The 57,292-nt window shown below is 65.5% G+C and carries 52 protein-coding genes (2 of these 52 running past the window's edge); 41 read left to right on the forward strand and 11 right to left on the reverse strand.

The window, feature by feature from the left end; genetic code table 11:
• Window positions 1-93 carry the final stretch of a ribonuclease R gene (gene rnr / locus KW835_RS11485; protein ID WP_218382518.1) on the forward strand. 2,244 nt of this gene lie to the left of the window's left edge, so only the last 93 of its 2,337 coding nucleotides appear in the window; its start codon lies beyond the left edge, outside the window; the stop codon is at window positions 91-93.
• A 68-nt stretch (window positions 94-161) separates the two neighbouring features.
• Here rnr and KW835_RS11490 read toward each other — a convergent pair whose 3' ends face one another.
• Window positions 162-1,148: an alpha/beta fold hydrolase gene (locus tag KW835_RS11490; protein ID WP_218382519.1), complete on the reverse strand. Its 987-nt coding sequence runs from the start codon at window positions 1,146-1,148 to the stop codon at window positions 162-164.
• A 128-nt stretch (window positions 1,149-1,276) separates the two neighbouring features.
• On the opposite strand from KW835_RS11490, the gene KW835_RS11495 reads away from it, so the two are divergent.
• Complete coding sequence (locus KW835_RS11495) at window positions 1,277-2,017, forward strand: AraC family transcriptional regulator (protein ID WP_218382520.1); 741 nt, start codon at window positions 1,277-1,279, stop codon at window positions 2,015-2,017.
• Window positions 2,018-2,058: 41 nt separating this feature from the next.
• On the opposite strand, the gene KW835_RS11500 is transcribed toward KW835_RS11495, so the two are convergent.
• From KW835_RS11500 to KW835_RS11510, 3 genes are all read right to left on the reverse strand, one after another.
• Window positions 2,059-3,594, reverse strand: coding sequence for an NAD(P)H-hydrate dehydratase (locus tag KW835_RS11500; protein WP_218382521.1), 1,536 nt, complete (start codon window positions 3,592-3,594; stop codon window positions 2,059-2,061).
• 139 nt (window positions 3,595-3,733) lie between these two features.
• Window positions 3,734-4,966 (reverse strand): FAD-dependent oxidoreductase, encoded by a 1,233-nt coding sequence (locus tag KW835_RS11505; protein WP_218382522.1) that lies wholly within the window; start codon window positions 4,964-4,966, stop codon window positions 3,734-3,736.
• Window positions 4,967-5,014: 48 nt separating this feature from the next.
• Window positions 5,015-6,349 carry an amidase gene (locus tag KW835_RS11510; protein WP_218382523.1) on the reverse strand — a complete coding sequence of 445 codons (1,335 nt, stop codon included), beginning with the start codon at window positions 6,347-6,349 and terminating at the stop codon, window positions 5,015-5,017.
• Window positions 6,350-6,589: 240 nt separating this feature from the next.
• Here KW835_RS11510 and rpsB point away from each other — a divergent pair, with 240 nt between their 5' ends.
• The 16 genes from rpsB to KW835_RS11590 all read left to right on the forward strand — a co-directional run bounded on the left by rpsB (window position 6,590) and on the right by KW835_RS11590 (window position 21,756).
• Entirely contained in the window at window positions 6,590-7,342 is a 753-nt protein-coding gene (gene rpsB / locus KW835_RS11515) for a 30S ribosomal protein S2 (protein ID WP_218382524.1), read from the forward strand.
• A gap of 124 nt (window positions 7,343-7,466) precedes the next feature.
• Entirely contained in the window at window positions 7,467-8,396 is a 930-nt protein-coding gene (tsf, locus tag KW835_RS11520) for a translation elongation factor Ts (RefSeq protein WP_218382525.1), read from the forward strand.
• A 63-nt stretch (window positions 8,397-8,459) separates the two neighbouring features.
• Window positions 8,460-9,182 carry a UMP kinase gene (gene pyrH / locus KW835_RS11525; RefSeq protein WP_218382526.1) on the forward strand — a complete coding sequence of 241 codons (723 nt, stop codon included), beginning with the start codon at window positions 8,460-8,462 and terminating at the stop codon, window positions 9,180-9,182.
• A gap of 57 nt (window positions 9,183-9,239) precedes the next feature.
• Window positions 9,240-9,800, forward strand: coding sequence for a ribosome recycling factor (gene frr, locus KW835_RS11530; RefSeq protein WP_218382527.1), 561 nt, complete (start codon window positions 9,240-9,242; stop codon window positions 9,798-9,800).
• A gap of 33 nt (window positions 9,801-9,833) precedes the next feature.
• Window positions 9,834-10,565, forward strand: a complete 732-nt coding sequence (gene uppS, locus KW835_RS11535) for a polyprenyl diphosphate synthase (RefSeq protein WP_218382528.1) — start codon at window positions 9,834-9,836, stop codon at window positions 10,563-10,565.
• Between the two features lie 8 nt (window positions 10,566-10,573).
• Window positions 10,574-11,434: a phosphatidate cytidylyltransferase gene (locus tag KW835_RS11540; RefSeq protein WP_218382529.1), complete on the forward strand. Its 861-nt coding sequence runs from the start codon at window positions 10,574-10,576 to the stop codon at window positions 11,432-11,434.
• 21 nt (window positions 11,435-11,455) lie between these two features.
• Window positions 11,456-12,634, forward strand: a complete 1,179-nt coding sequence (gene ispC / locus KW835_RS11545) for a 1-deoxy-D-xylulose-5-phosphate reductoisomerase (protein WP_218382777.1) — start codon at window positions 11,456-11,458, stop codon at window positions 12,632-12,634.
• Between the two features lie 34 nt (window positions 12,635-12,668).
• The gene (rseP, locus tag KW835_RS11550) at window positions 12,669-14,033 is read left to right on the forward strand and encodes an RIP metalloprotease RseP (protein WP_218382530.1); all 1,365 of its coding nucleotides are present in this window, start codon (window positions 12,669-12,671) and stop codon (window positions 14,031-14,033) included.
• A gap of 44 nt (window positions 14,034-14,077) precedes the next feature.
• Entirely contained in the window at window positions 14,078-16,375 is a 2,298-nt protein-coding gene (bamA, locus tag KW835_RS11555) for an outer membrane protein assembly factor BamA (RefSeq protein ID WP_218382531.1), read from the forward strand.
• Window positions 16,375-16,899 (forward strand): OmpH family outer membrane protein, encoded by a 525-nt coding sequence (locus tag KW835_RS11560; protein ID WP_218382532.1) that lies wholly within the window; start codon window positions 16,375-16,377, stop codon window positions 16,897-16,899. The genes bamA and KW835_RS11560 overlap by 1 nt, the downstream gene beginning before the upstream one ends.
• A gap of 24 nt (window positions 16,900-16,923) precedes the next feature.
• Window positions 16,924-17,907: a UDP-3-O-(3-hydroxymyristoyl)glucosamine N-acyltransferase gene (lpxD, locus tag KW835_RS11565; RefSeq protein WP_218382533.1), complete on the forward strand. Its 984-nt coding sequence runs from the start codon at window positions 16,924-16,926 to the stop codon at window positions 17,905-17,907.
• Between the two features lie 16 nt (window positions 17,908-17,923).
• Entirely contained in the window at window positions 17,924-18,364 is a 441-nt protein-coding gene (fabZ, locus tag KW835_RS11570) for a 3-hydroxyacyl-ACP dehydratase FabZ (protein ID WP_218382534.1), read from the forward strand.
• A 25-nt stretch (window positions 18,365-18,389) separates the two neighbouring features.
• Window positions 18,390-19,178, forward strand: coding sequence for an acyl-ACP--UDP-N-acetylglucosamine O-acyltransferase (lpxA, locus tag KW835_RS11575; protein ID WP_218382535.1), 789 nt, complete (start codon window positions 18,390-18,392; stop codon window positions 19,176-19,178).
• 10 nt (window positions 19,179-19,188) lie between these two features.
• Complete coding sequence (gene lpxB, locus KW835_RS11580) at window positions 19,189-20,352, forward strand: lipid-A-disaccharide synthase (protein ID WP_218382536.1); 1,164 nt, start codon at window positions 19,189-19,191, stop codon at window positions 20,350-20,352.
• Complete coding sequence (gene rnhB, locus KW835_RS11585; protein WP_218382537.1) at window positions 20,318-20,944, forward strand: ribonuclease HII; 627 nt, start codon at window positions 20,318-20,320, stop codon at window positions 20,942-20,944. The genes lpxB and rnhB overlap by 35 nt, the downstream gene beginning before the upstream one ends.
• A gap of 38 nt (window positions 20,945-20,982) precedes the next feature.
• Window positions 20,983-21,756, forward strand: coding sequence for an RNA methyltransferase (locus KW835_RS11590; RefSeq protein WP_218382538.1), 774 nt, complete (start codon window positions 20,983-20,985; stop codon window positions 21,754-21,756).
• Window positions 21,757-21,890: 134 nt separating this feature from the next.
• Here the strand turns inward: KW835_RS11590 and KW835_RS11595 are convergent, their stop codons facing one another.
• Complete coding sequence (locus tag KW835_RS11595; protein WP_218382539.1) at window positions 21,891-22,706, reverse strand: hypothetical protein; 816 nt, start codon at window positions 22,704-22,706, stop codon at window positions 21,891-21,893.
• Window positions 22,707-23,011: 305 nt separating this feature from the next.
• On the opposite strand from KW835_RS11595, the gene carA reads away from it, so the two are divergent.
• The 5 genes from carA to KW835_RS11620 all read left to right on the forward strand — a co-directional run bounded on the left by carA (window position 23,012) and on the right by KW835_RS11620 (window position 29,013).
• Window positions 23,012-24,184 (forward strand): glutamine-hydrolyzing carbamoyl-phosphate synthase small subunit, encoded by a 1,173-nt coding sequence (gene carA / locus KW835_RS11600; protein WP_218382540.1) that lies wholly within the window; start codon window positions 23,012-23,014, stop codon window positions 24,182-24,184.
• Between the two features lie 17 nt (window positions 24,185-24,201).
• The gene (locus tag KW835_RS11605; RefSeq protein WP_218382541.1) at window positions 24,202-24,624 is read left to right on the forward strand and encodes a hypothetical protein; all 423 of its coding nucleotides are present in this window, start codon (window positions 24,202-24,204) and stop codon (window positions 24,622-24,624) included.
• 10 nt (window positions 24,625-24,634) lie between these two features.
• A complete protein-coding gene (gene carB, locus KW835_RS11610) occupies window positions 24,635-27,892 on the forward strand; it encodes a carbamoyl-phosphate synthase large subunit (protein ID WP_218382542.1) in 3,258 nt (1,085 codons plus the stop codon).
• A 171-nt stretch (window positions 27,893-28,063) separates the two neighbouring features.
• Window positions 28,064-28,540 carry a transcription elongation factor GreA gene (gene greA, locus KW835_RS11615; protein ID WP_218382543.1) on the forward strand — a complete coding sequence of 159 codons (477 nt, stop codon included), beginning with the start codon at window positions 28,064-28,066 and terminating at the stop codon, window positions 28,538-28,540.
• Window positions 28,541-28,563: 23 nt separating this feature from the next.
• On the forward strand, window positions 28,564-29,013 hold the full coding sequence (locus KW835_RS11620; protein ID WP_218382779.1) for a DUF4149 domain-containing protein: 450 nt from the start codon (window positions 28,564-28,566) through the stop codon (window positions 29,011-29,013).
• Between the two features lie 79 nt (window positions 29,014-29,092).
• Here the strand turns inward: KW835_RS11620 and KW835_RS11625 are convergent, their stop codons facing one another.
• Both KW835_RS11625 and KW835_RS11630 read right to left on the reverse strand, forming a co-directional pair.
• Window positions 29,093-29,878 carry a glycosyltransferase gene (locus KW835_RS11625; protein WP_218382544.1) on the reverse strand — a complete coding sequence of 262 codons (786 nt, stop codon included), beginning with the start codon at window positions 29,876-29,878 and terminating at the stop codon, window positions 29,093-29,095.
• On the reverse strand, window positions 29,878-30,351 hold the full coding sequence (locus tag KW835_RS11630; RefSeq protein ID WP_218382545.1) for a YhbY family RNA-binding protein: 474 nt from the start codon (window positions 30,349-30,351) through the stop codon (window positions 29,878-29,880). The genes KW835_RS11625 and KW835_RS11630 overlap by 1 nt, the downstream gene beginning before the upstream one ends.
• A 103-nt stretch (window positions 30,352-30,454) precedes the next feature.
• Here KW835_RS11630 and KW835_RS11635 point away from each other — a divergent pair, with 103 nt between their 5' ends.
• The 6 genes from KW835_RS11635 to KW835_RS11660 all read left to right on the forward strand — a co-directional run bounded on the left by KW835_RS11635 (window position 30,455) and on the right by KW835_RS11660 (window position 37,374).
• Window positions 30,455-31,117: an RlmE family RNA methyltransferase gene (locus tag KW835_RS11635; protein ID WP_218382546.1), complete on the forward strand. Its 663-nt coding sequence runs from the start codon at window positions 30,455-30,457 to the stop codon at window positions 31,115-31,117.
• Between the two features lie 174 nt (window positions 31,118-31,291).
• Complete coding sequence (gene ftsH / locus KW835_RS11640) at window positions 31,292-33,214, forward strand: ATP-dependent zinc metalloprotease FtsH (protein ID WP_218382547.1); 1,923 nt, start codon at window positions 31,292-31,294, stop codon at window positions 33,212-33,214.
• A gap of 169 nt (window positions 33,215-33,383) precedes the next feature.
• Window positions 33,384-34,220 (forward strand): dihydropteroate synthase, encoded by an 837-nt coding sequence (gene folP, locus KW835_RS11645; RefSeq protein ID WP_218382548.1) that lies wholly within the window; start codon window positions 33,384-33,386, stop codon window positions 34,218-34,220.
• 110 nt (window positions 34,221-34,330) lie between these two features.
• Window positions 34,331-35,665, forward strand: coding sequence for a phosphoglucosamine mutase (gene glmM / locus KW835_RS11650; RefSeq protein WP_218382549.1), 1,335 nt, complete (start codon window positions 34,331-34,333; stop codon window positions 35,663-35,665).
• An 84-nt stretch (window positions 35,666-35,749) separates the two neighbouring features.
• Complete coding sequence (locus KW835_RS11655) at window positions 35,750-36,313, forward strand: N-acetyltransferase (RefSeq protein WP_218382550.1); 564 nt, start codon at window positions 35,750-35,752, stop codon at window positions 36,311-36,313.
• A gap of 23 nt (window positions 36,314-36,336) precedes the next feature.
• Complete coding sequence (locus KW835_RS11660) at window positions 36,337-37,374, forward strand: amino acid ABC transporter substrate-binding protein (protein WP_218382551.1); 1,038 nt, start codon at window positions 36,337-36,339, stop codon at window positions 37,372-37,374.
• A 188-nt stretch (window positions 37,375-37,562) separates the two neighbouring features.
• On the opposite strand, the gene KW835_RS11665 is transcribed toward KW835_RS11660, so the two are convergent.
• Together KW835_RS11665 and KW835_RS11670 are read right to left on the reverse strand one after the other, a co-directional pair.
• The gene (locus tag KW835_RS11665; protein ID WP_218382552.1) at window positions 37,563-39,788 is read right to left on the reverse strand and encodes an EAL domain-containing protein; all 2,226 of its coding nucleotides are present in this window, start codon (window positions 39,786-39,788) and stop codon (window positions 37,563-37,565) included.
• Between the two features lie 189 nt (window positions 39,789-39,977).
• The gene (locus KW835_RS11670; RefSeq protein ID WP_218382553.1) at window positions 39,978-42,938 is read right to left on the reverse strand and encodes an EAL domain-containing protein; all 2,961 of its coding nucleotides are present in this window, start codon (window positions 42,936-42,938) and stop codon (window positions 39,978-39,980) included.
• Between the two features lie 197 nt (window positions 42,939-43,135).
• Between KW835_RS11670 and KW835_RS11675 the strand changes: the two genes are divergently transcribed.
• The 5 genes from KW835_RS11675 to KW835_RS11695 all read left to right on the forward strand — a co-directional run bounded on the left by KW835_RS11675 (window position 43,136) and on the right by KW835_RS11695 (window position 48,649).
• Complete coding sequence (locus KW835_RS11675) at window positions 43,136-43,972, forward strand: GNAT family N-acetyltransferase (protein ID WP_255593483.1); 837 nt, start codon at window positions 43,136-43,138, stop codon at window positions 43,970-43,972.
• Entirely contained in the window at window positions 43,972-44,853 is an 882-nt protein-coding gene (locus KW835_RS11680; RefSeq protein WP_218382554.1) for a UDP-2,3-diacylglucosamine diphosphatase, read from the forward strand. The genes KW835_RS11675 and KW835_RS11680 overlap by 1 nt, the downstream gene beginning before the upstream one ends.
• Window positions 44,854-44,858: 5 nt before the next feature.
• Entirely contained in the window at window positions 44,859-45,950 is a 1,092-nt protein-coding gene (locus KW835_RS11685; RefSeq protein WP_218382783.1) for a glycosyltransferase family 1 protein, read from the forward strand.
• Window positions 45,951-46,043: 93 nt separating this feature from the next.
• Window positions 46,044-48,188, forward strand: a complete 2,145-nt coding sequence (gene ppk1, locus KW835_RS11690) for a polyphosphate kinase 1 (RefSeq protein ID WP_218382555.1) — start codon at window positions 46,044-46,046, stop codon at window positions 48,186-48,188.
• A complete protein-coding gene (locus KW835_RS11695; RefSeq protein ID WP_218382556.1) occupies window positions 48,185-48,649 on the forward strand; it encodes a histidine phosphatase family protein in 465 nt (154 codons plus the stop codon). Before ppk1 ends, KW835_RS11695 begins: the two co-directional genes overlap by 4 nt.
• Window positions 48,650-48,698: 49 nt before the next feature.
• Here KW835_RS11695 and KW835_RS11700 read toward each other — a convergent pair whose 3' ends face one another.
• Window positions 48,699-49,241: a hypothetical protein gene (locus tag KW835_RS11700; protein ID WP_218382557.1), complete on the reverse strand. Its 543-nt coding sequence runs from the start codon at window positions 49,239-49,241 to the stop codon at window positions 48,699-48,701.
• A gap of 79 nt (window positions 49,242-49,320) precedes the next feature.
• Window positions 49,321-50,799, reverse strand: a complete 1,479-nt coding sequence (locus KW835_RS11705; RefSeq protein ID WP_218382558.1) for a Ppx/GppA phosphatase family protein — start codon at window positions 50,797-50,799, stop codon at window positions 49,321-49,323.
• Window positions 50,800-51,062: 263 nt separating this feature from the next.
• Here KW835_RS11705 and pstS point away from each other — a divergent pair, with 263 nt between their 5' ends.
• The 7 genes from pstS to phoR all read left to right on the forward strand — a co-directional run.
• On the forward strand, window positions 51,063-52,085 hold the full coding sequence (gene pstS, locus KW835_RS11710) for a phosphate ABC transporter substrate-binding protein PstS (RefSeq protein ID WP_218382559.1): 1,023 nt from the start codon (window positions 51,063-51,065) through the stop codon (window positions 52,083-52,085).
• Window positions 52,086-52,212: 127 nt separating this feature from the next.
• A complete protein-coding gene (gene pstC / locus KW835_RS11715; RefSeq protein ID WP_370633618.1) occupies window positions 52,213-53,205 on the forward strand; it encodes a phosphate ABC transporter permease subunit PstC in 993 nt (330 codons plus the stop codon).
• A gap of 35 nt (window positions 53,206-53,240) precedes the next feature.
• Complete coding sequence (gene pstA, locus KW835_RS11720) at window positions 53,241-54,095, forward strand: phosphate ABC transporter permease PstA (protein ID WP_137748293.1); 855 nt, start codon at window positions 53,241-53,243, stop codon at window positions 54,093-54,095.
• Window positions 54,096-54,156: 61 nt separating this feature from the next.
• On the forward strand, window positions 54,157-54,939 hold the full coding sequence (gene pstB / locus KW835_RS11725; RefSeq protein WP_218382561.1) for a phosphate ABC transporter ATP-binding protein PstB: 783 nt from the start codon (window positions 54,157-54,159) through the stop codon (window positions 54,937-54,939).
• A gap of 12 nt (window positions 54,940-54,951) precedes the next feature.
• Window positions 54,952-55,653 (forward strand): phosphate signaling complex protein PhoU, encoded by a 702-nt coding sequence (gene phoU, locus KW835_RS11730; RefSeq protein WP_055398209.1) that lies wholly within the window; start codon window positions 54,952-54,954, stop codon window positions 55,651-55,653.
• A 20-nt stretch (window positions 55,654-55,673) separates the two neighbouring features.
• Window positions 55,674-56,381, forward strand: a complete 708-nt coding sequence (phoB, locus tag KW835_RS11735) for a phosphate regulon transcriptional regulator PhoB (protein ID WP_218382562.1) — start codon at window positions 55,674-55,676, stop codon at window positions 56,379-56,381.
• Between the two features lie 78 nt (window positions 56,382-56,459).
• Window positions 56,460-57,292, forward strand: the 5' portion of a protein-coding gene (phoR, locus tag KW835_RS11740) for a phosphate regulon sensor histidine kinase PhoR (RefSeq protein ID WP_218382563.1). Its footprint extends 520 nt past the window's final position; 833 of the gene's 1,353 nt are visible here — the first part of the coding sequence; the start codon lies at window positions 56,460-56,462; the stop codon falls past the right edge of the window.

Here is a 57,292-nt window from a genome sequence, read left to right on the forward strand (position 1 = left end):
CGCTCACCGATCCAGTCCTTGAAGTCGTCCGTCAAGGATGCGGTCGCAGGCAAGTCGGGCAAGGGCAAGGCGCGCAAGCCGCGCCGGGGCTGATTGCCTGTTTCAGTTGCTCACTAATTGATAGCTGCTCGCGCTTTGTGCATAAGCGCCTGCAGCCATTTTCATTTAAATTCTTGGGGCGCCAACGCCACAGGCGTGGTGGTGGCCAGGGTCTGCAGAAACTGCCCATAGCGCTGGGCCGTGTCTGCGGGCGCCTCCATCATGGGCAGGTGGCCGATGCCTGGCAGCGTTTGCGCGTGAGCCCGGGGCAGCAACCGTTGCAGTGGTTGCAGGCCCGAGACGTCGAACACCCGGTCGCTCTGGCCCCACAGGGCGAGGGTGGGCAGCGGCGCCAGCTTGCCAAGGTGCTGTTCGAGCAGGTAGCGGTCTTTCAGCTGGGCGTCCCACAGCCGCTGGTTGGAGGCCGCATTGCGCAGGGCATCCTGCTCGGATGCCTGCAGGATGGGGTACGGCAGGAACGGGCGCTTTTCGAACACCAGGGCCATCATGGCGGCGAAGGCGGCGGCATCGTGGGCCACCAGCGGGCGCTGCCCGGCATCGATCAGGCGGTCCATGGTGCTGGGGCGGGGTGACCGGATGCCGTGGGGCGCGCCGATGAACGCCACGCTGGCCACGCGTTCCGGGTGCTGCGCGGCGAAAAGCGCGGCAATGGTGCCGCCCATGGAGTTGCCCGCCAGATGTACGCGTTCCAGGCCCAGGGCATCGAGCAGCTTGGCCAGGCGTTCGGTATGCGCGGCATAGTCGTACGCTTGGTCGTCACGCCGGGTGCTCTCTCCGAAGCCTGGAAAATCTGGGGCAATCACCCGGTGCTGGTGGGTGAGGGGGCGCGCAAAATCCACCCAATGGTCTTTTTCCGCAAAGATGCCGTGCAGCAGAACGATGGGTGTGTGCTTGTCGCTGCGACTATTGCCGCTGTCCAGGTAGTGAATGGTGTGCATCGCTGCCTCGACGGTCTTTTCCTCCATGCCCGAGAGGGTGCGGTTGAGGCTGAGCAGGGGCTGTTTGAACAGTGCGGGGGCGCCGTAGTAAAGCGCGGTGACGGCCAGTGCCAGGAAGGCTGCACCAGAGAAGAGGGCGATGCGTTTCAAGAGTCGGTCTCCAGAAGTAGGTTGTACGCTGGGCGGTTGTGCCCGCTGCATCCTGGCGGGTGCCGTTGCGGCGGGGTCGCCGCGCAAGGCTATCGAGAAGCCGCCGGCAAGACTTGCAGGTTTGGGCTGTGCGAGCGACCAATACACTGACCCTCGCCACCGACAAGGCGCTCTACGTCGGAGAGATCCCGGCCACGGGCTGGCATTGCCATGCGGCTGCGGTGCTGTTGATGGGCCTGTCGGGCCGCTTCGCCCTGCACTGGGGCGCAGGGCGGGTGGAGACCTGCCGCAGTGCACTGGTGGCCGCCGGGGTTGAGCACGTGTTCGACCCCTGCGGCGAGACAGTGGCACTGGTCTACCTGGAGCCCGATTCGCACGAGGCACGCCGTCTGAGCCTGCTGTTCGAGCAACAGGGCGGGGTGCTGCTGGACGTGGCGGTTCCCGTCGCTGCGCGCAGCACCATGGAAGGCTACCTGGGCAATTTCGACCTTCCGGCATTGCTGCCCTGCCTGGCCCGCGGCGAGGTGCCGCCGCTGGACGCGCGGGTGGCCCACAGCCTGCTTACCTTGCGCCATCCGCAGCAGGTGCGTGTGTCTCGTTCGGGGCTGGCTGCGGGTGTGCAGTTGTCACCATCGCGCTTCAACCATCTTTTTCGCGCCGAAATGGGCGTGAGCCTGCGCAGCTACCGGGTGTGGTCGCAGGTCAGGCTGGCCATGGCGGGGCTGGCGGTCAGCCCGCGCCTGACCGACGCGGCGTTGCATGGCGAGTTCACCGACTCGGCCCATTTCAGCCGCATGTTCCGCCAGACTTTCGGCATGACGCCGTCAAGCGTGCTCAAGCCGCTCAGGCGGGTCACGCTGCTGGGTTGAGCGGCGCCGCTGTGCTGCGCCGGTGTGTGCTGCATCGGCGGTCAGCCCCCCACCCTTCGTGCAAGCGCACTGGCGGTCAGCGCCTGGCCTGCCGGCCATTCATCGGCAACCTGTCCATGCCGGTAGGCGGCCTCACTGGCTGCACGCAGCGGACTGGCGCCGGCCGCCAGGCAGGCTCCCACGATGCCAGCGAGCACGTCGCCGGTGCCTGCGGTGGCCAGGCGGCCATTGCCGGTGGGATTGATGGCCGGCACCCGGGCGACGTCGGCCACCACCGTGCCCGAACCCTTGAGGACGGCCACGCAGTTGAACTGTGCTGCCAACTGGTGGGCGGCGGCCAGGCGGTCGGCCTGCACTTCGGCAGTGGACAGGCCCAGCAGCCGCGCGGCTTCGAGCGGGTGGGGTGTGAGAACGGTGGGCTGGCCATGCTGGCCGCGCGCCACCACCAGGGCATGCAGTGCGGCGTTGGACGCGATGGCATTGAGTGCATCGGCATCCAGCACCAGGCGTGCGGCGCGCGTGATCACCTCGGTGAGCACCCGGCCCACGGCCTGGCCGCCGCCACAGCCGCACACGACGGTGAGCTTTTCCAGCTCCAGCGCCTCGAAGCGCCGGAGCATGAGTTCGGGCTGCTGCACGTCGAGTTGCAGGTACCCGTCGTCGAGCAAGGCCACCAGCACCCGGCCCGCGCCCGCGTGCAGCGCGGCCGACGCGGCCAGCAGTGCAGCGCCGGCCATGCCCATGCCGCGTTCGCCCAGGCCTTGGCCGCCTACGACAGCCACATCCCCGTAGCTGCCCTTGTGGCTGGCGTGCGCGCGGGGCGCAGCCAGTGCGGGGCCTGTCAGCCACGCGGAGGGTGGCGCTGCGTGGTGCGCCGCCACGCCCAGTTCATCGAGCCACACCTGGCCCGCCGCATCACGACCGGCGGCCGTGAACAGGCCGGGCTTGAGGGTGAGCAGGCTCAGTGTGTGGCGGGCTGGCGTGGGGCTCGGGCACGCATGTGCGGGGTGACCGGTGTCGGGCGCCAGTCCGCTGGCGAACTGCCCGGTGTCCGCGTCCAGCCCGCTGGGCAGATCGACGGCCAGTACCGGTGCTGCGCTGTGTCGCAGGGCTTGCAGGCAGGCCCGAAGCCTGTCGTCTGGCACGCGGATGGGCGCGCTGGGGCGCGATGAGATGCCGATGCCCAGCAGCGCATCGATGCACAGGTCGGCCGCCGTAAGGTGCTCAGGAGGTGAATCGGCCCACAACACACCCGCGCTTTGCGCGCGGCGCCAGGACGCGAGCGCGTCGGCGGGGCACCGCGCGGGCTCGCCCAGCCAGGTCACCACCACCTGTCGGCCGTCGCTTTGCAGATGGGCGGCGGCTTCCAGTCCGTCGCCGCCGTTGTTGCCCGGGCCGCAGGCTATCCAGACCGTGCGGGCATGGGGCGCCAGTGCCCTGGCCAGCCGGGCCACCGCCAGGCCGGCCCGCTGCATCAGCGTGTGTGGGGGCAGGGCGGCTGCGGCAGCATGTTCAATGGCGCGGGTCGCGGCGGTGTTGAACAGCGGATGGGGCTGGTGGGGCGCGATGCGGTGCATGGTGGCATGAGGCAGCGGCCGGTGTGGAGCGGGTGGATCGCGCCACCTGCCGGGCCTGGGCTGCGTGCGGTTGGGGCTGCCATTGTGCAGCGTCAGGCAGTTGGGGGCGCATGCGGAGTGCGCTGCGCGGCGGGATGCGTCAGAAGCGGCGCATGCCAAGCCCGTCGAGCGGGATCTCAGGCTCTCGCTGCGCCACCAGATCGGCCACTGCGCGTGCGCTGCCGCAGGCCAGGGCCCAGCCTCCGGCGCCGTGGCCGGTGTTCAGCCACAGGCCGGGCAGGCCGCTCGCTCCGACAATGGGGGCGCCGTCGGGCAGCATGGTGCGGGCACCGCGCCAGATCTGCAGCCCCGAAGACAGCTGCGCGCCGCCCGGAAACCAGTCGTTGAGCGTGCGGTACAGGCGCTGCAGGGTGGGTGCGTGGTGCGCGGCATCGGAGCCCGACAACTCGGCGCCGCCTGCGATGCGCACACGCTGGCCCAGGCGGGTGATGCTGATCTGCTGGGCAAGGTCCACCACGCTCGCGCGCGGCGCGTGGGTGGATTCGCGCAGCGGGGCGCTCACGGAATAGCCGTACACGGCCGTCATCGGCAGCGGGACGCCCAGGTTGGGCAATAGCTCGGCCGAAGCCATGCCGGCGCACAGCACCACCGCATCGAAGCGGCGCAGTTCGGCTTCGCCCTGCACGGCCACACCTGTGGGGCTGCTGCCGATACGCTCCACGCGGGTGCCGAATGCGAAGTGCACGCCCGAGCCCTGGGTGCCCTGGCGAAGCAACTGCGCGAACAGGCGGCAGTTACCTGCCCACGCCTCGGGCAGATGGATGGCGCCGGCAAGTGTCGCTTCGGGCGAGAGGCCTGGTTCGATCTTGCGTGCGGCATCGGCGTCGATGTCGAGTGCCTTCACGCCACAGTCGCGCAGCACCTGCAAGGCGGGCTGCAAGGCCTGGCGCTCCGGTTCGCTGCGCAGCAGTATCAGCCGGCCGTCGCTGGCCTCGAAGTCCAGTTCGTGCTGGGTGGCAATGGTCTTCAGGCGGGCCAGGCTGTACTGCGCCAGGCGCTCTAGCGCACCGGCCGCTGCGTTTTGCTGGCGGGCCGCGCTGCGCCAGCGCCACAGCCAGGCCAGGTTGGCGCGCCCCATGCCGCCAGCCAGCCGCAAGGTGGCGTTGGCGCCCGTCAACCGCAAGGGGTGGCCAAAGCCGGGCGCGGCCCAAGGGCTCAGCAGATGGGGGGCGAGCAGGCCGGCTGGCGCAAAGCTCGCCTCTTCGGCTGCGGCGCTGCGCTGCTCGAAGACGGTGACCTCGTGGCCGTCGCTGGCCAGTTCGTAGGCAGTGGTGACGCCGACTATGCCGGCGCCCACGATGGCAATCTTCATGGATATGGGGATTTTGGGCTTTCGCGCTGATTGGGCAAGCGCTGGAAGCTATTGTTTTTGTAGCGTATTCTCGATCTGCTGGCTGATGTTGAGCACGGTGTCATCCCTCAGGGCTCCGTGCCAGACCATGATGCCGACCGGGAGTTCCCCGGCCACATGGCAGGGCAGCGACAGCGCGCAGCCGTCCAGCAGATTGATGGCGCTGGTATTTCGCAGCAGCAGGTTGTTGACGCGAAAGAATTCTGCATCGCGCTGCGCACCCGGCGCCACGTCGGACAGCAGTGGCGCCACGATGGGGACGGTGGGCGACAGCAGCGCATCGTAGCCGTCGAGGGTGTCGTGCATGCGCGCAATCCATTGCTGGCGGGCCTGCAGCAGATCCAGGTATTCCCAGGCCATCAGCGTGGCGCCTTTCTCGATGCGCTGGCGCACCCGGGGATCGTAGCGCTCGCTGGCGCGCTGCAGCAGCTCGCGGTGCCAGGCATAGGCTTCCGGGGCTGCAAATCCGTAGGCCGGCTGCTCCTGTACCGCCGGCAGGTCAATGGTGTCGATGACGGCGCCGGCCGAGCGCAGAGTGGCCAAGGTGCGCTCGAAGGCGCGTGCCACGGTGGCATCCATGCCGTCCAGGAACAGCGTGCGGGGCATGGCGAGGCGGTACTGCGACAGTGGCGCCAGGCTGCGCGTCACGCGCCGCGCGGCCAGGATTTCGTGTGCCACGAAGGCATCGCGCACCGTGCGGGTCATCGCACAGGCGGTGTCGAGAGTGGTGGACAGCGGAACTGTTCCGGACGTGGGCACCAGCCGTGCAGTGTTCTTGAACCCCACGATGCCATTGAGCGCCGCCGGAATGCGGATGGAGCCACCCGTGTCCGACCCCAGGCCGATGAACGCGGCCCCCGTGGCCACGGAAACGGCAGCGCCCGATGAAGACCCGCCCGGCACGCGCGGCGGGCCGGGCAAACTGCCGTGGTGCGCATCGAAGGCGGCTGGCGTGCCGAAATGGGGGTTCACCCCCACGCCGGAAAACGCAAACTCCACCATGTTCGTGCGGCCGACGATGGCCGCGCCCGCTGCGCGCAGCCGCGCCACTGCGGGGCTGTCCTGCAACGCATCGGGAGCGTGCGCCAGCGCGGTGGACCCGGCCGCCGTGGGCTGGCCCGCGATGTCGAACAGATCCTTGACCGACACGGCCAGTCCGGCCAGGGGCAGGCGGGCAATGTCAGGTTGCACCACGGTGGTGCGTGCTGCATCGAACAAGGTCCGCACAAAGCTGTGGGTGTTGGCCGGCTCCAGCGCTGCGGCAATGCAGCGCTGGAGCTCGGCAGAAGCGGTGGTGGCTCCATCGTGCAGGCTGCCCCGCGTGGCAATCAGGTCGGCAAACATGGGTGTGCTAGAATCTTTGGGTTTTGCTGGGAGCAGTAGCGCGGGCAAGGCGGCAGTGCAAATCGTGGGAGTCGATGCTGGCATCGATTCTCTTCAGCGAAGTACTGAAGCCGGTATGTGTGGCAGCTTTCGCAAGACCAATCGCAAACCAGCCCTGTCAAGGTGTTGCGCTCCCAGTGCCAAGGCACGGCGGCGCAAGTATTGGGGCTGGATTTTAGACCCAACCTTTGGAGTATTTTTATGTCCGTTACCATGCGCGAAATGCTGGAAGCCGGTGTCCACTTCGGTCACCAAACCCGCTTCTGGAACCCCAAGATGGCCCCCTACATCTTCGGCCATCGCAACAAGATCCACATCATCAACCTGGAAAAGTCGCTGCCACTGTTCCAGGAAGCGCAAAAGTTCGCCAAGCAACTGGCTGCCAACCGCGGCACGATCCTGATGGTCGGCACGAAGCGCCAGGCCCGTGAGATCCTGTCCACCGAAGCCCTGCGCGCTGGCGTGCCCTTCGTGGACCAGCGCTGGCTCGGCGGCATGCTGACGAACTTCAAGACCGTGAAGACCTCGATCAAGCGCCTCAAGGACATGAAGGCCCAGCAGGAAGCCGGCCTCGAAAGCCTGAGCAAGAAGGAGCAACTGACCTTCTCCCGCGAAATCGAGAAGCTCGAAAAGGACATCGGCGGCATCCAGGACATGACGGCCCTGCCTGACGCCATCTTCATCATCGACGTGGGCTTCCACAAGATCGCCGTGGCCGAGGCCAAGAAGCTGGGCATCCCGCTGATCGGCGTGGTTGACACGAACCACTCGCCCGAAGGCATCGACTACGTGATCCCCGGCAACGACGACTCGGCCAAGGCCGTGACGCTGTACGCCCGTGGCATCGCCGACGCGATCATCGAAGGCCGCGCCAACGCCGTGAACGAAGTGGTCAAGGCTGCTACGGCCGAGAGCTCCGACGAGTTCGTGGAAGTGCAAGAAGCCGCCGCCTGATACCCGGCTGCGCGATTCGTCGCGAATGAAAGCGGGGCCCCTGGTGAGCCCCCTTTTTTTTAGGCTGAATCCAATCCGATCCGATCCAATCCAATCGATTGAACTGAACACTGAAGGAATAAAGATGGCTGCAATTACCGCAAGCATGGTCGCCGAACTGCGCGCCAAGACCGATGCCCCCATGATGGAATGCAAGAAGGCCCTGACGGAAGCCGACGGCGACCTGGCCAAGGCTGAAGAGCTGCTGCGCGTCAAGCTCGGCACCAAGGCTGGCAAGGCTGCTTCGCGCGTTACCGCCGAAGGCGTGGTCGCCAGCTTCATCGAAGGCAACGTGGGTGGCCTGATCGAAGTCAACAGCGAAACCGACTTCGTCTCCAAGAACGACAGCTTCATCGCCCTGGCCAACGCCGCTGCCAAGCTGGTGGCCCAGCACAACCCCGCAGACATCGCGGCCCTGGGTGCGCTGGCCTACGAGCAAGACAGCTTCGGCCCCACGCTGGAAGACGTGCGCAAGGGCCTGATCGGCAAAATCGGCGAGAACATGTCGTTCCGCCGCTTCAAGCGCTTCAGCGGCTCCAATCTGGCTGCCTATCTGCACGGCTCGCGCATCGGCGTGGTGGTGGAGTTCGACGGCGACGCTGCAGCCGCCAAGGATGTGGCCATGCACGTGGCCGCCATGAAGCCCGTGGCCCTGACCAGCGCCGATGTGCCTGCCGAACTGATCGCCAAGGAGCGCTCGGTCGCCGAAGGCAAGGCCGACGAAGCCAACAAGGAACTCGTCGCTGCCGGCAAGCCCGCGCAAAGCGCTGAAATCACGGCCAAGCGCATCGACGGCGCCGTGCAGAAGTACCTCAAGGAAGTCTCGCTGGCCGACCAGGTTTTCGTGAAGGCTGCCGATGGCAAGCAGACCGTGGCCCAGATGCTCAAGGCTGCCAACACCACCGTGAAGGGCTTCACCCTCTACGTCGTGGGCGAAGGCATCGAGAAGAAGGCCGACGACTTCGCGGCCGAAGTGGCTGCCCAGGTCGCCGCCGCCAAGGCTGCTGCAGCCTGACCTGCTGCATCAAGCCTGCCCCCACCACACTCACCGCCGTACTTGCCTTTGGAGAAATCACACATGTCCCACGCCGCACCAGCCCACAAGCGCATCCTGCTCAAGCTGTCTGGTGAGGCGCTGATGGGGGATGACTCCTTTGGCATCAACCGCGCCACCATCGTTCGCATGGTGGAAGAGATCGCCGAAGTGACCCGCCTGGGCGTCCAGGTGGCCGTGGTGATCGGTGGGGGAAATATTTTCCGTGGCGTGGCCGGCGGCTCGGTCGGCATGGACCGGGCCACGGCCGACTACATGGGCATGCTGGCCACCGTGATGAACGCGCTGGCCCTGGCGGATGCGATGGACAAGCAGGGCCTGGTGGCCCGCGTGATGTCCGCCATCGCCATCGAGCAGGTGGTTGAGCCCTATGTGCGCCCCAAGGCGCTGCAGTACCTCGAAGAAGGTAAGGTCGTCGTCTTTGCCGCCGGAACGGGTAACCCGTTCTTCACCACCGATACCGCTGCAGCGCTGCGTGGCGCTGAAATCGGTGCCGAGCTGGTGCTCAAGGCCACCAAGGTGGACGGCGTTTATACTGCCGACCCCCAGAAAGACCCTGCTGCCACGCGCTACACCAAGCTGAGTTTCGACGAAGCCATGTCCCGCAACCTGGGCATCATGGATGCCACGGCGTTCGCGCTGTGCCGCGACCAGAAGCTGCCGGTGCGCGTGTTCTCCATCATCAAGCACGGCGCCTTGAAGCGCGTGGTGATGGGCGAGGACGAAGGCACGCTGGTCTACGCCTGACGATTTGCATTTGCCGCCGCGCTGCGCATGGCCGGTGACTGGCTACAGGAGAACAACATGACGATTGCCGATATCAAGAAGAACGCAGAAACCAAGATGGACCAGTCCATCTCGGCCTTCAAGAACAACCTGCAGAAGATCCGTACCGGCCGCGCCAATCCTGCACTGCTCGACACGGTGCAGGTCGAGTACTACGGCTCGTTCGTGCCGCTCAGCCAGGTGGCCAACGTCTCCCTGATCGACTCGCGCACCATCAGCGTCCAGCCCTGGGAAAAGGGCATGGGCGCCAAGATCGAGAAAGCCATCCGCGAAAGTGACCTGGGCCTGAATCCCGCGTCCATGGGCGACCTGATCCGCGTGCCCATGCCCCCGATGAGCGAAGAGCGCCGCAAGGAAATGACCAAGCTGGCGCGCAACGAAGGCGAGAGCGCCAAGATCGCCGTGCGCAACCTGCGCCGCGATGCCAACGAATCCGTGAAGAAGCTCGTCAAGGACAAGCTGGCGTCCGAAGACGACCAAAAGCGCGCTGAAACCGACGTGCAGAAGTTCACCGACCGGCATATCGCAGAGATCGATGCGCTGGTGGCGGCCAAGGAACAGGAAATCATGGCCGTCTGAGCGCCCGATTCACGGGTTCTCTGAACGCTCTGCATGTCTGAATCTCCGGTGGTGCCGCACCACATCGCCATCGTCATGGATGGCAATGGCCGATGGGCCAAGCGCCGTTTCCTGCCGCGCCTGGCAGGCCACAAGCAAGGGGTCGATTCGCTGCGCCGCTGTGCCCGTGCCTGCGCCGAGCGCGGTGTTGCGGTGCTGACCGTCTTCGCGTTCTCGTCCGAAAACTGGAACCGCCCCGCCGACGAGGTGTCCGGACTGATGGAGTTGTTGGCGCTGGCGCTTGCGCGCGAAGTGCCCGAGCTCAAGAAGGACGGGGTGCGCCTGCACTTCGTGGGCGAGCGCAGCGGCCTGTCGGCCAAGGTCCAGGCAGGGCTGGCCCAGGCAGAGGCCGCGACCGCCGAAAACGACCGGCTGGTGCTCAACGTCTGCTTCAACTACGGGGGGCGCTGGGACATCGCCCAGGCGGCTGCTTCTCTCGCGGCGCGGGGGGAGCCCATCACCGAAGCCAGCCTGCAAGGCGCAATGGGCCTGGCCCATGTCCCCGACCCCGATCTCGTGATCCGCACCGGGGGCGAAATGCGGATCAGCAACTTTCTGCTGTGGCAGGCGGCATACTCCGAGTTCTTCTTCAGCGACCGGTTGTGGCCGGACTTTGACGAATCGGCGCTGGACGAGGCGATCGCCGCCTTCAATGGCCGCGAGCGCCGTTTTGGCAAAACCTCCGAACAGATCCTGTCCGCGCATCCCCATTCGATGCCGGGCTGAAAGGCCCCATGCTCAAACAGCGCGTCATCACAGCCCTCGCCCTGCTGGCCATCTTGCTGCCGGCGCTCTTCTACACGTCCACCACTCCATTCACCGTGGTGGTGCTGGTGCTCATGGCCGCCGGGGCCTGGGAATGGGGCCGGCTGAGTGGCTTCGGACAGGCGGGCTCCGTGGCGGTGGGTGCCGCCTGCGTCGCGCTGTGCGCCGGATCGTGGGCGCTCGGCTGGGTGGGTCGTCCCTTGACCGGGCTCTGGGTGGTGGCGGGCGGCCTGTGGGTGCTGGCTGCCGCGTGGCTGCTCAAGGCCGGAGTGCCCGGCTGGCCCCGCATCCCTGCGGCGGTGCGGCTGGTGGCCGGGGTTCTGGCGCTCTGGCTGGCTTGGCTGGCGGTGGTGCAGGCGCGCAATGTCGGTATCAATTTTCTGCTGTCGGTGCTGCTGCTGGTGTGGGTTGCCGACATCTTTGCTTACTTCGCCGGCCGCGCTTTCGGGCTGCGTTTTACCAAAGGCAAGCTCGCCCCGTCGATCAGCCCTGGCAAGAGCTGGGAAGGCGTGTGGGGTGGACTGGCGGGCGTGATCGTAATGGCCTTCCTCTGGGTGGCTGCCGATGGCCACTGGCAGGCGGCGGTACCCAGTTTCTATAGCCGCATGGCCCAGCAAGGATGGTGGCTGCTCGTGATCGCGGCGCTGTTCATGGTGGCGATGAGTGTCTCGGGCGATCTGGTGGAGTCCCTCATCAAGCGCAGTGCCGGCGTCAAGGACAGCAGCAACCTGCTGCCCGGCCATGGCGGCGTGCTCGACCGGGTGGACGCGCTGCTGCCGACCTTGCCGTTGGCCATGATGCTCACCAGCCTGACGACAACAGCGCATTAACGCAATAGCGCAGTAGGAATGATGAAACAACGACTCACCGTACTGGGCTCCACGGGATCCATCGGCACCAGCACGCTGGATGTGGTGGCGCGCCATCCTGATCGCTTCGAGGTGTTTGCGCTGAGCGCCGCGACCCAGGTGGACCTGATGCTGGCGCAGTGCGCGCAGTTCAAGCCGAAGTTTGCCGTGATGGCCAGTGAGGCCCACGCGCGTCAACTGGCTGAAAAATTGGCATCCAATGGCCTTTCTACGCAGGTCCTGCAAGCGGTGGATGCTCTTGAAACGATAGCATCGCATCCCGAAGTGGACGCCGTGATGGCCGCCATCGTGGGGGCGGCGGGCTTGTCCCCCTGTCTGGCGGCAGCCCGCGCGGGCAAGCGCCTGCTGTTGGCCAACAAGGAGGCGCTGGTGGTCGGCGGCGAGCTGTTCATGCAGACCGTGAAGCAGGGCGGTGCCACGCTGCTGCCCATCGACAGCGAGCATTCGGCGATCTTCCAGTGCCTGCCCGAAGACCCCGCCACCTGGCCGGACCGGGTGGACAGCATCCTGCTGACCGCGTCAGGGGGGCCCTTCCGTCAGCGCGATCCGGCCACGCTGTCCCAGATCACGCCCGAGCAGGCTTGCGCGCACCCGAATTTCTCTATGGGGCGCAAGATTTCGGTGGATTCGGCCACGATGATGAACAAGGCGCTCGAAGTCATCGAGGCGCGCTGGCTGTTCGACCTGCATCCGGACCAGATCAAGGTGGTGATCCATCCGCAGCAGATTATCCATTCGATGGTGCAGTTCAAGGATGCGTCCATCCTGGCGCAACTGGGCACGCCCGACATGCGCGTGCCCATCGCCTGCGGCCTGGCGTGGCCCGAGCGCATTGCCAGTGGCGCAAGCCGGCTGGACTTCTCCACGCTGTCGGCGCTGGCTTTCGAGGACGCGGACGCCGTCCGCTTCCCGGGCCTGCACCTGTCCTGGCAAGCCCTCAAGGCCGCAGAGGGGACCACGGCGGTGCTCAACGCCGCCAATGAAGTGGCGGTAGGGGCATTCTTGCAGGGCCGGCTTCGTTTTGACCGCATCCATGCCGTGAATCTTGCAACTTTGGACGCGGTGTCCCCCTCCAAGCCGGATTCGCTTGCCGCATTGCTCGACCTGGATGCACAGGCCCGGCACGCTGCCGAGCATGCGGCAGTCCGCATGGCGGCCTGAGCGCCGATCCAGCGATACACGGAAACTTGCCACCATGCTGCTCACCATCGTTGCCTTCATTGTTGCCCTGGGCATCCTGATCGCCGTGCACGAATACGGCCATTACCGCGTGGCCGTGGCGTGCGGCGTGAAGGTGCTGCGGTTTTCCGTCGGGTTCGGGCAGCCGCTTCTGCGCTGGCAGCCCAAGGGTTCACCCACCGAGTTCGTGCTGGGGGCATTCCCGCTGGGCGGCTATGTCCGCATGCTGGACGAGCGCGAGGCGCCCGTGTCTGCCCAAGAGCGGCACCTCGCCTTCAACACCCAGCCCCTGCGTTCGCGTGCAGCCATCGTGGCTGCGGGGCCCATCGCCAATTTGCTGCTGGCCGTCCTTCTGTATTCCATCGTGAACTGGAACGGCGTGCAGGAGCCCAAGGCCGTGCTGGCCAGCCCGGTGACAGGCTCGGTGGCGCACGCCGCTGGCTTGCGGGGCGGTGAACTGGTCGCGCAGGCAGCGCTGGGCACGGACGACCTGGAGCCTGTGCGCTCGTTCGAGGAACTGCGCTGGCTGCTGACGCGCGGCGCCCTCGAAGGCGAGACGGTGCGCCTGGATGTGCAGCCCCAGTCGGGGGCCGCGCACCGCGAGGTTCGCCTGGACATGTCGAAGATAGACAGCCGTGAGGCCGATGCGCAGCTCTTTCGCAAGATCGGCATCCTCGGCCCCTGGACCCGTCCGGTCCTGGGCGAGGTGATGCCTGACGGTGCGGCCGCACGCACCGGGCTGCGGCAGGGCGACGTGGTGCTCAAGGTCGGCGCGACCGATGTGGTGGACGGCCAGCAACTGCGCGAGCTGATCCGCCAGTCCGTGAAGGGCTCGCAGCCCGTCGCCCAGCCTTGGCGCATCGACCGCTCGGGGCAGGTGCTGAGCCTGGACGTGGCGCCCGAGGCCAAGACCGAAGCGGGTGCCGTGGTGGGCCGCATCGGCGCGTATGTGGGTGCGGCGCCTGAGTTTGTCACCGTCGAGTACGGCGTGCTCGAAGGTCTCTGGAGCGGCGTCGTCAAGACCTGGGATGTCTCGATCCTCACGCTGCGCATGATGGGCCGGATGGTCATCGGCGAAGCGTCTCTCAAGAACCTGAGCGGGCCGCTGACGATTGCCGACTACGCGGGCCGCTCGGCCAGCCTGGGCCTCACGCAGTACCTTGTCTTCCTCGCGCTCATCAGTGTGAGCCTGGGGGTGTTGAACCTGCTTCCGCTGCCAGTCTTGGATGGTGGGCACCTGATGTATTATCTTTGGGAGGGTGTCACAGGCAAGGGAGTGTCGGACGCATGGATGGAACGCCTGCAGCGCGGAGGCGTTGCGGTCTTGCTTCTCATGATGTCCATCGCCTTGTTCAACGACGTCACCCGGCTTTTTGGCTAACCCTTTGCCGCGCTTGCAACGCAACTGCGGCTCCAGCTTCATTCATGAAAAAACACATCAATCGCCTGGGCGTGCGTACCGCATCAGCCGTTGCAGCCATGATTTTTGCTGCCAATGCGGCATGGGCACTGGAGCCTTTCAAGGTGCAGGATATCCGTGTGGAGGGCCTGCAGCGTGTGGAGCCCGGCACGGTGTTCGCGTCCATGCCGCTGCGCGTGGGCGACGACTACAACGATGAAAAGGGTGCTGCCGCCATCCGCGCGCTGTTCGGGCTGGGCCTGTTCAAGGACGTGCGCCTGGAGGCCAACGGCAACGTTCTGGTGGTCGTGGTGGAAGAGCGTCCGACCGTGGCGGATGTCGACTTCGCCGGAACGCGCGAATTCGACAAGGACACGCTCAAGAAGGCCATGCGCGACGTGGGCCTGACCGAGGGACGCCCCTACGACAAGGCGCTGACCGACCGCGCCGAGCAGGAGCTCAAGCGCCAGTACATCAACAAGAGCCTGTACGGCGCCGAGGTGGTGACCACGGTGACCCCCATCGAGCGCAACCGTGTGAACCTCACGTTCACCGTGGTTGAGGGCGAGCCCGCCAAGATCAAGGAAGTGCGCATCGTCGGCAACAAGGCGTTCAGCGAGTCCACGCTCAAGGGCCTGTTCGACCAGGACACGGGCGGCTGGCTCAGCTGGTACACCAAGTCGGACCGCTACTCGCGCGCCAAGCTCAACGCCGACCTGGAGACGCTGCGCTCGTACTACCTGCAGCGCGGCTACCTGGAGTTCCGCGTGGACTCCACGCAGGTCGCCATTTCGCCGGACAAGCAAGATATCTCCATCATCGTCAACGTGACCGAAGGTGAGCGCTATGTCGTCTCCGGCGTGAAGCTCGAAGGCAACTACCTTGACCGCGACGACGAGTTCAAGTCGCTCGTCACCATCCGCGCCGGCGAGCCCTACAACGCCGACCAGATCACGGAGACCACCAAGGCCTTCTCTGAGTATTTCGCGCGTTTCGGTTTTGCGTTCGCGCGCGTCGAGGCCGTGCCGGAGATCGACCGCGAGAACAACCGCGTCGCCTTCGTGCTGCAGGCTGAACCGTCGCGCCGCGCTTACGTGCGCCGCATCAACGTGAGCGGCAACAACCGCACCCGCGACGAAGTGATCCGCCGCGAATTCCGCCAGTACGAAGCCTCCTGGTATGACGGCGAGAAAATCCGCCTGTCGCGCGACCGCGTGGACCGTCTGGGCTTTTTCACCGAAGTGAATGTCGAGACCCAGGAAGTGCCAGGCTCTCCAGACCAGGTGGATCTGGTGATCAACGTGGCCGAAAAGCCCACGGGCTCGCTGCAGATGGGCGTGGGTTTCTCCAGCGCTGAAAAGGTGTCCCTGTCGTTCGGTATCAAGCAGGAGAACATCTTCGGCTCGGGCAACTACTTGGGGATCGATGTGAACACCAGCAAGTACCGCCGCACGCTGGTGTTCAGCACCACGGACCCGTACTTCACGAAGGATGGCATCTCTCGCACCTTGGATTTGTACTACCGCACCGACAAACCCTATGAAGATCAGGGCGGTAACTACCAGCTCGTGACCACGGGGACCTCCGTGCGCTTTGGCGTGCCGTTCAGCGAGACCGACACCGTGTTCTTCGGCGGTGGCCTGGAGCAAACGAAGATCAAGCCCGGCACCAACATTCCTGCCACGTATCTCGCATATGCAGACAAGTTCGGCTCCAGCAGCACATCCATCCCGCTGACCATTGGCTGGTCGCGTGACGACCGTGACAGTGCTCTGGCTCCCAACTCGGGCCGCTACCAGCGCCTCAACTCCGAATGGTCGGTGGCAGGTGATGCCCGCTACGTGCGCGCCAACTACCAGTACCAGCAGTATGTGCCGCTGAACAAGCGCTTCACGCTGGCCTTCAACGGCGAACTGGGGATCGGCAAGGGGATGAACGGCCGGCCGTTCCCCGTGTTCAAGAACTTCTATTCGGGTGGCCTGGGCTCGGTGCGTGGCTTCGACCAGGGGACCCTGGGGCCGCGTGATGTGACTGGTGCCTCGTTGGGTGGGCCCAAGAAGGTCACCCTCAATGCGGAGCTGATCGCTCCGTTCCCTGGCGCGGGGAACGACCGGACCCTGCGCGTGTTTACCTTCTTTGACGTTGGTAACGTATACGGTGAGGACGACAAGGTCACCTTCAGTGACATGCGTGCCTCCGTGGGCCTGGGCCTGAGCTGGATTTCCCCGCTCGGCCCGCTGCGTCTGGCGTTTGCGCAACCGGTGCGCAAGTTCGCTGGCGATAGAATCCAGAAACTGCAATTCCAGATCGGAACGTCTTTCTAATGAAATCCTTTTCCCGCCATATCTCCCTGGCCCTGCTGCTCGGCGCCTTCGCCGCTGCCGCACCTGTGCAAGCGCAAGAGTCTTTCCGTGCCGGTTTCGTCAACACCGACCGCATCTTCCGCGAGGCCAACACCGCCAAGGCAGCACAGGCCAAGCTGGAGCAGGAGTTTGCCCGCCGCGAAAAAGAACTGGTGGACATGGGCAACACCCTGAAGACCGCCAGCGAAAAATTCGAGCGTGAAGCGCCCACCATGGCCGAGAGCCAGCGCACCACGCGCCAGCGCCAGTTGGTGGACCAGGACCGTGACTTCCAGCGCAAGCGCCGCGAGTTCCAGGAAGACCTGAGCGCCCGCAAGAATGAAGAACTCTCCCAGGTTCTCGAGCGTGCGAACAAGGTGGTCAAGCAGGTTGCTGAAGCTGAAAAGTACGACGTGATCCTGCAAGAGGCCGTCTACATCAACCCCAAGCACGACATCACCGACAAGGTGATCAAGGCGCTGAATGCCGCTGCCGGCGCCAAGTAAGCCGCTGCGCAGGATGGGTGGCGCGTGAGCTTGCTTCTCGGGCACATAGTCGATGCGCTCGGTGGTTCGCTGGAGGGAGGTGCGGTGGCCGACACCGTCATCACCCGCATTGCGCCACTGGAGGTTGCGGGTCCGGGGGATCTCAGTTTCCTGAGCAACCCGCGCTACCAGCAGCAACTGGCCGCCTCCCGGGCGGCCTGTGTCATTGTGGCGCCCGCGATGCGCGACGTGGCCCAGGCGCGTGGCCCGTGCATCGTCGCGGACAACCCCTACGTGTACTTCGCACGTGCCACGCAGCTGTGGCGGCAGCACACGGCGCCTGCGGTGCAGGGCGGCGTGCACGCCAGTGCGGTGGTGGACCCCTCCGCGCAGGTGCATCCCACAGCCACCATCGGCCCGCTGTGTGTGGTGGAGCGCGGGGCCTGCATCGGTGCGGGCACCGTGCTCAAGTCGCGCGTTACCGTGGGCGAGGACTGCCGCATCGGCGAGCGCTGCATCGTGCATGCAGGTGTGGTGATCGGTGCTGACGGTTTCGGCTTCGCACCCGAGAAGGGGCAGTGGGTCAAGATCGAACAGCTCGGTGCCGTGCGCATTGGCGACGATGTGGAGATCGGCGCCAACACCTGCATCGACCGCGGCGCGCTGCAGGACACCGTCATCGAAGACGGCGTGAAGCTCGACAACCTCATCCAGGTGGGGCACAACGTGCACATCGGAAAGCACTCGGCGATGGCAGGGTGCGTGGGCGTGGCCGGCAGCGCGACCATCGGGGCGCACTGCACCGTGGGCGGCGGCGCCATCGTTCTCGGGCACCTCGAGCTGGCCGACAACGTGCACATCTCGGCCGCCACGGTGGTCACGCGGTCCATCCACCAGCCTGGGCAGTACACCGGCATGTTTCCCATCGACGACAATGCGCGCTGGGAAAAGAACGCTGCGACACTCAAACAATTGCACAGCTTGCGCGAGCGCATCAAGGCGCTGGAGCAGGCCCTCAAAGCAGCATGAACGGAAGAACAACTCGATGATGGATATCCACGCAATTCTCAAGCAACTGCCCCACCGCTACCCCTTCCTGCTGGTGGACAAGGTGGTGGAGCTCGAGAGCAACACCCGCATCAAGGCGATCAAGAACGTCACGTTCAACGAGCCTTATTTCGGCGGGCATTTTCCAGGGCGTCCCGTGATGCCCGGCGTGCTGATCCTCGAGGCCCTGGCGCAAGCTGCGGGCCTGCTGGCCTTCGATGCCATGGGCAAGGTGCCCGATGAGAACAACATCTACTACTTCGTCGGCATTGATGGCGCGCGTTTCAAGCGCCCGGTGGAGCCGGGCGACCAACTCATCCTGACCATCACCATCGACCGGGTGCGCGGAGGCATCTGGAAGTTCAAGGGCGTCGCCAGCGTGGGCGACGACGTGGCCTGCGAAGCCGAACTCATGTGCACGATGCGCAGCGTGGGCTGAGCAGCACCGACGATCTGACCGGACCGTGACCAATATCCATCCCACCGCCATCGTTGCGGACGGTGCGCGCATCGACCCTTCCACTACGGTCGGACCATATGTGGTGATCGGCCCGCAGGTCGTGATCGGCCCAGGTTGCACCGTGGGCCCCCACTGCGTGATCGAGGGCCGCACGACCATCGGCAAGGACAACCGCATCTTCCAGTTCGCCTCGCTGGGTGCCGATCCGCAGGACAAGAAATACAAGGGCGAGGACACCGAGCTGGTCATCGGCGACCGCAACACGGTGCGCGAGTTCTGCACTTTCAACCGCGGCGTGCCGGGCGCGGGCGGCAAGACCAGCATCGGCGACGACAACTGGATCATGGCCTATACCCACATTGCGCACGACTGCCATGTGGGCAACCACACGACCATGGCCAACAACACCACGCTCGCCGGGCACGTGCTGATCGGCGACTGGGTGACGGTGGGCGGTCTGACGGGCATCCACCAGTTCGTGAAGATCGGGGCGCACGCCATGATCGGCTTTTCCAGCGCCGTATCGCAGGACGTGCCGCCCTTCATGATGGTTGATGGCAACCCGCTGTCCGTGCGGGGCCTGAATGCCGAGGGCCTGCGCCGCCGAGGGTTTTCTGCGGAGCGCGTGGCTGTGATCAAGCAGATCCACCGGCTCATGTACCGCCAGGGACTCACGCTGGAGGCGGCCCGCGCCGCCATCGCTGACTTGCCGGTAGCGCACCCCGAGGCCACTGCGGACGTGGCGCTGGTGATGGCTTTCCTGGCCAGCTCCAGCCGCGGCATCGCCCGCTGAGGTTCGCAGCATGAACGCATCCCCCCGCATCGCCATGGTGGCGGGCGAGACATCGGGCGATCTGCTGGCAGGGCTCCTGCTCGACGGCATGCAGGCCCACTGGCCCGCTTTGCAGTCCTTCGGCATCGGCGGCCCGCAGATGGCGCGCCGGGGTTTCCAGGCCCGGTGGCCCAGCGACAAATTGGCCGTGCACGGCTACAGCATCGAGGTGCTGCGCCGCCTGCGCGAGCTGCTTGCCATCCGCAAGGCGCTGCGGCAAGACCTGCTCACAAGCCGCCCCGACGTCTTCATTGGTGTAGACGCGCCCGATTTCAACCTCGGGCTTGAGGCCGACCTGCGCGCTGCGGGCATCAAGACCGTGCACTTCGTCTGCCCCTCCATCTGGGCCTGGCGTGCGGACCGGGTCGAGAAGATCCGCCGCAGCGCGGACCATGTGCTGTGCATCTTCCCGTTCGAGCCCGAGTTGCTTGCGCGGCACGGCATCGAGGCGACTTATGTGGGCCACCCCCTCGCCGGCGTGATCCCCATGGTCCCCGACCGCGCGGCGGCCAGGGCGCAACTGGGCCTGCACGGGTCGGATGAGGTCCTGGCCATCCTGCCGGGCAGCCGTTCGTCGGAAATCCAATACATCGCCAAGCCCTTTTTCGAGGCTGCAGCGCTTGTCCGGCAAGCGCGACCAGCTATCAAATTGGTAGTGCCAGCGGTTCCCTCGCTCCAGGGGCGGATCGCGCAGGCCGCTCAAGCCTGCGGCTTGCAGGACGTGGTGCAGATCGTTTCGGGCCAGTCGCACGCGGTGCTGGCCGCGTGCGATGCGACCTTGATTGCCAGTGGCACGGCCACGCTCGAAGCCGCGCTCTTCAAGCGGCCCATGGTGATCGCTTACCACATGCAGCCCCTGAGCTGGTGGCTCATGCGCCGCAAGCAGTTGCAACCCTGGGTCGGGCTGCCCAACATCCTGTGCGGCGAGTTCGTGGTGCCCGAGCTGATCCAGGACGCCGCCACGCCGCAGGCTTTGTGCGCTGCCACGCTGGATTGGCTGGACGCGCGCAGGCACAATCCGTCCAGGATCAGCGCGCTGGAGCAGCGCTTCACGGCGCTGCACGAAAGCCTGCTCCGCAACACTCCCCAACTGGCAGCCGATGCGATCCAGAAAATCCTCGCACCCGCAACCTGAACAAGCCAGCCTGCCTTGGCATCCCCCTGGCCTTCTGGCGGGGGTGGATGAGGCCGGCCGCGGGCCGCTCGCAGGTCCCGTGGTGGCGGCGGCGGTCATCCTGGATGACCTGCATCCGATAGAAGGCCTGGCGGACTCCAAGACCCTGACCGCAGCCCGGCGCGAGAAGCTCTATGACGAGATCCGCGCCAAGGCGCTGTGCTGCTCGATCGCCGAGGCGAGCGTGGAGGAGATCGACAGCCTGAACATCCTGCAGGCCACCCTGCTGGCGATGCGGCGCGCCGTGATCGGCCTGCGGCTCAAGCCCGTGCGGGTGCTGGTGGACGGCAACCGCTTGCCGCTGCTGGACGTACCGGCCGAGGCCATCGTCAAGGGCGATGCACTGGTGCAGGCCATCTCGGCTGCGTCCATCCTGGCCAAGGTGCACCGTGACCGATGGTGCGCACAGATCGATCAGGACTTCCCGCACTACGGCTTTGCCGGCCACAAAGGCTACGGCACGGCCGTTCACATGGCGGCGCTGCGCGAGCACGGCGCCTGCATCCACCACCGGCGGTCGTTCGCCCCGGTGGCCCAAACCCTGTTTCTGTGAGCCTTGGCGGGTGGCCCGCCCTGGTGACCCCACTGCCGATGACATCCCCTTCCGTCACCACCATCCATTCGCGCGACAACGCTTTCGTCAAGGATCTGCGCCGTCTGGCGCAGGACAGCACGGCCTACCGCAAGCAGGGCAGGGTGTGGCTGGAGGGCGACCACCTGTGCCGCGCTGCCGTAGAGCGGCGCCAACGGCCGGCCATCGCGGTTTTTTCAGAGTCTTTTTGGCCGCTGGCACAGGTCGAATGGGCGCAGGTAGCTCCTAAAATCATAGTGATCTCGGATGCCTTGTTTGCCGAGATCAGCGGGCTGGAGTCCCCTGCGCGCATGGGTTTCGTCATCGATCTGGCGGTGCCTGCCGGGTTGCAGGCCGATGCCGCGACGGTGGTTCTGGACCGCGTGCAGGACGCGGGCAACGTGGGCTCCATCCTGCGCAGTGCATCGGCCTTCGGGTTTCGCCAGGTGGTGGCCGTCAAGGGCAGTGCCGCGCTGTGGTCCCCCAAGGTGCTGCGCGCCGGCATGGGGGCGCACTTCGCGCTCGATCTGATCGAGGGCGTGGAGCATGCAGAGCTGGATGCTCTGCAGGTGCCCCTGCTCGTCACCAGCTCCCATGCGGGCGACTGGCTGCACCGTGCCGCCTTGCCCTGGCCGTGCGCCTGGGTGCTGGGGCACGAAGGGCAGGGCGTGTCGCCAGTGCTGGAGGCGCGTTCTGCAATGCGCATCCGGATCGCCCAGCCGGGCGGCGAAGAGTCGCTGAACGTAGGCGCCGCCGCCGCCATCTGCCTGCACGCGAGCGGCGCTGCGCGCTGAGCCGCGGGGGGCTGCGGCCATCCCCACGGTTTGCCGCCTCTCGTGTGGCAGCGGTGTCGGCTCGACCGCGCGCCACGCCCCGCCAGCGATGGGGGTGGCGATGGCGGGCAAGGCCGGCAAGGCGCCCCCAAAGCTTACTGGTTGCGCAGGAACTGCCGCACGAAATCGTCCTGGTTGGGGGCGTCCTTCTCCGTGCTGAACACCACCTGCGAGCCCTCGACGCGGATCTTGAGCTCCGGGGCGAATCTGCACTGCACCTGCCCCAGGCTTGAAGCCTTGGCCTTGAAGGCGGGGGTGTTGCTGCACATCGATTCGAGCTGGGAAGCGACCACGCCGCAGAAGCTGCCGATGCTCAAGGTCTGCAATTTTTCGTCGTCGATCGAGGCCCAGTCCACCGTGGTTTTCACGGGTACGCCACAGGCGGCGCTGGCCTCCTGGTCTGTCTTGGTCAGGTCCGCCTGAACGCCTGCCAGGCGCTTGTTGCGGTCAAAGCGGGCGAGTTTGTCCTGCAGGCCCTGCTTTTGCTGGCGCTCAAAGCTCGTCTGCAGGTCCGCCACCTTGAACGACTTGGTCTTTTCCTCATGAAATGCCAGAGGCACGCCGTCCCGCTTGCCCGGGAGGTACACCACATACTGGTCGCCGCCGCGATAGGGTTGATGGTTCTTGTGCAGCAGGCCGTAGTTGCGGCCGTCGATGCGTGTGGAGTAGACCTCGCGCCCCGCGCCTTGCTGCTCCAGGTTGCTCAGGAACACGACCTTGTCGATGGGGTCGTTGATGCCGCTGACCCGCACCAGCGCCTGCTTGCCGTCGGCGCTGGGTGCCAGCACGACCTCCACCCCCTGCGGCGCGACAAAGACCTGCGGATACTTGGCGAGTTCCAGCGCGTGCGCCGACAGGGTGAAGCCTGCGCAAGCCGCCAGGGCTGCAATGGGGCGAACAAGTGAAAACATGAAGTCGAGCCTCTCTTGAGAAGAAACAAAAATCCGGCGGTTTCGACCGGGGTGCGCGCGCAGTCTATGGGCCGGGTGATGACTGGAAATGGTTGGAACACTTCCTTACGTAACAAGGTTATGCAAGGCGTGCATTTGCCGGAGCCAGACTGGTGAAGGGTATAATCGGGAGCTTTTCTCGCAACAGCGTCGCCCGATCGCACCCAAAGCAACAATCCATCTGAGAGCAGCCACCAGCACTGCGTACGTTTGCGTGTACGAGTGGCCTGCAGGCGCCGGGCGACCGTAACCATCCGGAGAACCCAGTGCTTTTGTCTCTCAAGGGAAACTTCCCGCCCGCCATCCTGGCGCTCGCAGACGGCACGGTCTTTATCGGCAACTCGATCGGTGCCACCGGCACCACCGTCGGTGAGGTGGTGTTCAACACCGCCATCACCGGTTACCAGGAAATCCTCACCGACCCCAGCTATTGCCAGCAGATCGTGACACTCACGTATCCGCACATCGGCAACTACGGCGTCAATGGCGAGGATATCGAAGCCGACAAGGTCCATGCCGCGGGCCTGATCATCAAGGACCTGCCGCTCCTGGCCAGCAATTTCCGCCAGTCGGAAACCCTGTCGCAATACCTCGTGCGCGAGAACACGGTGGCCATTGCCAATATCGACACCCGCAAGCTCACGCGCCTGCTGCGCAGCAAGGGCGCGCAGAACGGTGCCATCGTCGGCCTGCCTGCAGGCCAGGCCGTCACGCCGGCGCTGATCGATGAAGCCATTGCCAAGGCCAAGGCCGCTCCCCACATGGCCGGGTTGGACCTGGCCAAGGTGGTGTCCACTCCATCGCGCTACGAATGGACCCAGACCGAGTGGAAACTCGGCTCCGGCTATGGAGAGCTCGCCCAACCCCGGTTCCATGTGGTGGCCTACGACTTCGGCGTGAAGAAGAACATCCTGCGCATGCTGGCCGAGCGCGGCTGCAAGGTCACCGTGGTGCCCGCCAAGACGCCTGCCGCCGATGTGCTGGCTCTGAAGCCCGACGGCGTGTTCCTGTCCAATGGCCCCGGCGATCCAGAGCCTTGCGACTACGCCATTGCGGCCACCCGCACCATCGTGGACAGCGGCGTGCCCACCTTCGGCATCTGCCTGGGCCACCAGATCATGGCGCTGGCCGCAGGGGCCAAGACCTTCAAGATGACGAACAGCCACCACGGCGCGAACCATCCCGTGAAGGACCTGGACACCGGCCGCGTGAGCATCACCAGCCAGAACCATGGCTTTGCTGTGGACATGCAGTCGCTGCCCTCCAACCTGCGCGCCACGCACGTCAGCCTGTTCGACGGCACGCTGCAGGGCCTGGCGCACAAGGACAAGCCGGCCTTCTGCTTCCAGGGCCACCCAGAGGCATCGCCCGGTCCGCACGACATCGCCTACCTGTTCGACCGCTTCACCGACGCCATGCGCGCGGCCAAGGCGGACTGAACGTACGCAAGAGCGCCATGAAACTATTCAGCTTCCCCTTGGGCACGCTTGAAAAGGCGATCCACAAGCGCGTCCTGACGCTGCCGTCGCCCCATCGCGAATGGTTCACCGAGCGATGGGCGCAAAAGCCCTACAAGAAAGCCTTTGTCGAAAACAAGGCAATGCCGCTGGTCACCCTTGTGGCCAAGGGCAAGACGCTGGATGACGAGGCTTTCGCAGAACTGCTGCAGGACTGGGAAGTGACCTTTTATGACGCCGAAGAAGAAGTCCTGCGCCCGCTGATCCAGGGTGACGGCCTGCTGCAACTGATGCAGAAGAACCTTCCCCCTGCACGCGCCGAGGCGCTGCTTGCCAAGCTGACCGCACGCCGCCCACTGGCAGACGCAGCAGCCCCCGCCCAGACCCCTGGCCCCCAGGCAGCCGAACCCACGATCGACTGATCGACGCACCATGCCAAAACGTACAGACTTAAAAAGCATCCTCATCATCGGCGCCGGCCCGATCATCATCGGCCAGGCCTGCGAATTCGACTACTCCGGCGTACAGGCCTGCAAGGCCCTGCGCGAAGAGGGCTACAAGGTCATCCTGATCAACAGCAACCCTGCGACGATCATGACCGACCCGGCCACGGCCGATGTCACCTACATCGAGCCCATCACCTGGCAGACGGTCGAGAAGATCATCGCCAAGGAGCGCCCCGACGCCATCCTGCCCACCATGGGCGGCCAGACCGCGCTCAATTGCGCACTGGACCTGTGGCGCAACGGCGTGCTCGACAAGTACAAGGTCGAGCTCATCGGCGCCACGCCCGAAGCCATCGACAAGGCCGAAGACCGCCTGAAGTTCAAGGACGCCATGACCAAGATCGGTCTGGGCTCCGCGCGCTCGGGCATCGCCCACAGCATGGACGAAGCCTGGGCCGTGCAAAAGAGCGTGGGCTTCCCTACGGTGATCCGTCCCAGCTTCACGCTGGGTGGCACCGGTGGCGGCATTGCCTACAACCCCGAAGAGTTCGAAACCATCTGCAAGCGTGGCCTGGAAGCCTCGCCCACCAACGAGCTGCTCATCGAAGAATCGCTGCTCGGATGGAAGGAGTACGAGATGGAAGTGGTCCGCGACAAGGCGGACAACTGCATCATCATCTGCTCCATCGAGAACCTGGACCCCATGGGCGTGCACACCGGCGACTCGATCACGGTGGCTCCCGCGCAGACTCTGACCGACAAGGAATACCAGATCATGCGCAACGCGTCGCTCGCGGTGCTGCGCGAGATCGGCGTGGACACGGGCGGCTCCAACGTGCAGTTCTCGGTCAACCCGAAGGACGGCCGCATGATCGTCATCGAGATGAACCCGCGCGTGTCGCGTTCGTCGGCGCTGGCCTCCAAGGCCACGGGCTTCCCCATCGCCAAGGTCGCCGCCAAGCTGGCCGTGGGCTACACGCTCGATGAGCTCAAGAACGAGATCACCGGCGGCGCCACACCTGCATCGTTCGAGCCTTCGATCGACTACGTGGTCACCAAGATCCCGCGTTTCGCGTTCGAGAAATTCCCCACGGCCGACAGCCGCCTGACCACGCAGATGAAGTCGGTGGGCGAGGTCATGGCCATGGGCCGCACCTTCCAGGAGTCCTTCCAGAAGGCCCTGCGCGGCCTGGAAGTGGGCGTGGACGGCATGAACGAGAAGACCCAGGACCGCGAAGTGCTCGAAAAGGAACTGGGCGAGCCCGGCCCCGAGCGCATCTGGTACGTGGGCGATGCGTTCGCCATGGGTTTGTCGGTGGATGAGGTGTACGACCTCACCAAGATCGACAAGTGGTTCCTGGTGCAGATCGAAGAGATCGTGAAGATCGAGCTTGAACTCGACCAGATCGCCGAAGCCAAGGGCGACGCTGCGCTGGCCGCTCTGGACGCCGACACGCTGCGCTCGCTCAAGAAGAAGGGCTTCTCGGACCGCCGCCTGGCCAAGCTGCTCAAGACCACCGAAAAGGCCGTGCGCGAAGCGCGCCGCGCCCTCAAGGTGCGCCCCGTCTACAAGCGCGTGGACACCTGCGCCGCCGAGTTCGCCACCAACACCGCCTACCTGTACTCCACCTACGAGGAAGAGTGCGAGGCCGAGCCGACCACCAACAAGAAGATCATGGTGCTGGGCGGTGGCCCGAACCGCATCGGCCAGGGCATCGAGTTCGACTACTGCTGTGTGCACGCGGCGCTCGCCATGCGCGAGGACGGCTACGAGACCATCATGGTCAACTGCAACCCCGAGACCGTCTCCACCGACTACGACACTTCCGACCGCCTGTACTTCGAGCCGCTCACGCTCGAAGACGTGCTCGAGATCGTCGACAAGGAAAAGCCGGCCGGCGTGATCGTGCAGTACGGTGGCCAGACGCCGCTCAAGCTGGCGCTGGGCCTGGAAGCTGAAGGCGTGCCGATCATCGGCACCTCGCCCGACATGATCGATGCGGCCGAAGACCGCGAGCGCTTCCAGAAGCTGCTCAACGACCTGGGTCTGCGCCAGCCGCCCAACGCCACGGCACGTACCGAGCCCGAAGCGCTGGAGAAGGCGGCAGCCCTCGGTTATCCGTTGGTGGTGCGCCCCAGCTACGTGCTGGGCGGCCGCGCGATGGAGATCGTGCACGAGCAGCGCGACCTGGAGCGCTACATGCGCGAGGCCGTCAAGGTGAGCAACGACTCGCCCGTGCTGCTGGACCGCTTCCTGAACGACGCCATCGAATGCGATGTGGACTGCCTGCGCGACCCCACCGGCAAGACTTTCATCGGCGGCGTGATGGAACACATCGAACAGGCTGGCGTGCACTCGGGCGACTCCGCGTGCTCGCTGCCTCCGTACTACCTGTCCAAGGCCACGGTCGATGAACTCAAGCGCCAGTCGGCCGCCATGGCTGCCGGCCTGAACGTGGTGGGCCTGATGAACGTGCAGTTCGCCATCCAGGAAGTGGAAGAGAACGGCGTGAAGAAGGACGTGATCTACGTGCTGGAAGTGAACCCCCGCGCCTCGCGCACGGTGCCGTTCGTCTCCAAGGCCACGGGCATCCAGCTGGCCAAGGTGGCTGCGCGCTGCATGGCGGGCCAGTCGCTGGAATCGCAAGGCATCACCGAAGAAGTCACGCCGCCGTACTTCAGCGTGAAGGAAGCCGTCTTCCCGTTCGTGAAGTTCCCCGGCGTGGACACCATCCTCGGCCCCGAGATGAAGTCGACCGGCGAAGTCATGGGCGTGGGCAAGACCTTCGGCGAAGCCTTCGTGAAGAGCCAGCTGGGCGCCGGCACCAAGCTGCCCACGTCGGGCAAGGTGTTCCTCACCGTGAAGAACAGCGACAAGCCCCGCGCGGTGGACATCGCGCGCCAGCTCGTGGCGCTGGGCTTCGACCTGGTGGCGACCAAGGGCACGGCGGCGGCCATCGAGGCCGCGGGCGTTCCCGTCAAGGTGGTCAACAAGGTCACCGAAGGCCGCCCGCACATCGTGGACATGATCAAGAACAACGAGATCGTGATGGTGATCAACACCGTGGAAGAGCGCCGCAACGCGATCGCCGATTCGCGTGCGATCCGCACCAGCTCGCTGCTGGCGCGCGTCACCACCTTCACCACCATCTTCGGTGCCGAAGCTGCCGTGGAAGGCATGAAGTACCTCGACAATCTCGACGTGTACTCGGTGCAGGAACTGCATGCGCAACTGGCGGCCTGAGCCCCGGTAAAAGCGGCATAATTGCCCGCTGAACAACACCGCCGCGCGGCAACGTGCGGCGGTTTCCTTTTGTAGGGTCGCCAATCGCACGGCACTGCCAGCCGTGCGGGCTGACCGACCGGGCCCGGGCCTTGTGCAGGGCCCGGCTTGTTGACCTATGGAGACGAAAACATGGCCACCATCCCCATCACCAAGCGCGGCGCAGAAAAGCTCAAGGAAGAACTGCACCGCCTCAAGACCGTGGAGCGGCCCGCGGTGATCACTGCCATCGCCGAAGCGCGTGCACAGGGCGACCTGAGTGAAAACGCCGACTACGACGCCGCCAAGGACCGCCAGGGCTTCATCGAAGGCCGCATCCAGGAAATCGAAGGCAAGCTGTCGGTGGCGCAGGTGATCGACCCCAGCGCCGTGGACGGTGGCGGCAAGGTGGTGTTCGGTGCCACGGTCGAGCTGGAGGACGAAGAATCCGGCGAACCGGTCAAGTACCAGATCGTGGGCGAGGACGAAGCCGACCTCAAGCAAGGCCTCATCAATATTTCGAGCCCGATCGCCCGTGCGCTGATCGGCAAGGAAGAGGGCGACACGGCCGAAGTGCAGGCTCCGGGTGGCATCCGCCGCTACGAAGTGGTGGGTGTGAGCTACCAGTGACGGCAAAAACCGGCGGCATCAGCATGCGCCAGAGAGTTCCCGCATTGGTGGCGGCCCTGTGGTGGGGTAGCCTCACCACCATCGGCTTCCTGGTGGTGCCCATGCTTTTTGCGCACCTGCCGTCGCCTTCCATCGCCGGCAACATGGCAGCCAGGCTGTTTGCTGCGCAGACCTGGGTGGCCGTGGTCTGCTGCGCGGTGTTGCTGCTGCTTTCACGCCCGAAACACGCTGTATCGCAATACCAGTGGGCGCGGGCAGCTATGGTTTTCATACTGGGCGGCATGCTGTTGGCGCTGGTCTCCCAGTTCGGCGTGGCACCGCGCATCGTAGCGCGCCAGGACCTGCGCCTGTGGCACAGCGTGGGGTCCGCAATGTACCTGCTGCAGTGGGGCTGCGCCCTGGCGGTGCTGTGGAACACGCTGCGCCCGGATGCAGCGGCGGTCCCTGCCGAAGAGGCTGCCGGTACGCGCTAGAGGGTATTGCAGCGGCCATAGGGCTGCGGCGCTGAGAGTATTCCCTTGCACCCGCTGGCCCGCGTTGCGAGCCTGCGCGTCATTCCCGCCAGTGCTCGCCCACCCACGCCGCAGGGCGGATGTAGCGGAATCTGCGGTTGCGGCGCCCCGCCAGCGCATCGGGGGGGTTGCATTCCCCATGGAAGATCACGATGCGTGCCCCCGGCGGCACGGTAGGAGGCCGCCAATAGTTGGTGGGCCAGGGCGGAATGCCATGGTATTTGAAGCTCGGGCACCATTGGGCAGGCCAGTATTGCAGCTTTCCCTGCTTGTGCAGGAAGTCCGAGAGGTAGGCCTGCTCGTTGCGGAATTCCTGCCGGATCTCGGCGAAATGGGCGCGGAAATGCTCCAGCACATCAGGGTGTGCCCCGAGCTCGAACCGGTAGACCGACGAGTTGCCCGTGATGCGCCAGGGGCGCTTGTAGTCGTGGATGATCAGGAACTCGCCCGGCTGGGTGAAGAAATCATCCAGGCTGCCGGTGACGACCACGTCCACATCGAGGAAGAGGGCGGTGCCCTTGAGCCCGTGCAGGTCGGCAGCAAAGGTGGCGAGCTTGGTCCAGCCGCGCTCCGGAATGCCCGCCGGCAGGTCCAGAGGAGGGATTGGCAGGCACAGCACCTCGCCGCGGATGCCTGCACTGTCGTCCGTCAGGCAGACGAATCGGAAGTCGCCCGAGAGGTGCCTGCGCACCATTGCATACAGCCGGTTGACGTACTCGGGGCCATATTTCGTGCCCCACTTCATGCAGAGGATGTGGCGGACGGGGGCGGGGCTGGCCGGGGCGGCAGGCGCTGCAAGGGTTGCAGTTACTGCGTGTGGGCTCATCAGTCCGCCTGGCGCTTCTTGATGGACTTTTGCTTGGGCTTGGCGCGTTTGATCTGGCCGCCCGATGTGAGGCGCTGGTTGCCCAGCACGCGCAGCTGCTTGATCTCGGGGCGCTGGCCGCCGCGCTTGCTGAACTTGAGCACCTTCACATCGCGCGGGCCGGGCATGCGGTCTTCGTCCACCGCCCGCTCCTTGGCCGGAACAGGCCGCCACAGCACCAGCAACTTGCCGATGTGCTGTACGGGCGCGGCGTTGAGCTCGGCCGCGAGCTCCTGGTACATCAGCTCGCGGGCCGCGCGGTCGTCGCCGAACACGCGTACCTTGATGAGCCCGTGGGCGTTGAGGGCGGCGTCCACCTCTTTCTTGACGGCAGGAGTGAGGCCGTCGCCGCCGACCAGGACCACGGGGTCAAGGTGGTGGGCATCAGCGCGGTGAATGCGGCGCTCGGCCGGAGTCAGTTGAATTTGGGGCATGGGCCGTATTATCCCCGCCCCTGCCGGACAGGCGCGGTATTTTGGTGGCGCTGGGGCAATGGTGCAATGGCCTGCAGCGCCTGCCGAGAGACAATAGCGGTGTATGAAAGTCAAAACCCAGAGCAAGAAGGTCAACAAGGCCTGGCTGAACGACCACGTCAACGACACGTACGTCAAGCTGGCCCAGAAAGAGGGCTACCGCGCGCGGGCGGCCTACAAGCTCAAGGAAATCGACGAGCAGCTCGGGCTCATCAAGCCCGGCCACACCGTGGTGGACCTGGGCTCGACGCCCGGGGCCTGGAGCCAGTACCTGCGCCGCCGGCTGTCGCCCACAGGCGCTGCGGCAGGGCAGCTCAACGGCGCGATCATTGCCCTGGACATCCTGCCCATGGAGCCCATCGAGGGCGTCACGTACCTGAATGGAGACTTTCGGGAGGCCGATGTGCTCGCGCGGCTCGAAGCAGCGCTGGACGGCCGGGTCGTGGACGTGGTGGTGTCGGACATGGCGCCCAACCTGTCAGGTATCGAGTCGGCGGATGCCGCGCGCATCGCCCACCTTGTGGAGCTGGCCGTGGATTTTGCTTGCAACCATTTGAAACCGGACGGGGCCCTGGTGGTCAAGCTGTTCCACGGCAGTGGCTACAGCGACCTGGTCACGCTGTTCAAGCAGACCTTCAAGGTGGTCAAACCCTTGAAGCCCAAGGCCTCGCGCGACAAATCGTCGGAGACCTTTCTCGTGGGAATGGGGCTCAAGAACTCGGGCTGAAGTGCCTTGCGCGAGGTCAAGAAACGTGAATTGCAGCCGCAAAGCCCGTGCTGTTTCCATGGCCGCTAGGGGGAATAGGGGTGGCCGGGTGGCTTGAAAGACCTAAAATGGGCCGCACATGCGAGCCGTGACGGTAGTGTGTCCGTTTTCTGTTTCCTGCAACTGGAGCCCCGCTTGAACAATCAGTGGTTTTCAAAAATTGCCGTGTGGCTGGTCATTGCCATGGTGCTTTTTACGGTGTTCAAACAGTTTGACACCCGTGCAGGCGCCAGCGCAGGCCACGTCGGCTACTCGGAATTCCTCGAGGAAGTCCGCAGCAACCGCATCAAGAGTGCAACCATCCAGGAAGGCCAGGGCGGCACCGAGATCGTGGCGGTCACCAACGACGACCGCAAGATCCGCACGACCGCGACCTACCTTGATCGCGGCCTCGTGGGTGATCTCATCAACAACAACGTCAAGTTCGACGTCAAGCCCCGCGAAGAAAGCTCCCTGCTCATGACCCTGCTGGTCAGCTGGGGCCCCATGCTGCTGCTCATCGGCGTGTGGGTGTACTTCATGCGCCAGATGCAGGGCGGCGGCAAGGGCGGGGCCTTCAGCTTTGGCAAGAGCAAGGCGCGCATGCTCGACGAGAACAACAACCAGGTCACGTTCGCGGACGTGGCGGGCTGCGACGAAGCCAAGGAAGAGGTCAAGGAAGTCGTGGACTTCCTGAAGGACCCCCAGAAGTTCCAGAAGCTCGGCGGCCGCATCCCGCGCGGCCTTCTGCTGGTAGGCCCTCCGGGCACCGGCAAGACCCTGCTGGCCAAGTCGATCGCGGGTGAAGCCAAGGTGCCGTTCTTCAGCATCTCGGGCTCGGATTTCGTGGAAATGTTCGTCGGTGTGGGCGCGGCCCGTGTGCGCGACATGTTCGACAACGCCAAGAAGAACGCCCCCTGCATCATCTTCATCGATGAAATCGACGCTGTGGGCCGTCAGCGTGGCGCCGGCCTGGGTGGTGGCAACGACGAACGCGAGCAGACCCTGAACCAGATGCTGGTCGAGATGGACGGCTTCGAGACCAACCTCGGCGTGATCGTGGTGGCTGCCACCAACCGCCCCGACATCCTGGACGCTGCCCTGCTGCGCCCCGGACGTTTCGACCGCCAGGTCTACGTGACGCTGCCCGACATCCGCGGCCGCGAGCAGATCCTGAACGTGCACATGCGCAAGATCCCGATCGGGCAGGACGTGGCGCCCAGCATCATCGCCCGCGGCACGCCCGGCATGAGCGGCGCCGACCTTGCCAACCTGTGTAACGAGGCTGCGTTGATGGCCGCACGCCGCAACGCGCGCACCGTGGAAATGCAGGACTTCGAGAAGGCCAAGGACAAGATCCTGATGGGACCCGAGCGCAAGAGCATGGTCATGCCCGAGGAAGAGCGCCGCAACACGGCCTACCACGAGTCTGGTCACGCACTGATCGGCAGGCTGCTGCCCAAGTGCGACCCCGTGCACAAGGTCACCATCATTCCCCGTGGTCGCGCCCTGGGCGTGACGATGAGCCTGCCCGAGCAGGACCGCTACAGCTACGACCGCGAGTACATGCTCAACCAGATCAGCATGTTGTTCGGTGGCCGCATCGCCGAAGAAGTGTTCATGAACCAGATGACCACCGGCGCCAGCAACGACTTCGAGCGTGCCACGCACATCGCACGCGACATGGTGACCCGCTATGGCATGACCGAAGCGCTGGGCCCCATGGTGTATGCCGAAAACGAAGGCGAAGTCTTCCTGGGCCGATCAGTCACCAAGACCACGAACATGAGCGAGCAGACCATGGAGAAGGTCGACAGCGAAGTGCGCCGCATCATCGACGAACAGTACAACCTGGCCCGCCGCCTGATCGAAGAGAACAGCGACAAGATGCACGCCATGGCCAAGGCCCTGCTCGAATGGGAAACCATCGATATCGAGCAGTTGGACGACATCATGGCCGGCAAGGAGCCCCGTCCACCCAAGGACTGGACTCCACGCACGCCCCCCTCGTCGGGTGGCGACAATTCGAGCGGCGGCACACCGGCCGTTGCCACGGACACCGCTCCTTCGGCTGCCTGACGGCCTGGGGTGCGTTTCCATCGCTGAACGAACGGGGCCTTGTGCCCCGTTTTTCTGTTCAGCGTGCCGGATGTTGCCCCGCTTTTGCCCGACGCTCCGATCCATGCCATCTGGGCGGGCCGTCCCGCTGCAGCTTGATTTCAAAGAGCCTTTTTTCCTGCGATAGACCATGATCTGGCAGACCTCCCGTTTCGTCATCGACCTCAGCCGTCCGCAGATCATGGGGATCGTCAATGTCACGCCGGACTCGTTCTCCGACGGTGGACACCATGGGTCCACGCTGGCTGCATTGCAGCATTGCGAGCAGTTGCTGAAGGACGGCGCGGACATCCTCGACATCGGTGGCGAATCCACGCGCCCCGGCAGCCCGCCCGTGCCGCTGGACGAAGAACTTGCCCGCGTGGTGCCGCTGGTGCGCGGCGCCGTCAGCCTGGGCGTGCCGGTCTCCGTGGACACCTACAAGCCAGAAGTCATGCAGGCCGTGCTGGACCTGGGGGCGGACATCGTCAACGATATCTGGGCGCTCCGCCAGCCGGGTGCTGCGGCGGCTGTGGCGGCGCACCCGCGCTGCGGCGTTTGCCTGATGCACATGCACCGCGATCCGCAGACCATGCAAGCCGCGCCCATGGACGGCGACGTCGTGGCTCAGGTGCTATCTTTTTTGCAGCTGTCGGCGCAGAATCTGCAAGCGCTGGGCGTTCAGAAAGACCGCATCGTGCTCGACCCCGGCATCGGCTTTGGCAAGACCGTGGCGCAGAACTTCGCCCTGCTGGCCCAGCAGCAAGGGCTTCGCAATATCGGCCATGCCGTGCTCGCCGGGTGGTCGCGCAAGTCGTCGCTCGGCGCGGTGACGGGCCTGGCGGTGGACCAGCGCATGGTCCCCAGCGTGGCCGCCGCCTTGCTGGCGGTTGAGCGCGGCGCATCTGTGGTGCGCGTTCACGATGTGCGGGACACGGTGCTTGCCTTGAAAGTGTGGGGCGCGATGCGCCAGCAGGCCTTGGATTGACGTTGCGGTGCCTGCCGGCGTCCGGCGGGCTCGCGGCATGACCGATTTCCAGAGCGCTGAAGGGCGGCTGGGCAACCCATAACGAGATCAACACGAGGAGACGCTTCAACATGACGCGCCAGTATTTTGGAACCGATGGCATCCGCGGCACCGTGGGCCAACCCCCCATCACTCCGGACTTTGTCCTGCGCCTGGCCCACGCTGTGGGGCGTGTGCTGCGAAGGACGGAAGAGCGCCCGACAGTGCTGATTGGCAAGGACACCCGTATTTCAGGCTACATGCTGGAGAGCGCGCTCGAATCCGGGTTCAACTCCGCTGGCGTGGACGTGGTGCTGCTGGGCCCCCTGCCCACGCCTGGCGTGGCCTACCTGACGCGCGCCCAGCGCGCCAGCCTGGGGGTGGTCATCAGTGCCAGCCACAACCCCTACCCGGACAACGGCATCAAATTCTTCAGTGCCCAGGGCACCAAGCTGTCCGATGAGTGGGAGTTGGCCGTAGAGGCTGCCTTGGCCGAGCCACCCGTGTGGGCTGATTCCGCCAACCTGGGCAAGGCGCGGCGCCTGGAAGATGCCGCCGGCCGCTACATCGAGTTCTGCAAGAGCACCTTTCCGCAGGACCTCACCCTGAAGGGCCTGAAAATCGTGGTGGACGCCGCACACGGCGCGGCCTACCAGGTGGCGCCCAAGGTGTTCCATGAACTGGGGGCCGAAGTGCTGTCCATCGGCTGCTCTCCCGACGGCCTCAACATCAACCGCGACGTGGGCGCCACGCACCCCGATGCCTTGGCCCGCGCAGTGCGTGCCAACCGCGCTGACTATGGCATAGCGCTCGACGGCGATGCCGACCGCCTCCAGGTGGTCGATGCCACCGGCCGTTTGTACAACGGAGATGAACTGCTGTACCTCATGGCCGCGGACCGCATGGGCCGGGACGAGCACGTGCCCGGCGTGGTGGGCACGCTGATGACCAACATGGCAGTGGAGGTGGCCCTGCAGGCACGCGGTGTGAAGTTCGTGCGCGCCAAGGTGGGCGACCGCTACGTACTGGAAGAACTGGCGCGCAACTGTTGGGTGCTTGGCGGGGAGGGTTCCGGCCACCTGCTGGCGCTTGACCGCCACACCACGGGCGACGGCCTGGTCAGCGCACTGCAGGTACTGCAGGCCTGCGTGCGCAGCGGCAGAACCTTGGCCCAGTTGCTGGCGGATGTCACGCTGTACCCACAGGTGCTGCTCAACGTGCGCCTGGCCCCGGGGCAGGACTGGAAGGCCAACCGCCTGCTGGAGGAGACCACGCGCAGCGTGGAGCGGGAGCTGGGCGCTACCGGCCGGGTGCTGATTCGCGCCAGCGGCACCGAGCCGCTGCTGCGGGTGATGGTGGAAGCGCGCGATGCCCAGCAGGCCAGCCTGTGCGCCCAGAAGCTCGCCGACGCTGCCCGCGCCGGCTGACCATGCGCACCCGGCGTTGGTCTGCGGGGCGGGCGGCCCGGTCTGCTGTCGTTTTGGCCGCATCGGCCGTTCTGGAGTCTTTCGATGTCCCCCGCGTCTTGTGCCCCACCCATCATCACTGTCCGGCGTGTGGACTACGGCAATGCCCGCGAAGCCCAGGCCCTGGTCGGTCTGCTCGACGGCTATGCGCGGGACCCCGCCGGCGGCGGCGCGCCGCTGTCCGACGCGGTGAAGCAAGGGCTTCCGCAGGCTCTGCGCCAGCGGCCGCAGGCTTTCAGCGTGATCGCCTGGGCGGCCGAGCCAGGCTCGCCGTACGGCGAAGTTCCTGTGGGGCTGATCAACTGCCTCGAGGGTTTTTCGACTTTCGCATGCAAGCCGCTCGTCAACGTGCATGACGTGGCCGTCGCGCCGCAGTGGCGAGGCCACCGCATCGCGCAGCGCATGCTGCAGGCGGTGGAGGCTATCGCACGCGAGCGTGGGGCTTGCAAGCTGACGCTGGAGGTGCTGTCGGGCAACCACAGCGCGCTGCGCGCCTATGAGCGCGAAGGCTTTGCGGCCTACACTCTGAAGCCGGGCATGGGGCAGGCGCAGTTCCTGCAGAAACCGCTCCAGGATGCTGTTGCGCACCCGCTGCCGGCGGCCCACTGACATTTTCCCGGGAGACCAGACCGATGAACACACCGCTGCGCCAGATCTGCGCGCTGGCCCTGCCTGCCCTGGCGGCCCTGGTGGTTGCACCCGCCGCACATGCCGGCAAGACACTTGATGGCATCAAGGCCCGGGGCCAGGTGGTCTGCGGCGTCAACACGGGCCTGGCAGGGTTTGCCGTGGCGGATGCCAGCGGCAGGTGGTCGGGCCTGGATGTGGATGTCTGCCGTGCCCTGGCCGCGGCAGTGCTGGGCGACGGACAGAAGGTCAAGTATGTGCCGCTGGACGTGCCCCAGCGCTTCACCGCGCTGCAGTCCGGCGAGGTGGATGTGCTCTCGCGCAACTCCACGTTCTCACTCACGCGCGATGCATCGCTCGGACTGCACCAGACGGTGGTGACTTACTACGACGGCCAGGGCTTCATGGTGCCCGCCAAGAGCAAGATCAGGAATGCCCGCCAACTCAAGGGGCAGGCAGTGTGCGTGCAATCGGGGACCACTACCGAGAAAAATCTGCTCGACTATTCGCGCACCCACAGCCTGGACATCAAGCCGGTGATGTTCGAGAAGATTGATGCGGCGACGGGGGCGTATCTGGCGGGCCGCTGCATCGCATACACGACGGATGCATCGGGCCTCGCGTCCCTGCGCAGCCGTGTTCCCAACGGCTCGGCCGTGCACACCATCCTGCCCGAGCTGATCTCCAAGGAGCCGCTCGGGCCCATGGTGCGCCGTGGGGACGACGAGTGGTTCGCGGTGGTCAAGTGGGTGATCTACGGCCTGATCGAGGCCGAGGAATACGGCGTGACCCAGGCCAACGCGGACCAACTGAAAGCCAGCAGCGCGCAGCCGGTGGTGCAGCGCCTCCTGGGGTCATCGGACGATACCGGCAAGCTGCTTGGGCTGGACCGCGACTGGATGCTGCGCGCCATCAAGACCACGGGCAACTACGGGGAGATTTTCGAGCGCAACGTGGGCCCGAAGTCGGCGCTGGGACTGCCGCGCGGCCTGAACAACCAGTGGAACAAGCAAGGGCTGATGTACGCCTTTCCGATGCGTTGATCCAGAGGATTCTGAGGGCGACGGCCAGGCGTTCCGCCAGTGATTGCGTCCATCGATGTACCGATGAAGGCGGGGATTGAATTGCTGCTAAAAATGTAGCTGCTTGCGCTTTCTCATCCAGCGGTAGAAGCCATTTTTACTGAATATTGCTGGGTTTTGGGCCTGGATCTGAGGCCTTCGAGGCGTCCTCAGTGCAGCCGCTGCCGCATGAAGGCTTCCAGCTGCGGCGCCGCCAGCGGCATGCTGAAGTGGTAGCCCTGCGCCTCGTCGCAGCCCTGCGCCAGCAAGAAGGCCAGTTGGCCCTCGGTCTCCACGCCTTCTGCGGTGGTGCGCATGCCCAGCGCCTGGGCCATGCGGATGATGGCGCTCACGATGGCGCGGTCATTGCCCTCGTCGCCCAGGTCGCGCACGAAGGACTGGTCGATCTTGAGCTTGAAAATCTGAAAGCGCTTGAGCTGGCTCAGCGACGAATACCCCGTGCCGAAGTCATCCATCGACATGCGCACGCCGCGCGCATGGAGCTGGTCCATGGTGGCGACGGCGGCATGGGGGTCGTCCACGGCCACACCTTCGGTAAGCTCCAGCTCCAGCGCGTCGGGGGGCAGGTCGATCTCTGCGAGGATGCGGCTCACCATTTCGGGAAGTTGCGGCTGCCGGAACTGGATGGCAGACAGATTGACCGCCATCCGCAAGTTCGGAAACCCGCTGCTGCGCCACTCCTTGAGCTGGGCGAGCGCCGTGCGCAGCACCCATTCGCCGATCTGCAGGATCTGGCCACTGTCCTCGGCAATCGGGATGAACTCGGCCGGCGACACGCCCCCGAACTGCGGATGCTGCCAGCGCAGCAGGGCCTCGACGCTGCGCACCGCACCGGTGGTCAGGCTCATCTGGGGCTGGTAGTGCAGGTGGAACTGGTTGCGCTCGAGCGCGCGGCGCAGGGCGTTCTCCAGCTGCAGCGCACGCACGGACTGGGCCTGCATCTCGGGCGTGAAGAACTTGAACGTGTTGCGCCCGTCAAGCTTGGCACGGTACATGGCCACGTCGGCCGACTGCGTCAGCGTGTCGAAGTCCGCGCCGTCCTGTGGGAACAGCGCGATGCCCATCGAAGGGGCCATGGTGAGCTCATGGTGGTCGATCTGGTAGTGCTGGCGCGACGCCTCCTGCAGCTTGCCAGCCACGCGCGCCGCGCCGTGCGCGTTGGCGCCTGGCAGCAGCAGGACGAACTCATCGCCACCCAGGCGCGATACCGTGTCCTTGTCCCGCACCACGGCGCGCAGCCGCTTGGCGATCTCCACCAGCAGGGCATCGCCCACCCGGTGACCCAGCGAGTCGTTCACATGCTTGAAGTGGTCCAGGTCCAGGAAGATCACGGCCAGTGGCGTGTTGCCCTCCTGCGCGACACGAATGGCCTGCTGCGCGCGTTCGGACAGCAGGGTGCGGTTGGGCAGGCCGGTCAGGGCGTCGTAGTGGGCCAGCCAATAGATGCGCTCCTGGTCCGCCTTGCGGTCGTTGATTTCGCGGTGCAGGTTGTCCACCGTCTCGCGCAGTTCGCGGGTGCGGTCCTGAACCTGCTGCTCCAGGTCCTCGTGCGCGCGCGCCAGGGCGGCCTGTGCCGTCTTGCGCTCGGTGATGTCCATGGTGATCCAGATGGCACCCTGCGATGGGTCCGACGGGTCCAGGGATTTGCTGCGCACTTCGCAGATGACGGGGGTTCCGTCCTTGCGGCACAGCTCCACCTCGCCTTCGTAGGTCAGGCCGGCAGCCATGAGCGGATAGCACCGGCGACCCACTTCGTTCCAGGCCTCGTCGCTGGCGTACCAGCGGCGCGAGGGGCTGCCCGCCAGTTCGCCGGGCTGGTAGCCCAGCATTTGCTCGAAATGGTGGTTGCAGCGGGTCAGGTGCCGGTCGCGCAGGAAGACGATGCCCACCATGGCGCTGTCGAACAGCAAGTGCTTTTCACTGACTGCCGCACTCAGGGCCGCCTGGGCACGCTTGTGCTCGTCGATGTCGTCGACGATCCATATCGAGCCTTCGGTGGTGTCCTGTGGATTGATGAGCCGCCCGGTGAGGCTGCCCCAGAACAGGCTGCCGTTGCGCCGCCTCAGCGTGCGTTCAATGCGAAACGACTGGCCTTGAGCCAGCACGGGGTAGGCCGTGCGCCCCAGTTCCCGGAAAGAGTCCCGGTCCGGGTAGAACGCCTCTGTGTTGAGCCCCACCAGGCGTTCCGCACTGGCGTACCCAAAGATCTCGGCGTAGCGCTGGTTGCAGCGCACCACGCTGCGCTGGCGCAGAAAGACGATGCCGACGCCCGCGCTGTCCAGCAGGGTTTGCTGTTCGCGCAGAGCGCGCTGCAAGGGCGTGTCGGGGGCGGCTCCAGGGCGCTGCAACTCTGGAGCACCATAGGGCGCGGACATGGGAACCGAAGGGAAATGGGGGACCGAGGGGGAATTTGTACCAAAGTGTAGCAGCGCTGCCTTACAAGCCCCGTGGCGTGGATTTTCCGGGTGGCTGTGTCGCCAGGCACAGGGCTGACGCCGCCCGGCCTGCACCGGGCATGCCTTGGACAAGACAAGCGAGGCCCTCCGCCCCCAGAGCGTGGGTAGTCAGGCCGGCGTGTGCGCGTGCTCGCGCAGGTAGGCTTCAAAGTCCTGGGCGGGGAGGGGGCGGCTGAAGAGATACCCTTGGCCTTCGTCGCAGCCCTGCGCCCGCAGGAATTCGAGCTGGCCATCGGTCTCAACGCCTTCGGCGGTGGTCTGCATGCCCAGTGCCTGTGCCATGCGGATGATCGCGCTCACGATGGCGCGGTCGTTGGCATCGTCTTCCAGGTCCCGCACAAAGGACTGGTCGATCTTGAGCTTGTAGATCTGGAAGCGCTTGAGATAGCTCAGCGACGAATAGCCCGTGCCGAAGTCGTCCATCGACAGGCGCACGCCGCGGTCGTGGAGCTGGTCCATCATGGCCAGTGCGGCGGCCGGGTCGTCCACGGCGGCGCCTTCCGTCAACTCCAGCTCCAGCCGGCGTGCCGGCAGACCGGCTTCGTGCAGGCAGCGCGTGACCATTTCGGGCAACTGCGGATGCCGGAATTGCACGGCCGATACGTTGACAGACACCGCGCGCAGCGGCAACTGCAGGTCTACCCAGCGCTTGATGTCGTTTACCGCAGTGCGAACCACCCACTCCCCGATGGCCACGATCATGCCGCTGCTCTCGGCCACGGGCACGAACTCGGCGGGCGACACCATGCCCAGATCCGGGTGGCGCCAGCGCAGCAGCGCTTCCGCGCCCACGACCTGGCGCGTGGTCAGCGAGACCTGTGGCTGGTAGTGCAGCTCGAACTGGTTGCGCTCCAGCGCGCGACGCAATGCGTTTTCTATCTGCAGGGCGCGGGCCGTGCGGGCCTCGAGGTCGGCCGTGAAGAAGCCGTAGCGGTTGCGTCCGTTTTGCTTGGCGCGGTACATGGCTGCATCGGCCCGCTGGTACAGCGTGTCGAACGAATCGCCATCCGCCGGGTACATTGCGATACCTATCGACAGGGTGGTCGTCAGCTCGTACGGGTCGATCTGGAAAGGCTTGGCCGCGGCCGTCAGCAGCAAGTTGGCCATCTCCGCCGCCGCCGATGCCGATGTGGAGGGCAGCAGGAGCAAGAATTCATCACCCCCCAGGCGCGAGACGGTGTCATGCGTCTGCAGCAGCGACTGCAGCCGGCGCGCAACCGCCACCAGCAGGATGTCTCCGACGCGGTGGCCTAGCGAGTCGTTGACGTTCTTGAAGTGGTCCAGGTCTACGAAAAGCAGTGCCAGTGTGCCGTTGCGCGCGCGCTCGTCGTCAATGTGCCGCTGCGCACGCTCGGCCAGTAGCGCGCGGTTGGGAAGCTCGGTGAGCGCATCGAAATGCGCCAGGCGCTGTATCCTGTCCTGCGCCTCGCGCTGCTGTGTGATGTCGCGAAACAGTGTGATCGAATGCGTCACCACGCCCTTGCCATCACGCACGCTGCTGACCGACAGCCACTGGGGGTACACCGACCCGTCCTTGCGGCGCCCGCGGACTTCGCCTTCCCAGTGGCCGTCCTGTGTCAGCCGGGCATAAACGGTGTCGGCATCGAAATCCCGCACCGATTCGGCCGCCGTGAGCAGCCGCACGGGTTGACCCATCGCCTCTGCCTCCGAATACCCTGTGATGCGAGAGAAAGCGCGGTTGATGCGCACGATGGTGTGGGTCGCGTCGGCAATGAGGATGGCTTCGCTGCTCTGGTCGAACACTTGCGCGGTGAGTTGCAGTTGCTCCTGCGCTCGCTTGCGTTCCGTGATGTCCCGCGACAAAACGATGTACCGGGCGGGCTCGTTCTGAGCAGGCGCCTTGCGCGCGCAGGACATTTCGAACCAGCTCGTGCCCATGCCGGGAAGATCCACCATGATCTGCCGCCCGGTGGACCAGCCCTGGCGCTGTGCCTCCTGCAGCACGTCCATCACCGCGAGGGCCGCCAACGCGGGCAGCACCTCCGTCACGTTGCGCCCAATGAGCTCTTGCGCCGGTGCCATCAGCAGTTCGGGCCGCTGGCTGTGCACGCTGCAGTAGCGGCCTTCCTCATCGATCTCGAACAACGGGTCGGGAATGGCGTCGATGGTCGCGCGCAACTGCTGTTGTGTCGCATGGATCTCCGCTGTGCGTTGCTCGACCTGCTGTTCAAGTCGCTTCTCGTGGTCCTTGAGCTTGAACAGCAGCCAAGCGAGGTAGGCCATCATCAGCGCGAACACCAGCCCCAGTCCACAGCGTACGGCCAGCACTGCGGGTTCGCCCCAGCCCTTGGCGGGGGCGAGGCTCAAAACCCATTGCCCATTGGGCAGATCGAGCGGCCGGTCGACCGAATCGCTGGCATTGGGCTGGGGCGTGGATGCTGCAATGGTCTGCTGGTCCTGCGAGCCGGGCCGCAAGCGCCACAGACGGTAGTGGTAGCCGCGCAGCGTCAATTGGGGGAGCCGCGCCACTGCCAGTACTTCCTGCAGCCGGATCGTGACGTAGGTGAACCCCCAGAAGGTGCGCTTGCCGTGAATGTCGTCCAGGTAGACGGGCTGGCGCCCCACCACGCCCAGCCCGCCCTGCACCAGCTCGACCGGGCCTGCCAGTGTGAGAAGGCCTGATTCCCGGGCGCGTGCCGCTTCCGGGCCCTGGCGGGGGTCGTTGAGCTGGTCAAACCCAATGAGGTTCTCGTTACCCCGGCGAGGAACCACCTGCCTGACCACCCCCTGGGGCGCCAGGCCCATGGCCGCGATTCCGGGGTAGAAGGGCAGCATCTGCGCGCCAATCTCCTCGAACTGCGGCACCGCGCCGTGGCCCTGCCGCACCAGGGCCACAAGCGTGTTGTTGGCCGACAGCGCGAGCTCTATCGCTCTTTGCAGTGCCTGCACATGGTCGCCGGCGATGTCGGCCACCTGGGTGCGCTGCTGCTGGCGCTCCTGCCGCTCCAGTGTCCATATCAGGGTGGCCGCGCAGACGGCAGCCAGCACAAAAAACGCCACCGAGCCTGTGAAGGACCTGCGGGAGCGGGTGGTGGTAAGGGTGGGCACAGCGTGGTTTCCTCAAACCATTATGCAGGCGGTGGGACCGCTTGCCGTGTTGTGGAAAACGCTTGCATGTCATCGCGTTGACATGCCTTCGACATGGCAATGTCACCCGGCCAACCCACACTCGGGAACAGGGACGAAGGTCCCAGGCTGCGGTGGGAGCACCCGCCGGGCCGTCCCACATCAGGAGATGTTGCACCATGAATGAGCTGCCCGCCTCGACCCCCGCCGCGAACCACGGCGCCCCTGCCCATGGCGCATTGACTGCCCCAGCCATCCTGTCTGGCGAGAGTCGGGCGGTGCCGGAGCGTGGTGCCATCGAAGTCAGCTGGGCGAGGCATGAAGATGAGGTGCGCCAGGCACAAAGGCTCAGGTTCGACGTGTTCGCAGCAGAGATGGGCGCTCGATTGACGACCCCCATCCCTGGCCACGACGTGGACCTGTTCGACGATTACTGCGAGCACCTGCTGGTGCGCGACGGAGAGAGCCAGCAAGTCATTGGGACTTACCGCGTGCTCACGCCAGCGCAGGCCCGGCGCGTCGGCAGCACCTACAGCGACACCGAGTTCGACCTGACCCGCCTGCGTACCCTGCGTCCCCGCATGGTGGAGCTGGGGCGAAGCTGCGTGCACCCCGACCACCGCCATGGTGGCGTGATCATGGCGCTGTGGAGCGCGCTGGCGGACTTCATGGTGCGCAACCAGCTCGACACCATGATCGGCTGCGCCAGCATTCCCATGCTGCACAACGGCGTGATCAGCGGCGATGCGGCCGCCAGTATCTGGAACCAGGTGCGCCAGACGCACCTGGCCCCCATTGAATACCACGTGCTGCCCCGCTTGCCACTGCCCATCGAGCAGCTAGATGGGTCAGTCTTCGTGGAACCGCCGGCCCTGATCAAGGGCTACCTGCGCCTGGGCGCGCGGGTCCTGGGCGCCCCCGCGTGGGACCCGGACTTCAACACTGCGGACCTCCCCATGCTGATGCGCCTGGCGGACCTGCACCCCCGCTACCGCAAGCACTTCCTGGGGGCCTGATGCGCGCGGCGTTCGACGCGCTCGGCCACTGGACTGCGCACGTGGGAGGTGGTGGGCAGGGCACTGCCGCCGACGCCGAAGACGACGTGCATCCTCCCGGCCACCGCCACCTGCGGGCCGTGTTCATCTCCGACCTGCACCTGGGCACGCCCGGCTGTCAGGCCGAAGGGCTGCTCGACTTCCTCAAGCACCACCCCAGCGACCACCTGTACCTGGTCGGCGACATCGTGGACGGGTGGCAGTTGCGCCGCCGCTGGTTCTGGCCTCAGGCCCACAATGACGTGGTGCAAAAGCTGCTGCGCCGTGCGCGCAAGGGCTGCCGTGTGGTGTTCGTGCCTGGCAACCATGACGAGTTCGCACGCGCCTTCGTCGGCCACTCGTTCGGCGGCATCGAAGTGGCCGAGGACACCGTGCACACCACTGCCGACGGTCGTACCCTGTGGGTGACCCATGGCGACTACTTCGACGGCGTGATCCAGTGCGCCAAGTGGCTGGCGTACGTGGGCGACAACCTGTATGAGTTCACCCTCAAGCTCAACCGATACCTGAACACATTGCGCGCGCGCATGGGGCTGCCGTACTGGTCGCTCTCGGCCTACCTCAAGGGCAAGGTCAAGAAGGCACTGAACTACGTCACGGACTTCGAGGTGGCCGTGGCGGCAGAGGCGCGCCGCAGGGGGCACGACGGCGTGGTGTGCGGGCACATCCACCGCGCCGAGATGCGCGAGATCGACGGTACTTTGTATTGCAACGACGGCGACTGGGTGGAGAGCCACACCGCGCTGGTCGAGCACATGGATGGCAGGCTGGAGCTGATCCAGTGGCATGCGCCTTCGGCGCCGCGTGCCACGTCGGCGGTGACCACGGAGGCCATGGTATGAGCGCTATGAGAATTGCCCTGGTGACGGATGCCTGGCTTCCGCAGGTCAATGGCGTGGTAACGACACTGCTCGAGCTGGTGCGCGAGCTCGAGGTCCTGGGGCACGATGTGCAGGTGATAGAGCCCGGGCAGTTCAAGACACGCCCGTGTCCAGGCTACGCCGGCATCGACCTGGCGGTGAGCCCCGCCAGGCAGGTGGCCCTCACGCTCGACGCCATGCAGCCCGACGCCATCCACCTGGCCACCGAGGGGCCCCTGGGCTGGGCAGGGCGGCGGTATTGCCTGCGCAACCGGTTGGCGTTCACGACCGCCTTTCACACTCGATTTCCCGAGATACTGAATGCGGCAGCGCGCGTGCCGTTGTCCTGGGGCTATGCGCTGTTTCGCCATTTCCACCGGCCGTCGTCCGGGGTCATGGTGCCCACGCAGGGCGTGCTGCAGATGCTGGCGCAGCGCGGCTTCGCGAACTTGCGTCTGTGGACCCACGGAGTGGACACGCAGGCATTTTCCTTCCACGGCGAGGTGGCCCACAGCCCGCTCACGGGCACCCTCGCCCATCCGGTAGCCCTGTACGTCGGCCGCGTGTCATACGAGAAGAACATCGAGGCCTTCCTGCAATTGGAGATGCCCGGCACCAAGGTGGTCTGTGGTGTGGGGCCGCTGGAGGCGCGCCTCAAATCGCGCTATCCGCAGGTCCGCTGGCTCGGCATCCTGGACCGGGAGGCCTTGGCACAGGTGTATGCGGCGGCGGATGTGTTCGTGTTCCCCAGCCGCTCGGAAACATTCGGCCTTGTCATGCTCGAAGCCATGGCCTGTGGAACGCCGGTGGCCGCCTTTCCGGTGGAAGGGCCGATGGAGGTGTTGGGCGCTCACGCCGGAGATGCGCCGCAGGGCGGCGTGCTCCATGACAGTCTGCTCACCGCAGCGCAGGAGGCGCTCGCCATACCCCGGTCCGCGGCGCGCGCTCGTGCGCTGGATTTCAGCTGGTCCCACGCGGCGCGCGTATTCGAGCAGCATCTGGCGCCCGCGCGCTCCAGTTCCGTGACGGCGGGCCTGCCTGTCACAAAGTCTGTCACATCATTGTCATCTGGGCGTTAAATACTGAGGCCATCCTGCACTAGCCGCGCTTGCGTACCCATGCTGCCTTTGCCTTTCGATGACGCTGCCGCCCTACGGTGTGATACCGCTGCCATGAACGAAAATCCTCCCGTCGCCCTGTCACAGGACCGTCGCGATGGCGCGCTGGCTGTGCAGGCACATGGGGCCCCGTTTTCTGCCTTCCTCGACCGGGATCACAGCATCCTGGCTTTCAACGAGCGCGTGCTGGACTGGGCTGCGCGCAGCGACGTGCCTCTGCTGGAGCGGCTGCGCTACCTGTGCATCGTCTCTTCCAATCTCGACGAGTTCTTTGAAGTCCGCGCTGCGCCCCACATCACGGCGGCACAAAAGGGCGAGACACAAGGCCGGTACTCCACAGCATCCTTCGAAGCCGTGGCCGCCAAGGTGCACGATCTGGTCGAGCGGCAGTACGCGCTCTATAACGACGCACTGGTGCCCGCCTTCGCCGAGCACGGCATCCGCATACTGGGGCATGGGGAGCGTTCGCCGGCGCAAAAGCGCTGGGTGCAGGAGTACTTTGCGAGCGAGGTGCGGCCGCTTCTCATTCCGGTGGGGCTCGACCCGGCGCACCCTTTTCCGCAGGTGGCCAACAAGTCGCTCAACTTCATCGTGCGCCTGAAAGGCCGTGATGCCTTTGGCCGCGAAAACGAAATCGCCATCGTCAAGGTGCCGCGTGCGCTGCCCAGGCTCATCCGCGTTCCGCAGCGCGTGGCGCCCGGACAGACGCTGTTCGTGAGCCTTTCCAGCATCGTGCGATCCCACCTGGAAGAGCTGTTCCCCGGCCGCGAAGTCACCGAGTTCTCGCAGTTTCGCGTGACGCGCCATTCGGACCTCGCACTGGACGAGGAAGACGTGCGCAATCTGCGGACCGCGCTGCGCCAGGGGCTGCAGCACCGCCACTATGGGCAGGCCGTGCGGCTGGAGGTGTCGTCCGGCTGCTCGCAGTTCCTCTCGGACTTCCTTCTGGCACAGTTCGGGCTGCCTGCGGCTGCGCTGTACCGCGTCCAGGGCCCCGTCAACCTGGTGCGGCTGACCCAGCTGGTGGATCTGGTGAACGATTCCTCGTTGCTGTTTGCGCCGTGGAACTCGGCCTGGCCCCGCCAGTTGCAGCCGGGTATGCCGATCATGGAGCAGATGCGCCGCCGCGACGTGCTGATCCACCAGCCCTTCGAGAGCTTCGACGGACTGCTGGCCTTCCTGCGCGAGGCCGTGAACGACCCCGATGTGCTGGTCATCAAGCAGACCATCTACCGCACGGGGTCGGACTCCGAACTCATGAATCTTCTGACCGAGGCGGTGCGCCGGGGCAAGGAAGTGATGACGGTGGTGGAGCTGAAGGCCCGCTTTGACGAAGAGGCGAACATCAACTGGGCCGAAGCGCTGGAGTCCATCGGCGCGCAGGTGGTGTACGGCGTGGTGGGGCTCAAGACCCACGCGAAAATGCTGCTGGTCACCCGCCGGGAAGGGCGGGAGCTCAAGCGCTATGGGCATCTTTCCACCGGCAACTACAACACGCGCACCGCCAGGCTCTACACCGATCTGAGCTATCTCACCGCAGATGAGGACATGACCGCCGACATGGATGGCGTGTTCAACCACCTGGCCAGCCAGAACCGGCCGCCCCGGCTGCGCAAGCTCATGCTGGCGCCGTTCCATCTTCACAGGCGCATGCTGGAGAAGATCGAGCAGGCAGGGCTGGCGGCGAGCCGCGGGGAGGACGCGCGCATCGTCGCCAAGATGAACGCACTGACGGACGAGGCGCTCATGCGCGCGCTCATCCTGGCCGGGCAGCGGGGCGCGCGCATCGACCTCATCGTGCGCGGTGCCTGCATGCTGCCGGCGCAGGTGCCAGGCCTGACAGACAACATCCGCGTGCGTTCGGTCATCGGCAGGTTCCTGGAGCACACGCGGGTTTTCTACTTCCTGGCCGGCGAGCAGGAAGACCTGTACCTCTCCAGCGCGGACTGGATGAATCGCAACATGATGCGGCGCGTGGAGCTGGCCTGGCCCGTGACCGACCCGGCGCTGCGCCAGCAGATCGTCGACGAGTGCCTGGTGGCCTATCTGCATGACAACCGGGATGCCTGGACCTTGAACGCAGAGGGCGGGTACGACCGCGCGCAGCACCCTTCGGATGGCATAGGTGCCCAGGACGCATTGATGGTTCGCTACGGGCCCGTGCCGCCCGCGGGGGCTGTCGAGCAAGGGGCGGCATGATGGACCTCATCCTGTGGCGGCACGCCGAGGCGGAAGAGCCGCAAGAAGGCCATGACGACCTTGCGCGCGCACTGACGCAACGTGGGGAAAAGCAGGCAGCGCGCATGGCCGCCTGGCTGGACCGTCAACTGCCTGAAGGCTTGCGCGTGCTGGCCAGCCCTGCACGGCGCACCGAACAGACTGCGAGCGCCCTCGGGCGCAAGTTCAAGATGCGGGCGGAACTGCTGCCCGGCGGCACCCCGCAGGAGCTGCTGGAGCTTGCGCAGTGGCCGCGCGCCAAGGGCGCCGTGCTGGTGGTGGGCCACCAGCCCGTGCTGGGCCAGACCATCGCGCAACTGATGGGGTTGCAGGCGGCCGACTGCACCGTGCGCAAGGGCGCCGTGTGGTGGCTGCGCCAGCGGCATCGCCTGGATGAAAGCCAGACGCTGCTGCTGACCGTGCAGTCTCCCGATCTTCTCTAGGCCGCAACCACCTGGCGTGCACGCCGCAAGCGGACGGCACGTTCGGGGACTACTTGCGGCTGGCTTTCGCCGTCTTCACCGCAGGCTTGGCGGCTGCACTTGCAGATGCCGGCGCCGCCTTGGCGGCGGGCGCCTCGGCCTTCGGGCGGCCGGTCTTGATGGAGGGCACCGCCTGCACGGCTGACCGAAGGGCACTGTCGGACAGCGCAGCCAGCACCTTGAGCCCGGCGCGCAGCAGTTCGCTTTTCTTGACGGGCTGGGCGAGCGCTGCGGAGCGCTGCTTGAGCGTCTCGATCACGGCGTATTCATCCTTGGGAATGGTGAAACTGTCGCGCACCAGTTTGGGCTTCTTGGCCTTGCCGTCTTTCGCGCTGTCAGCCGCCACTGCCTTGGTGGGCTTGGCCGGTTTGGCTGCCTTTGCGGCTGGTTGCTTGGGCGCTGTGGGTTGAGGTTTGGCTGCGGATTTCGCAGGAGCGCCTGCCGCTGCCTTGGCGGTGGTCTTGGGCGCTGTCGTACCCGCTTTCACGGACTTGGCCGCCGATGCCGGGGTCGCGGGGATGGTGGCTGGAAGCGGGGTGCTGGAAGTGGTCATGGTGCAGATTGAGTAAACGATATAAACAGTTTATACCGTTTCTTTCTGCCGCTCAACAGCCCTCAAGCCAGCCAAGCCCTCAGGCAAGGCTGACCGACAGCTCCCAGGGCGTCTTCAGCCATGCCTGCGTTTCCTCGCGCAGCAGGTGCGCGGACTGGGGGTATGCGGCAGCCCAGCCGGCCCGCGCCGCCAGGTGGAACCTCGCTCCGTCCTGGCGCAAGGTCAGGCCTGCGGTATCGGGGTCGCGCCGCGCGTGGCACAGGGCTACCGCCAGCCGCAGGGCAAGCAGTTGCAGAGCGAACATCGGGTCGTGCAGATCCGCGTCGATCTTGCGGACCTTGCCGCGCTGCCCCTGCACCAGGATCCCCAGTCGGTGCAGTTCCGGTACCGCGAACCCGGCAGCGTCGGTGTTGTCGAGGATGTAGGCGCCGTGGCGGTGGTAGTCGCTGTGCGATATGAGGCAGCCGATCTCATGCAGGCGCGCGGCCCAGTCGAGCTTGCGCGCTGCGCGTTCGCTGCCCTCGGGGGCTGCCTGGTCGAAGAGGGCGCATGCCGTGCGTGCCACGCGATCGGCGTGTTCGCTATCCACACCGAACCGCTGCATGAGCCCGTTCACGGTGGTAGTGCGCAGGTCTGTCTCGGGCTGCTCGCGGTCCAGCAGGTCGTACAGCGCGCCCTGGCGCAGCGCGCCTTGCGCCACCTGCATCTGGTCGATTTCCAGAAGGTCGAACACTGCGCGCAGCACGCTGATGCCACCGCCGATCACGGCGCGCCGTTCTTCCTTCAGGCCTTCCATGCGCAGGCGGTCGGCGGTCTGGGCGCGCAGGAGCCGCTCCTGCAGCCACTGCAGGCCGTCGCGGGTGATGAGGCCCGGGGGGCCGCCAGCGGCCGCCAGGATGTCTCCTACCGCCCCGGCGGTGCCGGAGGATCCGTACGCGACCTCCCAGGCGTCGGGACGAAAGGTCTCAAGGGCCTCGTCCAGGACGGCCTTGGCGGCAACTTCGGCAGCCAGAAAGGACGTGGTGGTGAATTCGCCCTGCGAAAAGTAGCGCTGCGACCACGCCACGCTTCCCACGCGAAAGGACGCGACGGCATTTGGTGTGAACTGCTGTCCCAGGATGAGCTCGGTCGAGCGCCCCCCGATGTCGATCACCAGGCGGCGCTCGTCGGACTGTGGAAGCATGCGCGCCACGCCTTGGTAGATCAGCCGGGCTTCCTCGGGGCCGGACACCACGTCGATCGGGTAGCCCAGCACCTGGCTGCCGCGCGACAGGAATTCCTCGCGGTTGCGCGCCTCGCGCAGGGTCTGCGTGGCCACCGCACGGACCTGGGCGCGGGGGAATCCGGCCAGCCGTTCGCCAAACCGCGCGAGGCACGCCCAGCCGCGCTCCATGGCGTCGCGCGTGAGGTTGCGGTCTTCGTCGAGGCCATTGCCTTGCCGCACGGTTTCCTTCAGGTATTCCACCCGCTGGATGTGGCCGAACTCATAGCGCCCGATTTCAAGGCGAAAACTGTTGGAGCCGAGGTCGACTGCGGCGAGGCGTGTGCCGTTGTGCATATTGTTCTGGTAGGAGCTGCGACCGGCATCCTACCGCGTGCCCTGTCGCATGGGGCTGTTGCCTGCGCGCGGCAGGCGAAGAAGGGGGGAGGGCCAGCGCCGGGCGAGTGTGACGCCGGCGTGTGACGAAACCGTGACACCGGTTTTTGCGCTTCTTCTATGTGTGGCGAAGGAATGAATGGATGGGTTTGTGTCACTGAATTGTCATCTTGGGCCCCTAGAGTTCACGCTGTTCCTGTTAACCCTAGCCCAAAGGTAACCTCATGAAACGCACATTCCTCAAAACCGTTGCCATCGCACTGGCCACCCTGTCGGTCGGCGGTGCCTTCGCAGCGGACATCACCGGCGCTGGCGCTACCTTTCCCTTCCCCATGTATGCCAAGTGGGCCGAAGCCTACAAGAAGGAAACCGGCACGGGCCTGAACTACCAGTCCATCGGTTCGTCCGGTGGCATCCGCCAGATCCGCGCCAAGACCGTGGTTTTTGGTGCCACCGACGCCCCGGTTCCCGGTGCAGACCTCGACAAGGACGGCATGGTGCAGTTCCCTGCCATCATCGGTGGCACGGTGCCTGTGATCAACCTGGACGGCTTCAAGCCTGGCGAATTGCGCGTCACCGGCCCGGTGCTGGCCGACGTTTTCCTGGGCAAGATCGCCAAGTGGAACGATGCCAAGCTGGCCGCACTGAACCCCGGCAAGACCCTGCCTGACCAGAACATCACCGTGGTGCACCGTGCCGATGGATCTGGCACCACCTTCAACTGGACGGACTATCTCTCTGCCGTGAGCAAGGAGTGGGCTGACTCCGTGGGCAAGGGCGCTGCCGTGAAGTGGCCTGCCGCATCGTCGGTGGGCGGCAAGGGCAACGAAGGCGTGGCCGCCAACGTGACCCGTGTGAAGGGCGCCATCGGCTACGTCGAGTACGCCTATGTCAAGAAGAACAACATGAACTTCCTGCAACTGCAGAACGCGGACGGCAAGTATGTAAGCCCCGATGACAAGACCTTCGCCGCCGCGGCTGCCAGCGCTGACTGGTTCAGCGTGCCAGGCATGGGCATCTCGATGGTGAACGCCAAGGGCGCCGACAGCTGGCCCGTCAGCACGGCGTCCTTCATCCTGATGTACAAGGATCCCGCCGACAAGGCGCAATCGGCCGAAGTGCTCAAGTTCTTCGACTGGGCTTTCAAGAACGGCAAGGCCATGGCCACCGAACTGGACTACGTGCCGCTGCCTGACAGCCTGACCGCCGAGATCCGCTCCAAGGTCTGGTCGCAAATCAAGAAGTAATTAATCCAAGCAATCAAGGCAGCCTGCCTCAAAATGGCACCCATCGGCCGGCCGGTCTGGCCGATGGGTGCTGGTTTGTGGGGCCTCCAGAAGCCAGATGGGAGTCAACATGAGCGTGGGAACCACCATGAGTTCGCAACCCGTGTCCGTCCACAAAGTGACGGGCGCCCCCACAGAGTCCATGGTCTCGATTGCCAAGCGGCAACGCCTGCAGGACATCGTTTTCCATCGGCTGACCCAAAGCCTGTCCCTGCTGGTGCTTGCAGCGCTGCTGGGCATCATCGTGTCGCTGTTCGTCTACGCGTGGCCCACGTTCCACAAGTTCGGCGCCCAGTTCATCTGGCGCGTGGAATGGGACATCATCAATGAAGAATTCGGTGCCGCGATCGCCATCGTCGGTACCCTGGCCAGCGCCGGCATCGCGCTGCTGATCGCCGTGCCGCTCGCCTTCGGCATCGCGCTGTTCCTGACCGAAACCTGCCCCGTGTGGCTGCGCCGCCCTCTGGGCACGGCGGTGGAGTTGCTGGCGGCCGTGCCGTCCATCATCTACGGCATGTTCGGCCTGTTCGTTTTTGCGCCGCTGTTTGCCGACTACTTCCAGATGCCGGTGCAAAAGCTGCTCGGTTCCATGCCGCTCGTGGGTTTCCTGTTCGGTGGCAGCACCAACGGCTTTGGCATCCTGGCCGCCGGCATCGTGCTCGCCTTCATGGTGCTGCCCTTCGTGGCGGCCGTGATGCGCGATGTGTTCGAGATCGTTCCGCCCATCCTGCGCGAGTCGGCCTACGGCCTTGGATGTACGACGTGGGAAGTGGTGCGCCGCGTGGTGCTGCCTTATACGCAAAAGGGCGTCATCGGCGGCGTGATGCTGGGCCTGGGCCGCGCTTTGGGCGAGACCATGGCGGTGACGTTCGTGATCGGCAATGCCAACCGCATGCCCACCTCGCTGTTCTCGCCCGGTACCTCCATCGCCTCCACGCTGGCCAACGAATTCGGTGAGGCCGCCGACTTCCACCTCTCCACGCTGTTCGCCCTGGGCTTTCTGCTCTTCGTGATCACTTTCGTGGTGCTGTCGGCGGCCAAGATCATGCTGCTGCGCGCCGAGAAGGCCAAGGGCCTCTGAGCCCCGCCATGAAAACCTCCAACGAGACAAGCTCCATGGAATTCAACCAACAACTCTATAAGAAGCGCCAGCGCTCCAACGCCATCGGCCTGACCCTGTCGCTGGGCGCCATGGTGCTGGGCCTGTTCGTGCTGCTCTGGATCCTGAGCGTGCTGCTGTCCAACGGCTTCGCCGCGCTGGACTGGAACATGTTCACACAGTCCACGCCGGCTCCCGGCTCCGAGGGCGGCGGCCTGGCCAACGCCATCGTGGGCAGCCTGATGATGGTGGGTTTCACCGTGCTGGTATCCACGCCCATCGGCGTGCTGGCGGGTGTGTACCTTGCCGAGTACAGCGGCCAGAGCAAGACCGCAGAACTGACCCGGTTCGTGACCGACATCATGCTGTCTGCGCCTTCTATCGTGCTCGGCTTGTTCGTCTATGCGATCGCAGTGGCCACGGTGGGCAACTTCTCCGGCTGGGCCGGCAGCCTGGCGCTGTCGCTGATCGCCGTGCCCGTGGTTGTGCGCACCACCGAGAACATGCTGCGCCTGGTGCCCGGCAGCCTGCGCGAGGCGGCCTTTGCCCTGGGCGCGCCGCGCTGGAAGGTATCCACCATGGTCACCCTGCGTGCGGCCCGCAGCGGCGTGATGACGGGCCTGCTGCTGGCTGTGGCCCGCATCAGCGGCGAGACGGCGCCCCTGCTGTTCACGGCACTCAACAACCAGTTCTTCAGCACCAACATGAACGCGCCGATGGCCAACCTGCCCGTGGTGATCTTCCAGTTTGCGCTGAGCCCCTATGAAAACTGGGTGCGCCTGGCCTGGGGTGGCGCACTGCTCATCACGCTGTCGGTGCTGATCCTCAACGTCGTGGCGCGGGTCTTCCTGCGCGAAAAGAGCCGTGCCTGACCGGGCCGGCCGCCCGCGCACGCAGACACAACCAGACAGTCTCCATTTTCAGGATTCGACCATGAACGCCACCGCTACCGCCACCGCCAGCAAGAACGCGCTGGAACTGCGCAACCTGAGCTTCTTCTACGGCAAGTTCCAGGGGCTGCGCAACGTCAGCCTCAACATCGCAGAGCACAAGGTCACCGCTTTCATCGGCCCCTCGGGCTGCGGCAAGTCGACCCTGCTGCGCACGCTCAACCGCATGTACAGCCTGTACCCGGGCCAGCGCGCAGAAGGCACCATCAATTTCTACGGCCAGGACATCCTGGACCCCAAGCAGGACATCAATCTGCTGCGCGCCCGCATCGGGATGGTGTTCCAGAAGCCCACGCCGTTTCCCATGTCCATCTACGACAACATCGCCTTCGGCGTGAAGCTGTACGAGACTCTGAGCAAGAGCGAGATGGACGACCGCGTGGAATGGGCGCTGTCCAAGGCCGCGCTGTGGACCGAAGTGAAGGACAAGCTGCACCAGAGCGGCCTGTCGCTGTCCGGCGGCCAGCAACAGCGGTTGTGCATCGCACGCAGCGTGGCCGTGAAGCCCTCGGTGCTGCTGCTCGACGAGCCCACCTCGGCGCTGGACCCGCTGTCCACCGCCAAGATCGAAGAGCTGATCGATGAGCTCAAGCACGACTACACCATTGCCATCGTGACCCACAACATGCAGCAGGCAGCGCGCTGCAGCGACTACACCGCCTACATGTACCTCGGCGAGATGATCGAGTTCGGTGCCACCGAGCAGATCTTCTTCAAGCCCGAGCGCAAGGAAACCGAAGACTACATCACCGGCCGTTTCGGCTAAGGAGACAACGAGATGCCCGATAAACATCTTTCCTCGCAGTTCGACAGCGAACTCAACAGCGTCTCCGCCCGCGTCATGGAGATGGGCGGCCTCGTGGAGTCGCAGATCCGCCAGGCGGTCTACGCCCTGTCCCAGTTCAGCCTGGAGGCGGTGGAAACCGTCGCCTCGATGGAGACCCGCATCAATGCGATGGAGGTCGAGATCGATCAGGAGCTTTCTTCGATCATTGCCCGCCGCCAGCCCACCGCACGCGACCTGCGCCTGCTGCTTGCTTTCTCCAAGGCCACGGCCAACCTCGAGCGCATGGGCGACGAGGCCAACAAGATGGCGCGCATGGTGCGCTCCATCATCGAGAGCGGTGCACCGCGCTCGCTGCCGTCGAGCGACCTGCGCACCGCCGCCGAGCTGGCATCGGGCCTGCTGCGCAAGACGCTGGACGCGTTTGCGCGCCTGGACGTCAAGGCTGCCGTCGCCATCCTCAAGGAGGACGACCTCATCGACAAGGAGTTCGACGGCTTCGTGCGCAAGCTCATCACCTACATGATGGAAGATCCCCGCACCATCTCTCCCAGCCTGGACCTGCTGTTCCTGGCCAAGGCGATCGAGCGCATCGGAGACCACTCCAAGAATGTGGCCGAGCTGATCATCTATCTGGTCAAGGGCAAGGATGTGCGCCACACTGCCCTGGACGAGATCGAGTCGGCCGTGCTGTAAGAAAGGGCTTTGGCACACCTATGAGAAAGCTCCCACGCGTCCTCATCGTGGAGGACGAACCCGCGATTGCCGAGCTGATTGCCGTCAATCTGCGCCACAACGGATTCCAGCCATTCTGGGCGGAAGACGGCGACTCTGCCCAGCGCGAGCTCGACGCCGTGCTGCCGGATGTCATCCTGCTGGATTGGATGCTGCCGGGCCAAAGCGGCCTGTCGCTGGCTCGCAAATGGCGTGGCGACAGCCGCACCAAGCCCATTCCCATCCTCATGCTCACGGCCCGTGGCGATGAGCCGGACAAGGTGGCCGGGCTCGATGCCGGTGCCGACGACTACATCACCAAGCCGTTCTCCACGCAGGAGCTTCTGGCCCGCATCCGTGCCGTGCTGCGCCGCCGCGCGCCGGAGCAGGTGAGCGACAGCGTGACGATCGGCGAACTGGTGCTCGATGCCGGCACATACCGCGTGACCTTCCAGGGCCAGCCGCTCAAGGTGGGTCCGACCGAGTTCAAGCTGCTGCACTTCTTGATGAAGCATGCCGAGCGCGTGCACAGCCGCTCGCAACTGCTCGACAAGGTGTGGGGCGACCACGTCTTCATCGAGGAGCGCACGGTGGACGTGCACGTCAAGCGCCTGCGCGAAGCGCTGGGGTCTGCCTCTGTGATGGTGGAGACCGTGCGTGGCGCAGGCTACCGTCTCACGGCGCAGCCGCAGGTGCAGCTGCAGGCTTGAGCTGGGTCTTTTTTCTGCTGTGGTGAACGGGGCGCACGGGTTGCGCCCCTGGCTTTTTGAGAAGGCGTTGCGGACCGGATGCTGTGGCGAATAACGTATTTCCTGCTGTGGCAGATCGCGGGCGGCAGCCTGGGATGGTGGAAGGGTGGGCCCTGGGGCGCGGCTTTGGGCGCTGCCCTGGCGGGATGGGCCTGGTTTGTGTGGGACTTGCTGCGCGGCGTGCGCGTTCTGCGCTGGCTGCGCACGGGCGACCTGAGTGACGTGCCCTCGATGCGCGGCATCTGGGGGGAGGCGGCCGACCGCGCCCGGCGCCTGCTGCGTCGCCAGGAAGCCCAGATACGTGACAGCCAGGACCGGTTGCAGGAGATCCTGGCCGCCCTGCAGGCCACGCCCAACGGCGTGGTGCTGCTTGACGCGCAGGGCCGCATCGAGTGGTGCAACCAGATGGCGGCCAACCAGTTCGGGTTCGACGCGCAGCGCGACGTGATGCAGTCCATCGGCAACCTGGTGCGCGACCCGGATTTCACCGCGTACTTCGCGGCGCAGGATTTCACCCGTGACGTGGTGCTGGAGGGGCGGTTCAGCACCCCGTCCCGTCCGGTGCGCATATCAGTGCATCTGCACCCTTACGGTGACGGGCGCACCTTGCTGCTGTCGCGCGACGTGACTGCGCTGGAGCAGGCCGATGCCATGCGGCGCGACTTCGTGGCCAATGTGTCGCATGAGATCCGAACGCCCCTCACTGTGCTCACGGGCTTTGTGGAAACCCTTCAGACGCTGCCTTTGAATGCCGACGAGAGGTCCCGGTACCTGGGCATGATGGGCCAGCAGGCGCTGCGCATGCAGAGCGTGGTGCAAGACCTGCTGACCCTCTCGCGCCTGGAGGGCAGCCCGCCGCCCGGCATGGCCGA

This window comes from Acidovorax sp. sic0104, assembly GCF_019219095.1.
Lineage (GTDB): Bacteria > Pseudomonadota > Gammaproteobacteria > Burkholderiales > Burkholderiaceae_C > Acidovorax.

Coding starts and splice junctions, on each gene's coding strand:
- KW835_RS11500 (WP_218382521.1), bottom strand. CDS start 3,594: ATGCACCGCATCGCGCCCCACCAGCCCCATCCGCTGTTCAACACCGCC.
- KW835_RS11505 (WP_218382522.1), bottom strand. CDS start 4,966: ATGAAGATTGCCATCGTGGGCGCCGGCATAGTCGGCGTCACCACTGCC.
- KW835_RS11510 (WP_218382523.1), bottom strand. CDS start 6,349: ATGTTTGCCGACCTGATTGCCACGCGGGGCAGCCTGCACGATGGAGCC.
- rpsB (WP_218382524.1), top strand. CDS start 6,590: ATGTCCGTTACCATGCGCGAAATGCTGGAAGCCGGTGTCCACTTCGGT.
- tsf (WP_218382525.1), top strand. CDS start 7,467: ATGGCTGCAATTACCGCAAGCATGGTCGCCGAACTGCGCGCCAAGACC.
- pyrH (WP_218382526.1), top strand. CDS start 8,460: ATGTCCCACGCCGCACCAGCCCACAAGCGCATCCTGCTCAAGCTGTCT.
- frr (WP_218382527.1), top strand. CDS start 9,240: ATGACGATTGCCGATATCAAGAAGAACGCAGAAACCAAGATGGACCAG.
- uppS (WP_218382528.1), top strand. CDS start 9,834: ATGTCTGAATCTCCGGTGGTGCCGCACCACATCGCCATCGTCATGGAT.
- KW835_RS11540 (WP_218382529.1), top strand. CDS start 10,574: ATGCTCAAACAGCGCGTCATCACAGCCCTCGCCCTGCTGGCCATCTTG.
- ispC (WP_218382777.1), top strand. CDS start 11,456: ATGAAACAACGACTCACCGTACTGGGCTCCACGGGATCCATCGGCACC.
- rseP (WP_218382530.1), top strand. CDS start 12,669: ATGCTGCTCACCATCGTTGCCTTCATTGTTGCCCTGGGCATCCTGATC.
- bamA (WP_218382531.1), top strand. CDS start 14,078: ATGAAAAAACACATCAATCGCCTGGGCGTGCGTACCGCATCAGCCGTT.
- KW835_RS11560 (WP_218382532.1), top strand. CDS start 16,375: ATGAAATCCTTTTCCCGCCATATCTCCCTGGCCCTGCTGCTCGGCGCC.
- fabZ (WP_218382534.1), top strand. CDS start 17,924: ATGATGGATATCCACGCAATTCTCAAGCAACTGCCCCACCGCTACCCC.
- lpxB (WP_218382536.1), top strand. CDS start 19,189: ATGAACGCATCCCCCCGCATCGCCATGGTGGCGGGCGAGACATCGGGC.
- rnhB (WP_218382537.1), top strand. CDS start 20,318: ATGCGATCCAGAAAATCCTCGCACCCGCAACCTGAACAAGCCAGCCTG.
- KW835_RS11590 (WP_218382538.1), top strand. CDS start 20,983: ATGACATCCCCTTCCGTCACCACCATCCATTCGCGCGACAACGCTTTC.
- KW835_RS11595 (WP_218382539.1), bottom strand. CDS start 22,706: ATGTTTTCACTTGTTCGCCCCATTGCAGCCCTGGCGGCTTGCGCAGGC.
- KW835_RS11605 (WP_218382541.1), top strand. CDS start 24,202: ATGAAACTATTCAGCTTCCCCTTGGGCACGCTTGAAAAGGCGATCCAC.
- carB (WP_218382542.1), top strand. CDS start 24,635: ATGCCAAAACGTACAGACTTAAAAAGCATCCTCATCATCGGCGCCGGC.
- greA (WP_218382543.1), top strand. CDS start 28,064: ATGGCCACCATCCCCATCACCAAGCGCGGCGCAGAAAAGCTCAAGGAA.
- KW835_RS11620 (WP_218382779.1), top strand. CDS start 28,564: ATGCGCCAGAGAGTTCCCGCATTGGTGGCGGCCCTGTGGTGGGGTAGC.
- KW835_RS11625 (WP_218382544.1), bottom strand. CDS start 29,878: ATGAGCCCACACGCAGTAACTGCAACCCTTGCAGCGCCTGCCGCCCCG.
- KW835_RS11630 (WP_218382545.1), bottom strand. CDS start 30,351: ATGCCCCAAATTCAACTGACTCCGGCCGAGCGCCGCATTCACCGCGCT.
- KW835_RS11635 (WP_218382546.1), top strand. CDS start 30,455: ATGAAAGTCAAAACCCAGAGCAAGAAGGTCAACAAGGCCTGGCTGAAC.
- folP (WP_218382548.1), top strand. CDS start 33,384: ATGATCTGGCAGACCTCCCGTTTCGTCATCGACCTCAGCCGTCCGCAG.
- glmM (WP_218382549.1), top strand. CDS start 34,331: ATGACGCGCCAGTATTTTGGAACCGATGGCATCCGCGGCACCGTGGGC.
- KW835_RS11655 (WP_218382550.1), top strand. CDS start 35,750: ATGTCCCCCGCGTCTTGTGCCCCACCCATCATCACTGTCCGGCGTGTG.
- KW835_RS11660 (WP_218382551.1), top strand. CDS start 36,337: ATGAACACACCGCTGCGCCAGATCTGCGCGCTGGCCCTGCCTGCCCTG.
- KW835_RS11665 (WP_218382552.1), bottom strand. CDS start 39,788: ATGTCCGCGCCCTATGGTGCTCCAGAGTTGCAGCGCCCTGGAGCCGCC.
- KW835_RS11675 (WP_255593483.1), top strand. CDS start 43,136: ATGAATGAGCTGCCCGCCTCGACCCCCGCCGCGAACCACGGCGCCCCT.
- KW835_RS11680 (WP_218382554.1), top strand. CDS start 43,972: ATGCGCGCGGCGTTCGACGCGCTCGGCCACTGGACTGCGCACGTGGGA.
- KW835_RS11685 (WP_218382783.1), top strand. CDS start 44,859: ATGAGAATTGCCCTGGTGACGGATGCCTGGCTTCCGCAGGTCAATGGC.
- ppk1 (WP_218382555.1), top strand. CDS start 46,044: ATGAACGAAAATCCTCCCGTCGCCCTGTCACAGGACCGTCGCGATGGC.
- KW835_RS11695 (WP_218382556.1), top strand. CDS start 48,185: ATGATGGACCTCATCCTGTGGCGGCACGCCGAGGCGGAAGAGCCGCAA.
- KW835_RS11700 (WP_218382557.1), bottom strand. CDS start 49,241: ATGACCACTTCCAGCACCCCGCTTCCAGCCACCATCCCCGCGACCCCG.
- KW835_RS11705 (WP_218382558.1), bottom strand. CDS start 50,799: ATGCACAACGGCACACGCCTCGCCGCAGTCGACCTCGGCTCCAACAGT.
- pstS (WP_218382559.1), top strand. CDS start 51,063: ATGAAACGCACATTCCTCAAAACCGTTGCCATCGCACTGGCCACCCTG.
- pstC (WP_370633618.1), top strand. CDS start 52,213: ATGAGTTCGCAACCCGTGTCCGTCCACAAAGTGACGGGCGCCCCCACA.
- pstA (WP_137748293.1), top strand. CDS start 53,241: ATGGAATTCAACCAACAACTCTATAAGAAGCGCCAGCGCTCCAACGCC.
- pstB (WP_218382561.1), top strand. CDS start 54,157: ATGAACGCCACCGCTACCGCCACCGCCAGCAAGAACGCGCTGGAACTG.
- phoU (WP_055398209.1), top strand. CDS start 54,952: ATGCCCGATAAACATCTTTCCTCGCAGTTCGACAGCGAACTCAACAGC.
- phoB (WP_218382562.1), top strand. CDS start 55,674: ATGAGAAAGCTCCCACGCGTCCTCATCGTGGAGGACGAACCCGCGATT.